This window comes from Cedecea sp. VD22, assembly GCF_037150195.1.
Lineage (GTDB): Bacteria > Pseudomonadota > Gammaproteobacteria > Enterobacterales > Enterobacteriaceae > Cedecea.
Genome location: NZ_JBBCPX010000004.1, coordinates 113483 through 170198, shown reverse-complemented (window position 1 = coordinate 170198; position 56716 = coordinate 113483). Strand labels below are relative to the sequence as shown.

Annotated in this window: 56 protein-coding genes, 2 pseudogenes and 1 riboswitch (2 of these 59 cut by a window edge); of the genes and pseudogenes, 33 read left to right on the top strand and 25 right to left on the bottom strand. The window is 54.2% G+C overall.

Features of this window, described 5'->3' with window-relative positions:
- From WFK85_RS10975 to WFK85_RS10965, 3 genes are all read left to right on the top strand, one after another.
- Positions 1 to 192 carry the 3' portion of a SulP family inorganic anion transporter gene (locus WFK85_RS10975; RefSeq protein WP_166991854.1) on the top strand. It extends 1305 nt beyond the left edge of the window, so 192 of the gene's 1497 nt are visible here — the last part of the coding sequence; its start codon lies off the left edge, out of view; its stop codon occupies positions 190 to 192.
- 255 nt (positions 193 to 447) lie between these two features.
- Complete coding sequence (locus tag WFK85_RS10970) at positions 448 to 1695, top strand: MFS transporter (protein ID WP_008453986.1); 1248 nt, start codon at positions 448 to 450, stop codon at positions 1693 to 1695.
- A gap of 14 nt (positions 1696 to 1709) precedes the next feature.
- Positions 1710 to 2243: a GNAT family N-acetyltransferase gene (locus tag WFK85_RS10965; protein ID WP_205246347.1), complete on the top strand. Its 534-nt coding sequence runs from the start codon at positions 1710 to 1712 to the stop codon at positions 2241 to 2243.
- A gap of 16 nt (positions 2244 to 2259) precedes the next feature.
- Here WFK85_RS10965 and WFK85_RS10960 read toward each other — a convergent pair whose 3' ends face one another.
- The 5 genes from WFK85_RS10960 to yebS all read right to left on the bottom strand — a co-directional run bounded on the left by WFK85_RS10960 (position 2260) and on the right by yebS (position 8406).
- Positions 2260 to 2451, bottom strand: coding sequence for a YebW family protein (locus WFK85_RS10960; RefSeq protein WP_008453989.1), 192 nt, complete (start codon positions 2449 to 2451; stop codon positions 2260 to 2262).
- Positions 2452 to 2689: 238 nt separating this feature from the next.
- Positions 2690 to 2929: a YebV family protein gene (locus WFK85_RS10955; protein ID WP_008453991.1), complete on the bottom strand. Its 240-nt coding sequence runs from the start codon at positions 2927 to 2929 to the stop codon at positions 2690 to 2692.
- Between the two features lie 105 nt (positions 2930 to 3034).
- Positions 3035 to 4483 carry a 16S rRNA (cytosine(1407)-C(5))-methyltransferase RsmF gene (gene rsmF, locus WFK85_RS10950; RefSeq protein WP_166991857.1) on the bottom strand — a complete coding sequence of 483 codons (1449 nt, stop codon included), beginning with the start codon at positions 4481 to 4483 and terminating at the stop codon, positions 3035 to 3037.
- A gap of 76 nt (positions 4484 to 4559) precedes the next feature.
- Positions 4560 to 7193, bottom strand: coding sequence for a PqiB family protein (locus WFK85_RS10945; RefSeq protein ID WP_336708196.1), 2634 nt, complete (start codon positions 7191 to 7193; stop codon positions 4560 to 4562).
- Positions 7162 to 8406 (bottom strand): membrane integrity lipid transport subunit YebS, encoded by a 1245-nt coding sequence (gene yebS / locus WFK85_RS10940; protein WP_008453998.1) that lies wholly within the window; start codon positions 8404 to 8406, stop codon positions 7162 to 7164. Before yebS ends, WFK85_RS10945 begins: the two co-directional genes overlap by 32 nt.
- Positions 8407 to 8552: 146 nt before the next feature.
- Here yebS and WFK85_RS10935 point away from each other — a divergent pair, with 146 nt between their 5' ends.
- The 4 genes from WFK85_RS10935 to htpX all read left to right on the top strand — a co-directional run bounded on the left by WFK85_RS10935 (position 8553) and on the right by htpX (position 12968).
- The gene (locus WFK85_RS10935) at positions 8553 to 9041 is read left to right on the top strand and encodes a GAF domain-containing protein (RefSeq protein ID WP_273969094.1); all 489 of its coding nucleotides are present in this window, start codon (positions 8553 to 8555) and stop codon (positions 9039 to 9041) included.
- Positions 9042 to 9145: 104 nt separating this feature from the next.
- Positions 9146 to 9829 (top strand): RNA chaperone ProQ, encoded by a 684-nt coding sequence (proQ, locus tag WFK85_RS10930; protein WP_166873089.1) that lies wholly within the window; start codon positions 9146 to 9148, stop codon positions 9827 to 9829.
- Between the two features lie 20 nt (positions 9830 to 9849).
- Positions 9850 to 11895: a carboxy terminal-processing peptidase gene (gene prc, locus WFK85_RS10925; protein ID WP_008454005.1), complete on the top strand. Its 2046-nt coding sequence runs from the start codon at positions 9850 to 9852 to the stop codon at positions 11893 to 11895.
- 191 nt (positions 11896 to 12086) lie between these two features.
- A complete protein-coding gene (gene htpX / locus WFK85_RS10920) occupies positions 12087 to 12968 on the top strand; it encodes a protease HtpX (protein ID WP_008454007.1) in 882 nt (293 codons plus the stop codon).
- A gap of 44 nt (positions 12969 to 13012) precedes the next feature.
- Here the strand turns inward: htpX and WFK85_RS10915 are convergent, their stop codons facing one another.
- Positions 13013 to 14386: a DHA2 family efflux MFS transporter permease subunit gene (locus WFK85_RS10915; protein ID WP_166991863.1), complete on the bottom strand. Its 1374-nt coding sequence runs from the start codon at positions 14384 to 14386 to the stop codon at positions 13013 to 13015.
- A gap of 175 nt (positions 14387 to 14561) precedes the next feature.
- Here WFK85_RS10915 and kdgR point away from each other — a divergent pair, with 175 nt between their 5' ends.
- Positions 14562 to 15353, top strand: a complete 792-nt coding sequence (gene kdgR / locus WFK85_RS10910; protein WP_336708189.1) for a DNA-binding transcriptional regulator KdgR — start codon at positions 14562 to 14564, stop codon at positions 15351 to 15353.
- A gap of 42 nt (positions 15354 to 15395) precedes the next feature.
- Here kdgR and WFK85_RS10905 read toward each other — a convergent pair whose 3' ends face one another.
- Complete coding sequence (locus WFK85_RS10905; protein ID WP_008454013.1) at positions 15396 to 15635, bottom strand: YobH family protein; 240 nt, start codon at positions 15633 to 15635, stop codon at positions 15396 to 15398.
- 159 nt (positions 15636 to 15794) lie between these two features.
- Between WFK85_RS10905 and mgrB the strand changes: the two genes are divergently transcribed.
- The 7 genes from mgrB to rlmA all read left to right on the top strand — a co-directional run bounded on the left by mgrB (position 15795) and on the right by rlmA (position 21036).
- On the top strand, positions 15795 to 15938 hold the full coding sequence (gene mgrB / locus WFK85_RS10900; protein ID WP_008454016.1) for a PhoP/PhoQ regulator MgrB: 144 nt from the start codon (positions 15795 to 15797) through the stop codon (positions 15936 to 15938).
- A 54-nt stretch (positions 15939 to 15992) separates the two neighbouring features.
- On the top strand, positions 15993 to 16274 hold the full coding sequence (locus WFK85_RS10895) for a YebO family protein (protein ID WP_008454018.1): 282 nt from the start codon (positions 15993 to 15995) through the stop codon (positions 16272 to 16274).
- A 16-nt stretch (positions 16275 to 16290) separates the two neighbouring features.
- Positions 16291 to 17292, top strand: a complete 1002-nt coding sequence (locus tag WFK85_RS10890; protein WP_336708186.1) for an MBL fold metallo-hydrolase — start codon at positions 16291 to 16293, stop codon at positions 17290 to 17292.
- Between the two features lie 542 nt (positions 17293 to 17834).
- Positions 17835 to 17978, top strand: coding sequence for a DUF2627 domain-containing protein (locus WFK85_RS10885; RefSeq protein ID WP_008454022.1), 144 nt, complete (start codon positions 17835 to 17837; stop codon positions 17976 to 17978).
- Between the two features lie 12 nt (positions 17979 to 17990).
- Entirely contained in the window at positions 17991 to 18200 is a 210-nt protein-coding gene (cspE, locus tag WFK85_RS10880) for a transcription antiterminator/RNA stability regulator CspE (protein WP_001062678.1), read from the top strand.
- A gap of 231 nt (positions 18201 to 18431) precedes the next feature.
- Positions 18432 to 20177 (top strand): peptidoglycan glycosyltransferase FtsI, encoded by a 1746-nt coding sequence (gene ftsI, locus WFK85_RS10875; protein WP_166991869.1) that lies wholly within the window; start codon positions 18432 to 18434, stop codon positions 20175 to 20177.
- Positions 20178 to 20232: 55 nt separating this feature from the next.
- A complete protein-coding gene (gene rlmA / locus WFK85_RS10870) occupies positions 20233 to 21036 on the top strand; it encodes a 23S rRNA (guanine(745)-N(1))-methyltransferase (RefSeq protein WP_008454027.1) in 804 nt (267 codons plus the stop codon).
- Here rlmA and mntP read toward each other — a convergent pair whose 3' ends face one another.
- From mntP to manX, 5 genes are all read right to left on the bottom strand, one after another.
- Positions 21037 to 21609 carry a manganese efflux pump MntP gene (gene mntP / locus WFK85_RS10865; protein WP_008454030.1) on the bottom strand — a complete coding sequence of 191 codons (573 nt, stop codon included), beginning with the start codon at positions 21607 to 21609 and terminating at the stop codon, positions 21037 to 21039.
- A 6-nt stretch (positions 21610 to 21615) separates the two neighbouring features.
- Positions 21616 to 21804: riboswitch (yybP-ykoY riboswitch) on the bottom strand.
- Positions 21805 to 22002: 198 nt separating this feature from the next.
- Positions 22003 to 22461 (bottom strand): DUF986 family protein, encoded by a 459-nt coding sequence (locus WFK85_RS10860; protein WP_336708175.1) that lies wholly within the window; start codon positions 22459 to 22461, stop codon positions 22003 to 22005.
- A 60-nt stretch (positions 22462 to 22521) separates the two neighbouring features.
- Entirely contained in the window at positions 22522 to 23373 is an 852-nt protein-coding gene (locus WFK85_RS10855) for a PTS mannose transporter subunit IID (RefSeq protein ID WP_008454033.1), read from the bottom strand.
- Positions 23374 to 23385: 12 nt separating this feature from the next.
- Positions 23386 to 24186 (bottom strand): PTS mannose/fructose/sorbose transporter subunit IIC, encoded by an 801-nt coding sequence (locus tag WFK85_RS10850; protein WP_008454035.1) that lies wholly within the window; start codon positions 24184 to 24186, stop codon positions 23386 to 23388.
- Between the two features lie 63 nt (positions 24187 to 24249).
- Entirely contained in the window at positions 24250 to 25215 is a 966-nt protein-coding gene (gene manX, locus WFK85_RS10845; protein WP_008454037.1) for a PTS mannose transporter subunit IIAB, read from the bottom strand.
- A 474-nt stretch (positions 25216 to 25689) separates the two neighbouring features.
- Between manX and yoaE the strand changes: the two genes are divergently transcribed.
- Complete coding sequence (gene yoaE, locus WFK85_RS10840) at positions 25690 to 27252, top strand: CNNM family cation transport protein YoaE (protein ID WP_008454039.1); 1563 nt, start codon at positions 25690 to 25692, stop codon at positions 27250 to 27252.
- A gap of 1 nt (position 27253) precedes the next feature.
- Here yoaE and WFK85_RS10835 read toward each other — a convergent pair whose 3' ends face one another.
- Positions 27254 to 28852, bottom strand: a complete 1599-nt coding sequence (locus tag WFK85_RS10835) for an EAL domain-containing protein (RefSeq protein WP_166991875.1) — start codon at positions 28850 to 28852, stop codon at positions 27254 to 27256.
- Positions 28853 to 29052: 200 nt separating this feature from the next.
- Entirely contained in the window at positions 29053 to 30066 is a 1014-nt protein-coding gene (locus tag WFK85_RS10830; RefSeq protein ID WP_336708171.1) for a nitrilase family protein, read from the bottom strand.
- 95 nt (positions 30067 to 30161) lie between these two features.
- Between WFK85_RS10830 and WFK85_RS10825 the strand changes: the two genes are divergently transcribed.
- Positions 30162 to 31022, top strand: coding sequence for a LysR family transcriptional regulator (locus WFK85_RS10825; RefSeq protein WP_336708169.1), 861 nt, complete (start codon positions 30162 to 30164; stop codon positions 31020 to 31022).
- Between the two features lie 142 nt (positions 31023 to 31164).
- Here WFK85_RS10825 and sdaA read toward each other — a convergent pair whose 3' ends face one another.
- The 3 genes from sdaA to pabB all read right to left on the bottom strand — a co-directional run bounded on the left by sdaA (position 31165) and on the right by pabB (position 34680).
- Complete coding sequence (gene sdaA, locus WFK85_RS10820) at positions 31165 to 32529, bottom strand: L-serine ammonia-lyase (RefSeq protein WP_336708168.1); 1365 nt, start codon at positions 32527 to 32529, stop codon at positions 31165 to 31167.
- 183 nt (positions 32530 to 32712) lie between these two features.
- Positions 32713 to 33309, bottom strand: coding sequence for a CoA pyrophosphatase (locus tag WFK85_RS10815; RefSeq protein WP_336708167.1), 597 nt, complete (start codon positions 33307 to 33309; stop codon positions 32713 to 32715).
- A gap of 3 nt (positions 33310 to 33312) precedes the next feature.
- Complete coding sequence (pabB, locus tag WFK85_RS10810) at positions 33313 to 34680, bottom strand: aminodeoxychorismate synthase component 1 (RefSeq protein ID WP_336708166.1); 1368 nt, start codon at positions 34678 to 34680, stop codon at positions 33313 to 33315.
- Positions 34681 to 34742: 62 nt separating this feature from the next.
- Between pabB and WFK85_RS10805 the strand changes: the two genes are divergently transcribed.
- Entirely contained in the window at positions 34743 to 34943 is a 201-nt protein-coding gene (locus tag WFK85_RS10805) for a YoaH family protein (protein ID WP_008454053.1), read from the top strand.
- 21 nt (positions 34944 to 34964) lie between these two features.
- Here the strand turns inward: WFK85_RS10805 and WFK85_RS10800 are convergent, their stop codons facing one another.
- Positions 34965 to 35309: a RidA family protein gene (locus WFK85_RS10800; RefSeq protein ID WP_008454054.1), complete on the bottom strand. Its 345-nt coding sequence runs from the start codon at positions 35307 to 35309 to the stop codon at positions 34965 to 34967.
- 128 nt (positions 35310 to 35437) lie between these two features.
- Between WFK85_RS10800 and WFK85_RS10795 the strand changes: the two genes are divergently transcribed.
- The 5 genes from WFK85_RS10795 to rnd all read left to right on the top strand — a co-directional run bounded on the left by WFK85_RS10795 (position 35438) and on the right by rnd (position 41826).
- The gene (locus WFK85_RS10795; protein WP_008454055.1) at positions 35438 to 37348 is read left to right on the top strand and encodes an ATP-dependent DNA helicase; all 1911 of its coding nucleotides are present in this window, start codon (positions 35438 to 35440) and stop codon (positions 37346 to 37348) included.
- A 68-nt stretch (positions 37349 to 37416) separates the two neighbouring features.
- Positions 37417 to 38112 carry a tRNA (adenosine(37)-N6)-threonylcarbamoyltransferase complex dimerization subunit type 1 TsaB gene (gene tsaB, locus WFK85_RS10790; protein WP_336708163.1) on the top strand — a complete coding sequence of 232 codons (696 nt, stop codon included), beginning with the start codon at positions 37417 to 37419 and terminating at the stop codon, positions 38110 to 38112.
- Between the two features lie 42 nt (positions 38113 to 38154).
- Entirely contained in the window at positions 38155 to 38748 is a 594-nt protein-coding gene (locus WFK85_RS10785; protein WP_008454060.1) for a Slp family lipoprotein, read from the top strand.
- 201 nt (positions 38749 to 38949) lie between these two features.
- Positions 38950 to 40635: a long-chain-fatty-acid--CoA ligase FadD gene (fadD, locus tag WFK85_RS10780; protein WP_166991897.1), complete on the top strand. Its 1686-nt coding sequence runs from the start codon at positions 38950 to 38952 to the stop codon at positions 40633 to 40635.
- Positions 40636 to 40704: 69 nt separating this feature from the next.
- Positions 40705 to 41826, top strand: a complete 1122-nt coding sequence (gene rnd, locus WFK85_RS10775) for a ribonuclease D (protein ID WP_166991900.1) — start codon at positions 40705 to 40707, stop codon at positions 41824 to 41826.
- Between the two features lie 140 nt (positions 41827 to 41966).
- On the opposite strand, the gene minE is transcribed toward rnd, so the two are convergent.
- Genes minE through minC form a run of 3 tightly spaced genes read right to left on the bottom strand, consistent with a single transcriptional unit; the run spans position 41967 to position 43793 of the window.
- A complete protein-coding gene (minE, locus tag WFK85_RS10770; protein ID WP_008454068.1) occupies positions 41967 to 42242 on the bottom strand; it encodes a cell division topological specificity factor MinE in 276 nt (91 codons plus the stop codon).
- Positions 42243 to 42245: 3 nt separating this feature from the next.
- Positions 42246 to 43058 carry a septum site-determining protein MinD gene (gene minD / locus WFK85_RS10765; RefSeq protein WP_336708161.1) on the bottom strand — a complete coding sequence of 271 codons (813 nt, stop codon included), beginning with the start codon at positions 43056 to 43058 and terminating at the stop codon, positions 42246 to 42248.
- Between the two features lie 24 nt (positions 43059 to 43082).
- Positions 43083 to 43793: a septum site-determining protein MinC gene (gene minC, locus WFK85_RS10760; protein ID WP_008454072.1), complete on the bottom strand. Its 711-nt coding sequence runs from the start codon at positions 43791 to 43793 to the stop codon at positions 43083 to 43085.
- Between the two features lie 126 nt (positions 43794 to 43919).
- On the opposite strand from minC, the gene WFK85_RS10755 reads away from it, so the two are divergent.
- The 6 genes from WFK85_RS10755 (at position 43920) to WFK85_RS10730 (ending at position 47190) form a co-directional block, all read left to right on the top strand.
- Positions 43920 to 44195 carry a YcgL domain-containing protein gene (locus WFK85_RS10755; RefSeq protein ID WP_008454073.1) on the top strand — a complete coding sequence of 92 codons (276 nt, stop codon included), beginning with the start codon at positions 43920 to 43922 and terminating at the stop codon, positions 44193 to 44195.
- A gap of 75 nt (positions 44196 to 44270) precedes the next feature.
- Positions 44271 to 45332: a lytic murein transglycosylase gene (locus tag WFK85_RS10750; protein WP_166992932.1), complete on the top strand. Its 1062-nt coding sequence runs from the start codon at positions 44271 to 44273 to the stop codon at positions 45330 to 45332.
- A 90-nt stretch (positions 45333 to 45422) separates the two neighbouring features.
- The gene (locus tag WFK85_RS10745; protein WP_085540087.1) at positions 45423 to 46082 is read left to right on the top strand and encodes a fumarylacetoacetate hydrolase family protein; all 660 of its coding nucleotides are present in this window, start codon (positions 45423 to 45425) and stop codon (positions 46080 to 46082) included.
- Positions 46083 to 46171: 89 nt separating this feature from the next.
- Positions 46172 to 46618: a YcgN family cysteine cluster protein gene (locus WFK85_RS10740; RefSeq protein ID WP_008454079.1), complete on the top strand. Its 447-nt coding sequence runs from the start codon at positions 46172 to 46174 to the stop codon at positions 46616 to 46618.
- 95 nt (positions 46619 to 46713) lie between these two features.
- A complete protein-coding gene (ymcF, locus tag WFK85_RS23630; RefSeq protein ID WP_442892277.1) occupies positions 46714 to 46926 on the top strand; it encodes a cold shock small protein YmcF in 213 nt (70 codons plus the stop codon).
- Between the two features lie 24 nt (positions 46927 to 46950).
- On the top strand, positions 46951 to 47190 hold the full coding sequence (locus tag WFK85_RS10730; protein ID WP_008454082.1) for a putative hemolysin: 240 nt from the start codon (positions 46951 to 46953) through the stop codon (positions 47188 to 47190).
- Positions 47191 to 47240: 50 nt separating this feature from the next.
- Here the strand turns inward: WFK85_RS10730 and dsbB are convergent, their stop codons facing one another.
- Positions 47241 to 47771: a disulfide bond formation protein DsbB gene (dsbB, locus tag WFK85_RS10725; RefSeq protein WP_008454083.1), complete on the bottom strand. Its 531-nt coding sequence runs from the start codon at positions 47769 to 47771 to the stop codon at positions 47241 to 47243.
- A gap of 145 nt (positions 47772 to 47916) precedes the next feature.
- Positions 47917 to 49482: a sodium/proton antiporter NhaB gene (gene nhaB, locus WFK85_RS10720; RefSeq protein WP_166991903.1), complete on the bottom strand. Its 1566-nt coding sequence runs from the start codon at positions 49480 to 49482 to the stop codon at positions 47917 to 47919.
- Between the two features lie 228 nt (positions 49483 to 49710).
- Between nhaB and fadR the strand changes: the two genes are divergently transcribed.
- Positions 49711 to 50430: a fatty acid metabolism transcriptional regulator FadR gene (gene fadR, locus WFK85_RS10715; RefSeq protein WP_008454089.1), complete on the top strand. Its 720-nt coding sequence runs from the start codon at positions 49711 to 49713 to the stop codon at positions 50428 to 50430.
- A gap of 208 nt (positions 50431 to 50638) precedes the next feature.
- Here fadR and WFK85_RS10710 read toward each other — a convergent pair whose 3' ends face one another.
- Positions 50639 to 52171 carry a SpoVR family protein gene (locus tag WFK85_RS10710; protein WP_008454091.1) on the bottom strand — a complete coding sequence of 511 codons (1533 nt, stop codon included), beginning with the start codon at positions 52169 to 52171 and terminating at the stop codon, positions 50639 to 50641.
- A 325-nt stretch (positions 52172 to 52496) separates the two neighbouring features.
- Between WFK85_RS10710 and WFK85_RS10705 the strand changes: the two genes are divergently transcribed.
- The 3 genes and pseudogenes from WFK85_RS10705 to WFK85_RS23625 all read left to right on the top strand — a co-directional run.
- Positions 52497 to 53795, top strand: a complete 1299-nt coding sequence (locus WFK85_RS10705; RefSeq protein WP_008454094.1) for a D-amino acid dehydrogenase — start codon at positions 52497 to 52499, stop codon at positions 53793 to 53795.
- 11 nt (positions 53796 to 53806) lie between these two features.
- Positions 53807 to 54877 carry a catabolic alanine racemase DadX gene (dadX, locus tag WFK85_RS10700; RefSeq protein WP_336708156.1) on the top strand — a complete coding sequence of 357 codons (1071 nt, stop codon included), beginning with the start codon at positions 53807 to 53809 and terminating at the stop codon, positions 54875 to 54877.
- Between the two features lie 40 nt (positions 54878 to 54917).
- Positions 54918 to 55049: pseudogene (locus tag WFK85_RS23625) on the top strand (hypothetical protein); the annotation flags it as partial.
- On the opposite strand, the pseudogene WFK85_RS10695 reads toward WFK85_RS23625, so the two are convergent.
- Positions 55002 to 56716: pseudogene (locus WFK85_RS10695) on the bottom strand (potassium/proton antiporter) (its annotated part continues 4 nt past the right edge of the window); the annotation flags it as partial. The pseudogenes WFK85_RS23625 and WFK85_RS10695 sit on opposite strands and share 48 nt — an antisense overlap.

Here is a 56716-nt window from a genome sequence, read left to right as displayed (position 1 = left end):
CATTTTCACTATGCTGACGACCCGGCACGGGTGGTGATCGATCTGACTCAGGCTCAAATTTGGGATGCCTCCACCGTTGCCGTATTAGATGCCATTGAAACGCGCTATCAGCGTTATCAGGCGCAGGTCGAAATTGTTGGCCTGGACACCCACAGCGCCGATTTCCATCAGCGTCTGAGCGGAAAACTTTAGCGGTTCTACCGGCGGCGTTCAGCTGCCGGCTCTCCCCAATCATTCCCAGCACGAAATTCCATTTTTTGAGCGGCAGGTCACAATTTTCCACTACTTTCCGCTGCCCGGCTGATGGTTTAAACGACAAGCTGGGGAAATAAACATTTCAGTAACATTTACGTTGCCAGTCAATACGGAATAACTTATTACTATTTAACCGCTTACTCAACGTAAGCGGCCCCGCCTCCACTATAACGATAATTAACAGGATACTTTATGACGACAAACGATGCCGTCCGTGAGGACGCTGCGCGCGGTTTTTGGCCGACGGTCAAAACCTTCCCGTCGACGGTGATTGCGCTGCTGCTTTTTACCCTGGTGATTCGCTTTAGCTATTTTATGGCCTGGCCGTTTATGACGGTGATCATGACCCGTAATTATCATCTTTCGCCCATCTCTGTAGGCGTGGCGATGACCAGCAGTGCGCTTCTGGCGGTGGTGCTGGGAATGTATGGCGGGCAGCTGTCGGATAAATTAGGCCGCCGGGGCGTGCTTTCCCTCGGCTGTGCGCTGTCGTTTGTTGGCTATGCTCTGCTTGGGCTGGCCACGGGAATGGCGTTATTTATCATTGGGCTAATGATTGTTGGCGTCTGTTTCGCGTGGGTAGAGCCGCCGACGCGAGCGCTGATGAGTGACTTACTGGGCGACCGCCGTCGTCGCGCTCTGGCTCTGCAGATTCGCTATTATTTGGTGAATGTGGCGGCGGTTACCGGGCCACTGGTCGGCATTGCTTTCGGGCTGACTTCGCAGAAAGGGACATTCGTAATCACGGCTGTGAGCTATTTGCCGCTGCTTATTTACACCTTATTGTTTATTCCTGCAGGCAAGCTGGTTGCCAAAGACAGCGAACATAAACCCGGGGTCAGATTACGCGACGTTATGCTAATCATCGCCCGGGACAAACTGTTCGTTGCGGCGCTGCTGTGCAGCACGTTATGCGCCGTGGTTTTCGTACATTATGAATCCGTGGTGCCGCTTTATTTACTGACGCTGGACGCTGAGGCAGCCGTAAAGTTAATCACGCTGATTCTGGTGTCGAACGCCTGTACGGTGCTTATTGCCCAGCTTTTTCTGGTTCGCTTTTTGGCTCAAGTTAGCTTGTCTAACCGTATTTTGCTGGGGGGCGCTATCTTTGCGCTGTCACAGCTTTTGTTCTGGTCCGTCCGTACGCCGGATGCGCTGTTGTGGGTGAGCGTGACGGTTATTTTCAGCATCGGCGAGGCCATTCTGATGCCGAACCTGAATATTCTGCTGGATCAGCTGGCACCGGATGAGCACCGCGGTGCGTACCTGGGAGCATCGACCCTGACGACGTTAGGCATAGCGCTTGGGCCGCTGATTGGCGGCGTTATGCTAACCCTGACCGGTGCGGGTGTGTTTTTGGGTACCATGCTGTTTAGCCTGCTGCTGTGCGCTATCATTTACGCCTGCAAATCAGGCCTTAAACAACGACTACAAGAGTAATACTGAGCGGAGTCATGATGATTACTGAAGCCCCACGTCTTGAAACGGAACGCCTTATCCTGCGCCATTTTACGCTGGACGACTATGAGGCGCTGGTTGCCTGTTGGTCTGACCCGGAGATGGTAAAGTTTATCGGCGGCGGAAAACCGCAGGACGGTGAAATGAGCTGGGCGCGATTGATGCGCTATATCGGTCACTGGCAGGCGCTGGGCTACGGTTACTGGGCGTTGTTTGAAAAACAGAGTGGGCGATTCGTAGGGGCGTTTGGATTCCAGGACGCTAAACGAAATCTCAGCCCGGCTTTGGCACACCCGGAGGCGGGCTGGACGCTTATTCCTGCGGTACACGGTAAAGGCTATGCGGTGGAGGCGCTCAGCGCAGTGTTAAGTTGGGCGGATGACAATTTCAGCGAGCCAGTATGCTGCATTATTGATGACGATAATCAGCGTTCTATTGGTCTGGCAGAGCGCTTCGGCTTTACTTTCCAGCACTACGTTGAATACCACGGGAAGCAAATACGCATGTTCCTTCGCCCGAACAAGCGCTAATCTCGCCTGGCCCTGCTCAGAAGTCGCTGTACTCCTGGGCAGGCCGCCAGAATCCATCGATAAACTCTTCCACCGGGTAACAGCCGCCGTGGCGCATACGCTGCTCGCTCATCGCACTCAGACACTGCTGCTCGCTGGTGAAGACTTCCAGCACCAGATCGTCACAGCCGCCGTCCAGGTAACAAACAAATAAAACCAAAGCAAACATTAGCGCCTCAGAACCGCTTCGTTTGGTTTAAGTGTAGGGGAGCCAAGGGAGTGGGGGAAATAATTAATCCGTCCCGTGGACGGAGAAAGTGCTGGCAAAAATCATTGATGTAAAAACGGCACTTGGGTCTAACAAAAGCAATGAATGATGTTCTCTGGTCTACTCCAAACAGCTGAAAACCACGTTTTTGGCTGTTTGTCATCTATATAACCCGTCTCAGGGACGGGTTCATCTTGAATTATGCAAGGCGCATAACCCAGGCATCGCGCTGGCGATCGTAATGCTGCAGGTAAAGTACGGAATGTTCGCCGTCCAGCACGGCGGGAATAGAGGTTGCCCCATCCCATGCATCCAGCTGCATGCACAGGTCGGGATCGGACTTGCAGGGAATGCTTAACGTTCGATCCCCCTGTTGTTCACCGTGTAATTCGGCATCATCGATCTCGAAGATGCCGATCCGAACGTTGGTCTTTGTCATCTTTGGCTCCTTGTTATCCGCAGCAGGTGGTATGACCAGTGGGTCGCTCCAATTTCAGCGTAGTCAAGGCAGCACAAATTGCCAACTCAAAAAGTGCTTATTTTTTTAGCCAGCCTGCGGGGCGGCGAAAAGCTTGCCGTCGCGTACTAATTCCCTTGGGTAGCTGTTCTTCAGGCGTGAGCCAACTTTACGCGCCAGGCCGAGCGGCTGCCCCTGAAAAGTGACAATCACTTCATGTCGTGACGGTGTCACTTCTGGATAGATATCCCGCCCACGGTACCACTCCTCGGCTTCGGTCTCGCTCAGCGGGAAGCAAAGCGGGTTGTCACTTTTGACCAGAGAAACCACGGCTTCATGCTGCCAGCGGAAGCCTTTGTTGTGCTGTTCGGCGAGCTTGAGGCCAATGCGAGAGAAACGCACTTTCCCGATAAGCGGTTCAATCTCACTCGGAAACAGCCAGATCTCTTTGTCGCGCTGCCATAGATTCAGCTCATCGCCCCAGATAAGGCCCGATTTTGCCGCCGCGGCGGTTAGTTCGGCTGCGGCTTTGCCTTTCATCGGCGCGAAGGGGAATTTCCCTACTTTATAGCCCGGGGCCGGCTGCGGTTCGATAGAGGCCGTTTTGCGCAAACGGGCAACGAAAAAGCCTTCGCAGTCGTAAATCTGTGGGAACACGTGCAGGAAACCTTCCGGCGTCAGCGCGCGTGCTGCTTCCGGGAAAAGCTCGTCAAGGGGGGCAATTTCTACCGCGTCCGGCCAGGTATCCAGCAGCCACTGGCAGACATCCTGGTTTTCCTGGCGATTCAGCGTACAGGTCGAGTAGACCAGCGTCCCGCCGGGGCGGAGCGCATGAAAAGCACTCTCAATCAATTCGCGCTGTGTGCCGGCAATTTCGGCCGTGCTTTCAGGCGACCAGTTGCGCAGTGCATCGGGATCTTTCCTCACCACGCCTTCACCGGAGCAGGGGGCGTCCAGCAGAATGGCGTCGAAGGATTCCGGCAGAGCGGCACCGAATACGCGGCCATCAAAATGCGTCAGCGCTACGTTACTGATCCCACAGCGGCTGATATTGGCATGCAGGACTTTTACCCGGCTGGCGGAATATTCATTGGCAAGAATTGCGCCGGTATTATTCATGCGGGCGGCAATCTGGGTTGTTTTTGATCCTGGCGCTGCGGCGACGTCCATCACTCGCTGCGGCTGGTTGCCGTCGGCAAACAACGCGGCTACGGGCAGCATTGAACTGGCTTCCTGAATATAGAACAGGCCGCTCAAATGCTCTGCGGTGCTGCCCAGCGGCAGGGTTTCTTCATCTTCTCGTTCAATCCAGAAGCCTTCTTCGCACCACGGCACCGGCGTTAAACGCCAGTGATAGGGCGCGACGAGCGTCAGAAAGTCAGCCACGGATATCTTCAGCGTATTGACGCGCAGGCTGCGGCGCAGCGGCTGCTGACAGTATTCGATAAAACTTTCCAGCGTCTGGCCAGCGGGAAGTGCGTCACGAATCGCGTCGAGAAAAGGTTGAGGAAGATAAACGGCAGTAGATTGAGCCATGAAAAACGCCCCTGAAAAAATAAGGGGCGCAGTTTAACACGGAATTACCCGGGCGACGTACCGCCCGGGTTGCGGTTCAGCGCGGAAGGGCGGTGCCCCACTGACGCCACTCTTTCGGCTCGCTTTCCAGCAGCAGGAAGTGTTTCCCGGCCTCTGCTTTAGGGGAAAGCGGGATCCCCGGCGGCGTCGCAAACGCAATGCCACCGCGAATAAACTGATTAAAGGTTCCGGTTTTCACCACGCCGCCAGTTAAGCCAAAGTCCAGGCTATAGCCGGAAGCCAGCCAGAAGACGGAGTTGTCCCGGACCAAATGCTGGTAACGCTTGCTTATACGCAGGCCCACCATCACGCGGTCAGAGAGATTGCCGAGCGTCATGCCGGTTACCGTACCGACTTCAATCCCGCGGAAGAGAACCGGCGTGCCTATGCTCAGCGAGCCGGCTTCAGGCACTTCCAGCACGATGTTCAGCCCGTCGGAGTAACGAGAGTCGGTGATAGACGCTTCCTGCAGCTCGAAGTCGCGGCGGGGGTCACCTTTACCGGGTTCAACGTTGATGTAAGGCTGGAGGAGGGTATCAAGATGATCGACGCCCGCGGCAGAGATCTGCGGTGTGACAACGGAGAAGCGGGTACCGGCGCGTGCGAAGGTAGACACATACTCAGGGTAAAGTACCGCTTTCGCTTCCACTTCGTTGCGGGATTGCGTCAGGTTCAGCGACTCAAGCTGGCCGATATCAATGCCCAGATAGCGAATTGGCATCCCGGCGGAAAGTTTTCCGGCATCGAAAGTGTGCAGCGTTATCTGGCTGCCCACCGCTCTTGCCGCGGTTTCAGAGGCGTACAGCACGCGTTTCTCACCTTTCACCTGTCCGACGCTGGCACCGCTCATGTTGTCAAAGCTGATGGCCCCTTTGAGTGCACGAGAGAGCGGGGAGGCCTGCACCGTTAGCCCGCTGCCGTTGAGCTGAACTTTCGCGCCACCTTCAGCCCAAAACACTGTGTTTGGCGTCAGCAGCTTGCGGTATTCCGGCTTGATGTGAACATCAATATCAAAGTTCTCGGCGCGAGGGCGGATGGTGATGATTTCGCCCACCTGGAATTTGCGGTACAGCACCACGGAGCCGGTCTGGATATCTGGCAGGCTGGAGGCCGTCAGCGTCAGCGTGGTGGTCGGGATGTCGCTCAGGCTGTTTTCAATCGCTTTTTCCAGGTTGGCATAAAGCGGATAACTGCTTTTCATCTCGCCTTTGCTGCCCGGCAGCACACGTATGCCGCCGTTGACCCATTCGTTGGCACTGGCGCCCAGGAATTCCACTCCGTCCATGCCGAGCTTCACATCAATGCGGCTGTTGACCACGAATTTGCTGTCGCCCTGCAGCAGATGGCGGTATTGCGGTTCAATGGCGACGGAGAACGTGACGCCTTTCGCTGACAGTGCCCGCGCCACCACCTGGCCGATTTGTATCCCGTGCAGGATAATCGGTTGTCCGGCATCAATACCGTAGCTTTCAGGGGCCGTCAGCGAAAGCGTCAATACATTCGGCTGCTGGAGCGGCGTTTGATCGCTGGAGACCACGGTGAAGCGATCCTGCGGTTCGCCGTCACCCGGCACAAGTTCAAAGGTGCTGCCCGTGAGCAACGTGCTGATGCTTGGATTATCCAGCGAGATTTTTGGGCTACGGAGTTCGATGCGCGTGCCGCTACGCATCAGGCTAACCACGCCGGGGTCAACGGTCATTTCCCCTGTGACGGCACCGCCTGGATTGAGGTTTAACTTAGTCAGCGAACCCACCTCCAGCCCCTGATACATTAACTTAGTCGAGCCTGCTTTAAGGCCATCCCCGCTCGGGAGATCGAGGTTAATGATGACGCCGCGCTGGCTGTGCGCCAGGTCTTCGTAAAGGCCGAATTCATCATCCGCTTTGGCCGGTTCTGAATCGTCAGGGGAATCGAAAGCAATGGCCCCATTGACCAGCGCCGCCAGGCTTTCAAGCTGAACTTTGGCCCCACTCAGGCCAACATCGGCTTTTACGCCGGACACATTCCAGAAACGGCTGCCTTTTTTCACCAGGCTGGTAAAGCGGCGATCGATAAGCACGTCGACGGTGACGCCCTGCTTGTTCTTATTGATGGCATAGTCATACACGCGGCCAACCGGAATTTTGCGGAAATAGACCAGCGACCCGCTGTTAAGGGAGCCTAAATCCGGGGCGTGGAGGTGAATCATCAGCTCGCCGTTATCCAGGCGATATTTGGGTTGGGTATCGAGGGCGGTAAAATGGTCACGCGGCTCGCCTTTACCCGGCATCATGCCGATGTAGTTCCCGCCTACCAGGGCATCAAGCCCGGATACTCCAGCGAGGGAAGCCTTCGGCGTTACCAGCCAGAATTGTGTGTCTTCCCGCAGGGCATCCTTCATATCGCTTTTGATGCTGACTTTGACTTCTATTTTACGCAGGTCATCGCTCAGGCTGATGTTTTGCACGGTACCCACTTCAACGCCCTGGTAGCGCACGGGCGTGCGGCCAGCGACTATCCCGTCGGCGGAGATGAAGTCGATGGTTACGGTGTTGCCGCGTTCCTGGTAAGTCGTCCAGATCAGCCAGCCGGCAATCAGTAACGCAATAACAGGTAATAACCAGAAAGGGGAAATCCGGCGTTTCGTTTTAATTCTCGCTTCAGTCGGTGAAGCGGGCGTTTCCTGACTCATGTGCGTCCCAAAGTAGTCGGCTATCCAGCCATTCGACGGCAAGAATAGTTAATATAACCGCCGCGCCAAAGAAGACTGCGGCGGGACCCATCGTAAAAGCTAACAGCTGGTCACGGTTAACCAGTGACATCATCAACGCGATGACAAACAGATCGAGCATAGACCAGCGGCCAATCCAGGTGACAAAGCGCAGCAATAAAATGCGGGTTCGTAATCCCTGCTGGCATTTGAAATGAATACTGATAAGTAGCGTAATTAATACAATAACTTTAGTAAACGGCACCAGGATACTGGCAATAAACACCACGGCAGCGACGGCGATATTGCTGTGCGCCAGGGAAATGATGCCCGAAAGAATGGTGTCTTCCTGGCGTGCCCCGTTCACGTAAATAATAGAAATCGGCAGCAGGTTAGCCGGAAGCAGGAAGATCAGGGAGGCAACCAGTGCTGCCCAGGATTTTTGTAAGCTTTGCTTTCGGCGATGGTACAGCGGGATGTGGCAGCGAGGGCAGCGGCCTCGTTCGTCAGGAACGCCGGTAAAATGGCAGCCGAGGCAAACCCGCAGTTGCGCATTAAAAGCACGAGCCGGGCGCTGGGGGTAAAAACGCTCCCATAGCTGCTCAATGTTCAGGTGGATCATGGTCAACAGACTCAAGACCACCAGCGCAATAAAAGCGATCAGCCCTGGGCCTGGCTGGATAAACGCATACTCGCGAACCTTAATGCACGCCACGCCAATGCCCACCAGATAGATATCCAGCATCACCCACTCTTTAAGCTTATCCAGCATCAGCAGTACCGGGCGAAGGTTCATGCCGAGAATGTTGCCAAAGCAGAGATAGGCAATAGCCGCGACCAGCGTGGCCGGTGCGCCGACCACGCAAAAGAGCACGACGGCGGCGGTAAGCACGTCTCCCTGGCTTGCCATCTGCCAAATGCCCTGCATAACGTTGGCATCAATACTCGAACCCAGGAGATAGATACGCAGCAGCGGATCGGAAAAGGCGACGGGCATCAGCACCAGCATCGCCACGGCCATCGCCCCCAGGCGCGTCAATGACCAGTCACGGCCATGATGTACTCTTGCATCACAACAGGGGCAGTAGGCACTTTGTGTTGATTTAACCTGGGGCAGAGAGAAAAGGGTATCGCATTGGGGACAACGCTGATAACGTGCCTGAGGCAATGCCTGACTGATGGCGTGTATTTTCATTGTGCGTCGTAAGCCGGGAGCGTTGTTATCTGAATGATGCATTTAGCCTATCGTAATTCATAAAATGATACACCTTGTGGCACCGTGCATTTAATGCTTATTTTAATATGCTACAAAGTAAAGTAAGACAACATAACGGTTATTTAATGAACAAAGAACAATTTTACGCGGATCTGAATCGCGATTTTAGTGCGTTAATGGCAGGTGAAACCAGCTTTCTTGCAACACTGGCGAATACCAGTGCGTTGCTCTTTGAGCGCCTTGATGGCGTCAACTGGGCAGGATTCTACCTTCTCGAAGCCCAAACGCTAGTTCTGGGGCCCTTCCAGGGCAAAATTGCCTGCGTAAGAATCCCTGTCGGCAAGGGCGTATGCGGCACAGCCGTCGCAACAGGCACGATTCAGCGTGTGGAGGATGTGCATGCTTTCGACGGGCACATTGCCTGCGATGCGGCCAGCAATTCGGAAATTGTGCTGCCCCTGACGGTTGACGGCCAGACGATTGGCGTCCTGGATATCGACAGCACCGAGTATGGCCGTTTTTCGGAAGAAGACGAAATGGGTTTAAAAACCTTGATTTCGCGGCTTTCAGACGTGCTGAGCGGCACTGATTTTAAAAAATTCTTCCCTCGATAGCATGATAAGCAACGGATAACGTGGCATTTAGCGATGGCGTCATTATAATGTCGCCTGTTCATGCCTGCGACTTATTGGCAATTCCGTTGTAATCAGGAAATTTCATGGAAAATCAACCTAAGTTGAATAGCAGTAAAGAAGTTATCGCATTTTTGGCCGAGCGTTTCCCTCAATGTTTTAGCGCTGAAGGTGAAGCTCGTCCGTTGAAGATTGGTATCTTCCAGGATTTAGTCTCTCGTGTTGAAGGCGAAATGAGCCTCAGCAAAACACAGCTTCGTTCAGCGTTACGTCTCTATACGTCAAGCTGGCGCTACCTGTACGGCATCAAAGCTGGCGCGACTCGCGTCGATCTTGATGGCAACCCTTGCGGTGAGCTGGACGAACAGCATGTTGAACATGCACGTCAGCAGCTGGATGAAGCGAAAGCCCGCGTTCAGGCCCAGCGCGCTGAGCAACAGGCGAAGAAACGTGAAGCCGCGGCAGCCGCAGGCGTAACGGAAGACGCTCCACGTCGCGAACGCAAACCTCGTCCGGCGGCAGCACCGCGTCGTAAAGAAGGGGCAGAGCGTAAACCTCGCGCAGAAAAACCGGCACCAAAGGCACCTCGTGAAGAGCGTCGTACGCCGGTGACCGATATTTCTGCTCTGCAGGTTGGACAGGCCATTAAAGTCAAAGCCGGTAACAACGCAATGGATGCTACCGTACTGGAAATTACCAAAGATGGCGTCCGTGTACAGCTGACTTCTGGTATGGCAATGATCGTACGCGCAGAACACTTGCAGTTCTGAAACGGAGGCCTGACTCAGGCATGAACAAACTCTTTAAGCTTACGGCTATCGCCAGCCTGCTGTTCGTGGCAGGCAGTGCCCTGGCCCTGGACAACATTACCCGTGCTGACCAAATTCCTCAGTTAAAGGAAGAAGCTCAGCACGCTACGGTGAGTGAGCGTGTGACCTCGCGTTTTACGCGCTCGCATTACCGCCAGTTCGATCTGGATGCCAATTTCTCGGCAAAAATCTTTGACCGCTACCTGAACTTGCTGGATTACAGCCATAACGTGCTGTTAGCCAGCGACGTCGCCCAGTTCGCTGCGAAGAAAGGGCAGATCGGCGACGAGCTGCGTAGCGGTAAGCTCGATGTTTTTTACGACCTCTACAATCTGGGTCAGAAGCGCCGTTTTGAACGCTACCAGTACGCCCTGAAGGTGCTGGCGAAGCCGATGGATTTCACCGGTAATGACACCATCAATCTGGATCGCAGCAAGGCGCCGTGGCCAACGAGCGTCGATGAGCTGGATAAGCTCTGGGATGCGAAAGTTAAATACGACGAGCTGAGCCTGAAGCTGACCGGTAAAACCGAGCAGGAAATTCGTGAAACCCTGACCAAGCGCTATCAGTTTGCGATCCGCCGTCTGGCGCAAAGTAACAGCGAAGATGTGTTCTCGCTGGCGATGACCGCGTTTGCTCATGAGATTGACCCGCATACGAACTATCTCTCTCCGCGCAGCACCGAACAGTTCAACACCGAAATGAGCCTGTCTTTAGAAGGCATCGGAGCGGTGCTGCAAATGGACGATGATTATACGCTGATCAACTCCATGGTTGCCGGTGGTCCGGCGGCGAAGAGCAAGGCCATCACCGTCGGCGATCGTATTGTTGGCGTAGGCCAAACGGGTAAACCGATGGTTGACGTGATCGGCTGGCGTCTGGACGACGTTGTGGCGCTGATTAAAGGGCCAAAAGGCAGCAAAGTTCGCCTTGAAATCCTGCCAGCGGGCAAAGGCACCAAGACGCGTACCGTGACGCTGACCCGCGAACGTATTCGTCTCGAAGACCGCGCGGTTAAGATGTCTGTGAAGACAGTTGGCAAAGACAAAGTCGGCGTGCTGGATATTCCTGGCTTCTACGTTGGCCTCACTGATGATGTGAAGGTTCAGCTGCAGAAGCTGGAAAAACAGAACGTGAAGAGCGTAATTATCGATCTGCGTTCTAACGGCGGCGGGGCGCTGACTGAAGCGGTGTCCCTGTCCGGTCTGTTTATTCCTAGTGGCCCGGTCGTTCAGGTCCGCGACAACAACGGTAAAGTCCGTGAAGATAGCGATACCGACGGCGTGGTCTACTACAAAGGGCCGCTGGTGGTGCTGGTTGACCGCTTTAGCGCCTCGGCATCTGAAATCTTTGCGGCGGCGATGCAGGATTATGGCCGCGCGCTGATTGTCGGCGAGCCGACCTTCGGGAAAGGCACCGTGCAGCAGTACCGTTCGCTGAATCGCATTTACGATCAGATGCTGCGTCCGGAATGGCCTGCGCTGGGCTCTGTTCAGTACACCATTCAGAAGTTCTACCGCATCAACGGCGGCAGCACCCAGCGGAAAGGTGTGACGCCGGACATCATGATGCCAACCGGGACCGAGCAAACTGAGACCGGCGAGAAGTTCGAAGACAACGCGTTGCCGTGGGACAGCATCAACGCAGCGACCTATGTGAAAACCGGTGACCTTACGCCGTTCGAACCTGAGTTGCTGAAGCTGCATCAGGATCGCATCGCCAAAGACCCTGAATTCCAGTACATCATGAAGGACATTGCTCGCTTCAATGCCCTGAAGGAAAAACGTAACGCTGTTTCTCTGAATTATGCGGTACGTGAAAAAGAGAATCAGGAAGACGACGCGACGCGTCTGGCCAGAATCAACGATCGCTTTAAGCGGGAAGGGAAAGCGCCGCTTAAGAAACTCGACGATTTGCCGAAGGACTACCAGGAGCCCGATCCGTATCTCGACGAGACGGTACATATTGCCATCGATCTTGCCGGTATGGAGCAAGACAGGCCGGCTGAACAACCGGCGGCGAAATAACCTCCCTGATGGGCACCCAAGCGGTGCCCATTTTTTTGCCTGTCTTCGTGATGTAAGATAAATGCATACAAAATGTAAAGTTATGTATTATTAACCACTTGGGCGGGGCGGATGCTTGAAAATAGGCGGCGCGCCCCTACGATGTGTGGGAGCGCAAAGAGCGTGTTTTTAACCGAGGTAAAAAGAAAATTATGATGCGTATCGGGCTTTTCCTGTTGACCAACCTTGCGGTAATGGTCGTTTTCGGGCTGGTGCTAAGCCTGACGGGGATCCAGTCGAGCAGCGTTCAGGGTCTGATGATCATGGCGGTGCTGTTTGGCTTTGGCGGCTCTTTTATTTCCCTGCTGATGTCAAAATGGATGGCATTGCGTTCAGTAGGCGGTGAGGTGATTGAGCAACCTCGTAATGAAACTGAGCACTGGTTGATGGAAACCGTGCGTCGGCAGTCACAGCAGGCGGGTATCGCCATGCCGCAGGTTGCGATTTACCATGCGCCAGACATCAATGCTTTCGCCACCGGAGCGCGCCGTGACGCCTCTCTGGTTGCGGTCAGCACAGGTCTGCTGCAAAACATGAGTCGTGACGAAGCGGAAGCGGTTATCGCGCATGAAATCAGCCACATCGCCAATGGCGATATGGTCACCATGACGCTAATTCAGGGCGTGGTGAACACCTTCGTTATCTTTATCTCCCGTATCATCGCCCAGGTCGCTTCCGGCTTCCTGTCCGGGAACCGTGATGATAACGAAAGCAGCAACGGCAACCCGCTGATTTACTTTGCGGTGGCGACGGTGCTTGAACTGGTGTTTGGCATTCTGGCAAGCATCATCACCATGTGGTTCTCACGCCATCGTGAATTCCATGCCGACGCGGGTTCCGCGAAGCTTGTGGGCCGCGAGAAGATGATTGCTGCGCTGCAGCGCCTGAAAACCAGCTACGAGCCGCAGGAAGCCAGCAGCATGATGGCGTTTTGCATCAACGGTAAGGCTAAGTCAATGAGCGAACTGTTCATGACGCACCCACCGCTGGATAAACGTATCGAAGCGCTGCGCAGCGGTGAATACCTGAAGTAACCGGAAGGTTGAAGTGAAAAGCGTGCCCACGTGGCACGCTTTTTTTATGCCTGAGCCCGAGGCTGGGACATTCGCAACCCGCTGACAACGGCGGCAATGGTGGCAAATATGCCTGCAAGAATCAGCGAGGCATGTGTTCCACTGTTACCAAACAAGTTAAACATTAGCGCGACCAGTGCAGCCCCACAGCTTTGCCCGAGCAGGCGAGCTGTCCCCAGCATTCCGCTTGCCCCTCCGCTGCGATGGCGGGGTGCCGAGGAGATAATGGTGTGGTTATTCGGGGACTGGAAGAGGCCGAATCCTGCCCCACACAACACCATACGCCAGATAATATTCAGGTCGGACGGATCGTGCGGGAGCATGGCCAAAGCAAACAGGCCGCAGGCCATCACTAAAAGCCCTACGGCGCCCATCAGGCCGGCATGAACACGTTCGATAAGATAACCGGCCAGCGGGGCCATCACCATCGTTGCCAGCGGCCACGGCGTTAACAGCAGACCGGTTTCAACCTCACTGCGGCCCAGGACGGTTTGCAAGAAAAAGGGCAGTGAAACCAGCGCCAGCATTTGAGCGCCGAACGAACATATTGATGTGCCAATAGACAGCGAAAAAATCGGGATTCGCAGCAGGTCTACCGGCAGCAGAGGGAACGGCAAGGTAAGCTGGCGACGGATGAAGAAATAGCCAATCACGACAAGCGCAACCAGCTCACCGATAATGACTGACCCCGGCTGGCCCTGTGAAAAACCACCGATCGCTGAAATCAGCAGACCGAAGGTGAGGGCATTCATCACCGCACTCGGGATATCAAAACGCTGCCCCTGGGATTTTTGCTGATTTGGAGGTAAATAGCGCAGCGCCAGAATCAGCGAAACGATGCCAATCGGCACATTGATTAAAAACAGCCACTGCCAGGAGGCCACCGAAAGAATCGCGGCGGCAACGGTGGGACCTGCCGCGGAGGAGACGGCAACGATAAATGAATTGACCCCCATCCCACGACCAAGAAAACGTTGAGGATAAATGAGGCGTATCAAGGCGGTATTTACGCTCATCAGCGCCGCACCGCCAAAGCCTTGCAGTACGCGGGCAAAGGTGAGCATCGGCAATGAAGTTGAGACGGCACAAAACAGTGAGGTCAGGCAGAACAGGACCAGACCGCATTGATAGATACGGCGGTAGCCAAAAATATCGCCAAGAAACGAAAGCGACAGCAGCGAGACAATAATCGCTATTTGATAAGCGTTAACCACCCAAATAGATTCCGCCGGGCTGGCATTCAAATCGTGGGCAATGGTAGGCAGGGCAACGTTAGCAATAGCGCCGTCCAGCACGGCCATCATAATGCCGAGCGCGATGGTGAAAATGGCGCCATAACGCTGGGGCGTAGGCAAGCCGTCGGACACTGATTTATCCATACTTTGAAAAGGCTGTCTGAAGTCGTTAGGAGGGTAATGATTTTATCATTAATTAATCTCGCTGATGCCGCAGATTTGTAACGAATCAGCAGGCTTTGATTGCGACACTCACGGGGCATCAATATACTAAAAAGCAGTTCTGATTTTTATAAAACAATAACCCCCGAGGTGATGTATGGCACTCTCAGACTCCGACAAACAGCCCGATGCAGTCTCTTCCGTGCTGAAAGTTTTCGGCATCCTGCAGGCGCTTGGGGAAGAAAAAGAGATTGGGATAACCGAACTTTCTCAGCGCGTGATGATGTCCAAGAGTACCGTGTATCGCTTTTTGCAGACCATGAAGTCCCTGGGCTATGTCTCTCAGGAAGGCGAGTTAGAGAAATATGCGCTGACGCTGAAGCTTTTTGAGCTTGGTAGCGGCGCCCTGCAGAACGCTGATCTTGTCCGCAGTGCAGATATACAGATGCGAGAGCTCTCCCGCCGAACCAAAGAGGCGATTCACCTCGGGGCGCTGGACGACAGCAGTATTGTCTATATCCATAAAATTGACTCGCTCTATAATTTACGCATGTATTCCCGCGTAGGGCGTCGGAATCCTTTGTACAGCACAGCAATAGGCAAGGTTTTGCTGGCCTGGCGACCGCGCGAGGAGATTCTGGATATTCTCTCTGACGTAGAATATGTCCGCAGCACGGAACGCACTATTGTCAGTACTGAAGCGCTTCTCCCGGTGCTTGATCTGGTGCGTGAGCAGGGGTACGGCGAAGATAACGAAGAACAGGAAGAAGGCATTCGCTGCGTGGCGGTACCGGTGTTTGATCGTTTTGGTACTGTCATCGCGGGAATGAGTATTTCATTTCCAACGCTTCGCTATTCGGATGAGGGACTGTCTGAATACGTTAGTCTTCTTCATCAGGCTGCGCGTGCGCTGTCAGAGCAAATGGGCTATCACCACTCTCCTTTCTGATTTTGTTAAAGTGGGCCGCGCAGAACACGCGGCCCTTTAGATCTAACCATTATCAATCGGCGTGTCGACCTTACGCAGCAGTGGGCAGTTGGTCAGGCCAATAATTCCACTGTCGGTATGAATAAACTGTGCTGTCACGGTATTACGTGCCGTCAGGTACTTGCATTGCAATCCCAGTCCGGCCGCATTTTCTTTGCTGCCAATCAAAACGCCATAGCCTGAAAGCAACAGGCCAATCCAGATGATGGCAATAACAATGATGGTACGAATAATCGCTCGCATACTGACCTCAAACATCAATCCAATCCTGCATCAACCTTACTCTGAATAATTGACGTCACAATCTGATGATTCTGAAATGAAAAAGCAGGAAACGTTACTTATGGTTTAGTTGGTTAGTGTTAAATTAGCGAAATTCTATGGTCAAGAGGTGGCGATGTAGTGAGAAAGTACAGATGGGTGATCGTTCTGGTGATTGTTGTTACCTGCCTGCTGCTATGGACTCAAATGATAAATGTGATGTGCGACCAGGATGTGCAATTTTTCAGCGGCATTTGTACCATTAATAAATTTATCCCCTGGTAGTGATTTGTCTCTCTCTGCCTCAGGTGTAGAATGCGTTTTTTTTGAGGTGGTAAGATGAACGAACTGGGTGTTAGTGCTTTAAGTATCATGCCGCTGGCAATCTCGCTGGTGACGTTGATTGTCGGTCTTGTCCTGTGGTTTTTTGTCAATCGTTCCAGCAGCCGTGCAAACGAGCAGATTGCGCTGCTTGAAGAGCTGGTCGATTTACAGAAACGTCAAAATGCCCTGCTGCGTCGCCTGTGCGAAGCCAACGAACCCGAGCCGGAACACAAACCGACTGCGAAGGCTGAAGAAGAAAATGACGATGACTTTGTTCGTCTGGTAGCGGAACGCTAATCAGGCTGGAGGTGGGATGAGCTGGAAAAAACCCTGGTACAATCCGCAGTTATCCCACCATCTACCTGATGGGTTTTGTAACGCTGAGCCTGCAGTCCGGCAACCTGGCGACGTCCAAAGGTGGCGGCAGGAGCGCAAAGCGCAGAAGCTGCCGCATCCTCCCGGTGAAGGTTATTCCGCGTTTATTAAACGCTGGTGGCAACAGGCCGATCTGAGCGGCAGCGATGACCGCATATGGTGGCTGGGCCATGCCAGCCTGTTATTGCGGCTTAATGGTCATTTTTTGCTGACCGATCCGGTATTTTCCCGTCGAGCTTCCCCGGTTTCTTTTGCCGGTCCTGCCCGGCGAACCGAAGTCCCGCTCGACGTTAACCAGTTGCCTCGACTTGATGCGGTACTCATCTCCCATAACCACTACGACCATCTGGACAAAAAAACTGTCCGTCGCTTGATCAAGCGTTTTCCCGACGTGCATTTTTTTGTGCCCCTGGGCTTGAAAGCATGGTTCAGCCAGCGCGGCATTGAACAGGTAACAGAGCTGGACTGGTGGCAAAGCTTTAACTGGTGCGGCATGGTTTTCACCGCCGTGCCTGCCCGGCACTGGAGTATGCGAACGTTTTGGGATCGAAACCGTTCGCTCTGGTGCGGCTGGGTTGTGGAGCAGGGGAATTTGCGCTTCTGGTTCAGCGGTGATTCGGGTTATACCCCGTCTCTGGCGGAGATCGCAAAACGGCTGGGTCCATTTGACATGGCTGCATTGCCGATCGGGGCCTATGAGCCTCGCTGGTTTATGGGCGATCATCATATGGATCCGCAACAGGCGGTGACTTTATGGCAAGCAATCGGCAAGCCTGAGACAATTCCTATCCACTGGGGAGTATTTGAACTGGCCGATGAGTCTCTCGATAAACCACCGCAGGAATTGCTGGCGGCCCTGCGTGAGAAAGGGGAAAGCGATGATCTGTTTTCACCGCTGCGTATTGGTCAAAGTTTGCCCCTAACAAAAAATAAGAATTAATTATTATTGCCCGTGCAGAGAGCTTTATTTCTATTTGGCTAAATTAACGCCTGATAATCATGCTTTAAATTTCATCGAAACGTTTTTATTGCCTTATCCTGGGGCAAAGTGTCATTAAACTTTCATTATTTTGGTGCAGAATACATGGTCTGTTGTACAGGCTTTATTCGGTGGACATAAAAAATACAGGGATGAAATCCGGGTATTGAACGCGATGACTGGCTTTAGGTTGATTTGTGCATAGGTATGCATAAAAAATCATAAAGATATATCCTTCAAAAAGGATTTTATTGTTCATGTGTCTGGACGAAAAGTGCACTTTACGCTAAGGTTCAGAAGTTGTCGGAATGTTGTTAAAACACAATCTGTTGCGACAATCTTGTGTAGTGAAAATATATATCAAAAAGCGCGGATTACTTTCCCAAAGTAATCGTGTAATTTTCTGAGTCTGTGCGGCAGATCGACACATGCTTAAAAATGGCTTGCCATTGTTTACGTTGTGTGTGATAACACGTTGGGTTAAACGAGGTACAGTTCTGTTTATGTGTGGCATTTTCAGTAAAGAAGACCTGAGTAAACACGTTGTCGTTGAATACCGCTTCTCTGCCGAGCCTTATATTAGTGCCTCATGCAGTAATGTCTCTGTTTTATCTAAGTTATGCCTGCGGGCGAAGAATACAATCTAAGGAATTTGCAAAATGGCAAAGATTAAAGGTCAAGTTAAGTGGTTCAACGAGTCTAAAGGTTTTGGTTTCATTACTCCAGCAGACGGCAGCAAAGATGTATTCGTACACTTCTCTGCAATCCAGGGTAACGGCTTCAAAACTCTGGCTGAAGGCCAGAACGTTGAATTCGAAATCCAGGACGGCCAGAAAGGCCCTGCTGCAGTTAACGTGACTGCCATCTAATTCTTCTGGATTAGAGCTCAGGCGCGAATAACGCCGAATTGAGATAAAAGCCCCGTTTCGACGGGGCTTTTTCATTTCTGTCGCTAATCTACTGTTTTTCAAGCTATTAACAAATTGAATCATTTGTTGCCTCTTGTTGCAAAGCTGCGAAGGTTTTAGCACTGTTCTCCCGGCAAAATGTCTGGGATCTGGTTAAATCTTTCAATCGCTTAGGCTCCTCAAGGAATAGTTGTGAAGAAGGGTGTCCCCGTATTAACCGGTAATTTTATCCAGTGGCGTTTTGGGCTTCTGTGTGTGGCCATCACCGGGAGTTTGGTGTTCCTGCTCGGACGTATTGCCTGGCTGCAAATTATCTCCCCGGATAACCTGGTTAAACAGGAGGATATGCGTTCCCTGCGCGAGGAACCGATTGAGGTGCCCCGTGGGATGATCGAAGATCGCAACGGAAAACCGCTGGCGGTCAGCGTGCCGGTCGAGGCTGTGTGGGCCGATCCGAAAACGGTTATGGATAAGGGCGGCGTACTGGTTAACAGCCGCTGGCAGGCGCTGGCCTCGGCGCTGCACGTCCCTTTGAGCGAGATTGCCGCGCGTATTCACAGCAACGAGCGCGGCCGTTTTATCTACCTTGCGCGCCAGCTGGATCCCCAGCAGGCACAATACATCGACAAACTAAATATCCCTGGTATTGCGCTGCGCGATGAATCTCGCCGCTTTTATCCCGCAGGCCGGGTTGGGGCAAACCTGATCGGCTTCACCAACATTGACGATCAGGGCATTGAAGGGATCGAGAAAAGCTTTAACCAGCAGCTGACCGGTAAAGAAGGTGAGCGTCTGGTGCGTAAAGACCGTTACGGCCATGTTGTCGAGAATATTACTGAGAACCCTGCCAGCCCCGCGCATAATATCCAGCTCAGCATCGATGAACGGCTGCAAACTGTGACGGAAGATGCGCTCAGCAACGCCGTGTCCTGGAACAAAGCCGAGTCAGGCGCCGCGGTGGTCATTGATGTGCAGACCGGTGAAGTTCTGGCGATGGCAAACTACCCGACTTTTAATCCGAACAACCGTGATGACGCAAAGCTCGATGATTTCCGTAACCGTGCGATAAGCGACACCTTCGAACCCGGTTCGACCGTAAAACCGATGGTGGTAATGACCGCGCTGCAGCAGGGAATTGTCCGGCCTGACAGCGTTATTGATACTCATCCATTTACACTGGACGGGCACCACATTCGTGACGTGGGGTATTACCCGCAGCTCACCCTGACAGGTGTGCTACAAAAATCGAGCGATACCGGCGTGTCCCGTCTTTCACTGGCGATGCCGATTCAGAATATTTGGGACACTTATCATAAATTTGGCTTTGGCGTCCCCACCGCAATCGGCCTGACGGGGGAAAGCCGCGGCCTGTTGCCGGTGCGCCAGCGCTGGGGAGAACTGGATCGCGCCACTTTCGCATTTGGCTATGGCCTGATGGTGACCCCGCTGCAGCTGGCTCACGTTTACGCCACGATAGGTAGCTTTGGTATTTCCCGTCCGCTGTCCATCACCCGCGTTGATCCGCCGGTGGAAGGGACAAGGGTGATGCCGGAAGAAATCGTGCATGAAGTGGAACATATGATGGAGAGCGTGGCGCTGCCCGGCGGCGGGGGCGTTAAGGCAGCAGTTCATGGCTACCGTGTGGCGGTGAAAACGGGCACAGCCAAAAAGATCGGTCCTGATGGCAAATATATAGATCAGTACATTGCCTACACGGCTGGCGTGGCGCCGGCCAGTAATCCTCGCTATGCGCTGGTGGTGGTGATTAACGATCCTTCCAACGGGAAGTACTACGGCGGTGCGGTTTCTGCCCCTGTTTTCAGCCAAATCATGGGGGATGTTTTACGTCTGGAAAATATTGAGCCGGACGGGCTACCCGCCGGAGACAACAGCATTATGGTGCTGAACAAAATGGAGAATGACCGCGCCGCCATGTAGCGGTTTGGCAAAAGGGGCGCTAAAATTGCGCCCTTTGTTGTTTCCGGAGTTTTTTATGTCCTGGCTTTGCCCACTCTGCCATTCCGTGCTCAGCGCCAGCGCGAACAGCTATCGTTGCCCTCAGGGCCATCAATTTGATATTGCCAAAGAAGGCTACGTTAATTTGCTGCCCGTTCAGCATAAACGTTCGAAAGACCCGGGTGACAGCGCGGAAATGATGCAGGCTCGCCGGGCATTCCTCGACGCCGGACATTATCAGCCTCTACGCGATACCGTTTGCCAGCTGTTAAAAGAGATAGCGCCCTCGGCGCTATTGGATATTGGCTGTGGGGAAGGGTATTACACGGCGGGATTTGCATCGGTTGTGGCAGATAACGGGGGTGAAACCTGGGGGCTGGACGTTTCAAAAGTTGCGATTCGCTACGCCGCCAAACGCTACCGTGAAGTTAAATTTTGTGTAGCATCCAGCCACCGCCTGCCGTTTGCCGACGAGAGTATGGACTCGATTGTGCGCATTTTTGCTCCCTGCAAGGGCGAAGAGCTTGCCCGGGTCGTGAAGCGTGGCGGCGTAGTGGTGACAGCCACGCCTGGCCCACGCCATTTGATGCAGCTAAAAGGGCTGATTTATCAGGATATTGTCTTGCACAGTGAAGAGGTTGAATCTATGCCGGGCTTTACGCTGCAGCAGACGCTTCAGCCTGGCTGGATGATGAACCTGCGTGGGGATGAGGCTGCCGCTCTGCTGCAAATGACGCCGTTCGCCTGGCGCGCCCGCCCCGAAGTCTGGGACGGGCTGAAAACAGAAACGGCATTTAGCTGTGAAACTGACTTTGTGGTGCGGGTCTGGCAGCGCGATTGATCAGTTAAAAGGGGCGAAGTGGCTGTACATGATCTGGCAGCCGATGCCTATCAGCACGATACCGCCGAGGATCTCGGCGCGTTTGCCTAGCATAGGCCCGATAAAGCGGCCGACCATTATCCCCAGCGTGGACATAATCGCAGTAGCGCAGCCGATGGCTAGCGCAGTCTGAATAATATTGACCTGCAGGAAGGCAAGCCCAACGCCTACGGCCATTGCATCAAGACTGGTGGCAATCGCGGTGGTCACCAGCAGCCAAAAACCGTGGCGATGAATTTTAGGCGCATCTTCCTGAGCCGCCCCGCGGAAGCCTTCCAGCACCATACGCCCGCCGAGGAACACCAGCAGAATAAAGGCCACCCAATGGTTCCATTCCAGCACAACTTTGCTCGCCAGCAGGCCAAGGCCCCAGCCGATAAGCGGAGTAATGGCTTCAATGACGCCAAAGATCAAACCGGTACGGAGGGCTTCTGAGAATTTAGGTTTGTGCAGAGTGGCACCTTTGCCGATGGAAGCGGCGAAAGCGTCCATGGACATGCCGAAAGCAAGCAGGATTGTTGCGGAGAGATTCATCGTTACGCCTCAGTTGGGAATATCCATATACACGCAAACCATCCCCAACTTTACGATGGCGCGTGCCTATGGTCTCGCCTACTCAGAACTCTGAGGCGTACATGCCACGTTAATCTCAGGAGCGGATATAACGAGTATGTTGACATGTACATTTCTGCCTGTGGCAGAAATCGGCTACTCCCCAACGACGGGCGCAACCTTAACATATTTTTTTAAATTAAAACAATCTTTGAATTCTATTTTTCTGATCATTTATTGATAACGATTTTCGTTTTAATGAGACATGCAATGTAAAGGTTAAAATAAAGCCATATAAATCTTATGAAATAGCAAAGGCTATGTTTCAATTGATGAACAATAGCCCACCAATATAGACATTGCTATATGTGTAACTTACTGAGTTGAAACCATTAGTTTGTAAATTCTTTCGAGGTCATCAATATTCTTTACGCGAATCAATAAGCGCCGCTGTTCTAATTGCATCACCAGCACGCCATCTTCCGATAAATTCATTTCTTTAATGCGGTTATATTCCACCCAAACATTGGCGAAGAAAAAACCATGACTTTTGAAGACGATCTTCGGTTGCCTGAACCATGAAAGATAAATGGCCATTAGCGCCAGAGCAGATAATAACCATGTGGTTAGCGGGGTACCGTGCGAGGTCACGTTGTTATAGATAAGAATGCCGACAAGAAAGACAAAGATGGCGCTGTCCACGCGATTACGGCGAAGCAGGGGGATTTTGAGCAGGGTTTTGCCCTTTAGTTTGTCCATCACAAACTCATCGTAAACGGCAAAAGCCAGCAGCAACGCGATAAACACAACCAGCACGACATCCGTTAACGTCATGAAACCTCCCCTTAAAGATAAAAAAAACGGGGGCTGAATGCCCCCGTTTGTCAGAACAAATTACAGACCCAGCAGGCCAATAGCGTAACCCACAATGCCGATCACAAAGAAGCCCATAATGATCCACAGCGCGTTGACTTTTTTGCGTAGCAGCCACATACAGGCAAAGGTCAGCAGCAGCGGTACCAGGCCCGGCATCAGCTGGTCGAGGATCGTTTGCACGGTGGTCACTTTAACGGCCCCGGTCTGGTCGGTAATTTTTGACACCACCAGCGGGATGTTAACGTGCGTCCATTTGTTAACTAACGCCCCCATGACAAAGAGGCCGAGAATAGACGCCCCTTCCGTCAGTTTTTGCAGGAAGCCGCCGCCCATATCCTTAACGATATCGACGCCTTTACGGTAGCCATAGGCCACGCCATAGTAGCGGGTCAGCAGGCGCACCGCGTTGAACAGAATAAAGAACAGCAGCGGGCCAAGCAGGCTACCGCTCATGGCGATACCGGCGCCCAGGGCAGCAAAGACCGGGCGGACGGTACCCCAGAAGATAGGGTCGCCTACGCCGGCCAGCGGCCCCATCAGGCCAACTTTGATGCCGTTAATCGCACCGTCATCAATTTCAGCGCCGTTAGCACGCTGCTCTTCCATTGCCAGCGTGACGCCAAGTACCGGGGCGGCAACGTAAGGGTGGGTGTTAAAGAATTCCAGATGGCGCTTGATAGCCTGGCGACGGGCGTCGTTGTTTTCCGGGTACAGGCGTTTGATAACCGGCACCATACAGAAGCAGAAGCCTAACGCCTGCATACGTTCGAAGTTCCATGAGCCCTGGAACAGGTTAGAACGCAGGAATACGCCACGGATATCACTCTGGGTGATTTTCTTCTCAGTCGTTAATTTAGTGGAATCAACCATTTCGCTCACCTGTTAGTCCAGTTCGTTATCAAGATCGTTCGCGGCAGCAGCCTGAGCCGGAGCACCCGCGCTACGGTTATATTTCGGGCTGAGCTGAATGTAGAGAATGGCCATCACTGCGCCAATCACGCCCAGTGCCACCAGGTTGAAGTTGGTGAACGCTGCGGTAACGAAACCGAGGTAGAAGAACGGCATCAGGTAGCCCGCGCGCATCATGTTGATGACCATCGCGTAACCGACCACCACAATCATGCCGCCGGCGATGTTCAGGCCGCTGGTTACCACTTCAGGAATGGCGTTCAGCATGTTCTGAACTTCACTGGTGCCTACGGAGATGGCGACGATAACCGCTGGAATAGCGATACGCATTGCCTGCAGGAACAGGGACGAGACGTGGATCCAGGAAAGCGCCGTCAGGTTGCCGTTATTGGCCGCCTTATCCGCCGCGTGCTGGAAGCCCACGGTAATAGTACGCACGATAATGGTCAGCACCTGGCCCGCAGCCGCCAGTGGAATAGCCAGCGCGATACCGGCCCCGATGCTTTGGTGCCCGGCGATAACCAGGATGGTTGAGATAATTGAGGCGAGGGCGGCATCCGGGGCCACGGCGGCACCGATATTCATCCAGCCCAGGGCGATCATTTCCAGCGTACCGCCGATGATGATGCCGGTTTTCATGTCGCCGAGAACGGCACCGATTAACGTACAGGCGATAAGCGGACGGTGGAACTGAAATTCATCGAGCACCGACTCCATACCGGCGATACAGGCTACGACAAACACCAGCACAATCTGAAGAGTGGTAATCTCCATTGTACTTCTCCTATTGACGATGACTTATGTGTGAAATCTGAGCAATATTATTAGTGATGACAATCATTTAACTTTCGCGATCAGATCCATCATTTTCAGTTTTTGATCGGTAGACACTTTCCGCGCTTCAAGCTCAATACCGCGGTCGTTCAGTTTTTTGAAGGCCTCAATATCTTTCTCATCTACGGAAATGGCGTTGTTAACCTGGGTTTTGCCCTGGCGGAAAGCCATGCCGCCGATGTTGACGGAGGTGATTTTTACGCCACCCTCAACAATGCGCTCAACGTCGGTTGGGTTGGTGAACAGGAGCATGACGCGTTCACCCGCGTATTTGGGGTTGTTGTAAACGCGGATCATTTTTGCGACATCCACCACGTGGGCGGTGACGCCCGGCGGTGCGACCTGGGTCAGCAGCGTTTTGCGAACGGTGTCTGCCGCCACTTCATCACTGACGACGATAATGCGGGTAACGTTGGTTTCTTTCGTCCAGCGGGTGGCGACCTGGCCATGAATTAAACGGTCATCAATACGCGCGAGACCGATGTTCATGTAATCGTTTGGCCCCATCGGTTTGGCTGGCGCAGCGGCTTTCGGCGCGGCGGCAACGGGGGCCGGTGCGGCTTTTTCAATCGGCTTAGCTTTCAGCGCTTTCACGCCTTCGCGGCCCGTTTCAACGGCGTGGGCAACCAGATCGTCGAAGGTGGGATTGTCGTCCCGCGACATCAGGGTTTCGACCAGCATCGGGATATTAACCCCGGCGACCACTTCGTAATGTTCCTTATCCACAACGATACGGCTTGCCGCATTGAATGGACTGCCACCCCAGGTATCCACGAGGAATAGCACGCCTTTGCTGGTGTCCAGTTTCTCCAGCTGAGCGTTATATTTCTCGATCAGGGTTTCAGCATTTTCACCCGGGACGAAATCTATCCAGCCAACGTTCTCTTGTTCGCCTAATAGCATTTCGGCGGTTTTCAGCAATTGTTCCGCTGCCCAGCCATGTGTGCCTATGACAATAGCAATAGTCACTTGCTACCTCCTGTTTTTGTCATTACAACACCCCTCGAAGGGTGCGGTGGTGTATCGGGATCGTTTCAGCGAATCGATTCAGATAACACGTTCAAGAAAGAACAAACCATTTGCCGGAATTATTTTAGACAGTGAAAAAATAATTTATGTGATGAAGATCCGTAATTTAACGTTGCCGTGATTTCATGGCATTACGCTGTAAAATATGGTCAGCATAAGTTGCAAAAAAATTGCAAAGTCAGGTAAATCTTTGCCAAGCCCTGGTTTACTTTGATAATGTTAGCGTCCGATTCACTTTCAGGAGTAGCGGGCAGTAGCCCACCCTATGGACCGTCACCGACGTCTTTTCACTGCCGGGATGCCTAAATCCCACCCTCTCAGCGGCATTTTATGCCCGCAAATACGATTAACCAGCCGCTTTGCGTCCGTAACCTACGGAATGCCGACTTGCTGTGCCCTTAACGGGAGTCTGACATGGAACTGTTAATGGACCCGCAAATCTGGGCCGGTTTACTCACGCTTGTTGTGCTGGAAATCGTACTGGGTATTGATAACCTGGTGTTTATCGCCATTCTTGCGGATAAACTTCCGCCTAAGCAGCGGGATAAGGCTCGATTGATTGGCCTGTCGTTGGCGCTGATTATGCGCCTGGCACTGCTGTCGCTGATTTCGTGGCTGGTCACGCTAACTGCGCCGCTGTTCAGCATCGCGGATTTCACCTTCTCAGGCCGTGACCTGATTATGCTGGTGGGCGGTATCTTCCTGCTGTTTAAAGCGACCACGGAACTGCACGAACGCCTTGAAAACCGTCAGCATGATGACGGCCACGGTAAGGGCTATGCCAGCTTCTGGGTGGTGGTGCTGCAGATTGTGGTGCTGGATGCCGTCTTCTCGCTGGATGCGGTGATTACCGCCGTGGGGATGGTCAACCATCTGCCGGTGATGATGGCTGCGGTCATCATTGCGATGGGCGTCATGCTGCTTGCCTCCAAACCGCTAACCAACTTTGTTAACCAACACCCGACGGTGGTGGTGCTCTGCCTGAGCTTCCTGTTGATGATTGGTTTGAGTCTGGTGGCAGAAGGCTTTGGTTTCCACATTCCAAAAGGCTACCTGTACGCGGCCATTGGTTTCTCGATCATCATCGAGCTGTTTAACCAGATCGCGCGTCGTAACTTTATTCGTCATCAGTCGCGCCAGCCTCTGCGAGCGCGTACTGCCGATGCGATTCTGCGCATGATGAGTGGTAAGCGTCAGGAACGTGTACAAAGCAGCGAAGACAGCAAAGCCATGACGCCAATTGAGGCGGAATCCTTTGCGGAAGAAGAGCGCTATATGATTAACGGCGTGCTGACGCTGGCTTCGCGCTCATTGCGCAGCATTATGACACCGCGTGGTGAGATTTCGTGGGTTGATGCGATGAAGAGCGTGCCGGAGATCCGCGAACAGCTGCTTGCCTCTCCGCACAGCTTGTTCCCGGTGTGCCGGGGCGAACTGGATGAAATTATTGGCGTAGTACGAGCGAAAGAGCTGCTGGTTGCCCTGGACGAAGGCGTTGACGTGGCGGCGATTGCCGCGCAGTCACCGGCGATTGTTGTGCCGGAAACGCTGGACCCAATCAACCTGCTTGGCGTGCTGCGTCGTGCTCGCGGCAGCTTCGTTATCGTTAACAACGAATTTGGCGTGGTGCAGGGCCTGGTCACGCCGCTGGACGTCCTGGAAGCGATTGCCGGTGAATTCCCGGATGCGGATGAAACGCCTGAAATCGTTCGTGACGGTGACGGCTGGCTGGTGAAAGGCTCAACGGACCTGCATGCGCTGCAGCAGCGCCTGGACATCCATCGCCTGGTGCACAGCGAAGAAGATATTGCTTCTATCGCCGGCCTGGTGATTGCGGTGAATGGTCATATTCCTAAAGTCGGGGACGTGATCGAAGTCGCGCCGCTGCGTATTCAGATAGTCGAAGCCAACGATTATCGCGTCGATTTAGTTCGTGTGGAAAAAGAACGCTCTCCACACGAGGACGAAGAAGAGTAAGTCAGCGCATAGGGAAGGCCGGGATAGCCCGGTCTTCATGGCGAGGGGGCGGCGGCGTGTTGCCCTCGAGCCAGTGAGAGAAATCTCTCAGCGGCATAGGTTTGGCGTACAAAAAGCCCTGCAGCACATCGACACCGTTACGACGTAAATATTCTGCCTGCTCTTGCGTTTCCACCCCTTCAGCCACCAAATCGATCCCCAGCCTTTGCCCAAGGGCGATAATAATGTCCGTCACCGTCGAGTTCACCGCATCAGTCCCGATGGCGGCGGTGAAGGATTTATCGATTTTCAGCACATTGGGATTCAGCGTTTCAAGATAAGCCAGCGAGCTGTGGCCGGTGCCGAAATCATCAATGGCGAGGTCGATACCGAGCCTGTGTAGCTCCCGAACGACGCCGTGATCCATTGGGGGCAGGGCATTTCGTTCGGTGAGTTCCAGCGTCAACTTTTGCTTAGGCGTGGCCGGGAACCAATAACGTTTCAGGTCTCGAATAATTGCGCCGTCGTGGAAGTGGCTGGGGGCAACGTTAAGGCCGATATGAAACCCGGGCGTTTTGGGGAAGATCTCCAGGTGACGCACGGTTTCATCCAGCACAAAGCGCGTGAGTGGCGCAATTTGCTGCTGCTGTTCCGCGAGGGGGATAAACACTTCAGGCGAAATCCAGCCCTGTCTTGGGTTATTCCAGCGCAGCAGCAGCTCTACGCCAACGCACTCTAAGTTTCGGGCGCTGACCAGCGGCTGGCAGAAGACTTCAAATTCCCGGGCGGCGAGGCCGAGGTTGATCTCCCAGGAGAAGCTCATTCGGTTGGCGGTCGCAAGCCAGGCAATATAGCCCACCAGCAGGCTGAGTAATAAAGCCAGTGGAAGCTGGGCCGGTAAATTTTGCAGCGTTAACTGGTCGGCAGAAGGGCCAATGGCAGTAATAGAATAAGGGTAAAGCTTAGATACTGTCTGTTTAGATACATCATCTCCGTTTGTTTCTATCTTCCCCAGCAGACCGGCACCGTATTCAAGATGATCGTCGCCGACGTTCAGTACCGCTCGCGTTACCCAGGGATGCTCCGGTTTAAGCAGTAGGCTGGTTAACATCTGAATATTAATAATCTGCATGACGCCATCGTGTGGCTGCCCCTGCAGCGGTCGCCAGAAAATCAGCACCGGTGTGCCTTTTAACAATGAGCTGTCGCGGGATAAAAACAGCAGCGGCTCATCCGAAGGCAGGCGAGTATGGAGCTGATGAATACCCATGTTGCGGCTGCCGTAAATACTGGAGCAGTACAGCACGCCATCTTTGATTAAACCAATGGCGCGTACCGTTTGCATTTTGGCGGCGTGTTCACGAATTTTTAATTGGGCGTCGTCGCAGGAGGTCCCGATAAGCTGCATAATATCGTCGCTGACCGTATTCAGCGGAGCGAGGAGAGTATCGAGTGTGGTAATGATTCGCTGATTAAACTGGACGACGCGTTGTTCGTTAAGATTTCGCTCCACCGCATATCTGACGCTAAGCGTAACGATTAAAACTAAAATGGCGAGTACAGCGCAGACAATAACTCGCCTGCGGCGATAGTCAGAAATAATCCGCTGTGCCGTTTGCATCCCTGTTTCCCTGTTTCTCGCCGCAAGCAATGAGGCGTAACGTTATCATCAAAGTGTAGCGGGATATCAGAGCGCGAAAAAAATAAAAAAAGATAAGATAAAAAAACACCGCATAAGCGGTGTTCTATATTATTCATGCCGCTGACGTCAGCTCTTACGAGGCGGAGTATTGGTCTCCTTTTTCCCTCTTATCTGGCAACCTATTCAGCCTTATTCCCGGCCTTGCTTCGATGGTCACCGCCAAAACCGGGGACATCTTCAGAAAATCGCGCACTCCTCGCATCTCGCTCGTAGCCCTGTGATTCGCCCAGGACACCATACAGCTCAGGCCGACGGCCGTGGATCCACCTGCGGCCGGTAGACATCGGCAGCAACTCCAGATCGAGGTCGGCGTACACGATCGTATCCTCAAAGGAACCCGTTTCGGTAACGATCCTGCCGTAGGGATCAATAACCATGGCATTTCCTGTCCGAACCTCTCCGTTATCCAGGCCGACGCCATTACTGAACAGAATGAAAAAGCCATTATCATGCGCGCGAGAAGGTAGCCAGCGCATCAGCCAGCCCCGGCCGCTGTCCCCGCGCAAGGCTTCCTCCAGCGTTTGCGGGTCGTTATGTCTGTTTTCCCAGAGGCTGGGGGAAATAGGTTTCATGCCGAAGGGACTTCGCGAATGGGTTCCTCCAGTCTGGTGTGGAGCGATAAGAACATCGGCGCCCAACAGGGCCGTAATGCGCGCATTTTCCACGAGATTATTATCCCAGCAGATAAGCACCCCGACACGCACTCCCCACGGCGTGTCAAAAACAGTAAAACTGTTGCCGGAGGAAATATCAGGGTGTTCAAACGCGTGGAGCTTCCTGTGCACATGCCGCGTGCCATCCGGCATGCAGATGGCGTAGGCATTATACAGGCGTTCGTCGCTGCTCTTTTCAATGAACCCGGCGCCAATAGCCATCTGGTATTTTTCTGCAAGTGCGGCGACCCGGGCTAATGATGCGCTCTCGTCAGCCCGCTCAGACAACGCATTCAGCGCCTGGCGGCTGAGATCCGGCACATGCCAGTATCCGGTAATGCACATTTCAGGGAAGGCCAGAATCTTTACCTCCTCCTGGGCGGCCTGAATAATAAATTTCTCCATCACCGATAAATTGTACTGTTTATCTCCCGCCCGATGGCAGAACTGCACTGTGGCAGTACGAATAGTGGTATCCATTTTTCACTCCTTATTTAACGATTCGGAGGCTATTCCATCAGAGAGCACGTTCGCGTGTATAATCACGATTTCGCCCCATACGATAACCAGACGGAATGGATATAAAACTGCTGCGCGCTTTCGTTACCCTCTCACAGTCAGGGTCGTATCATTCAGCCGCTGAAACACTGTGCGTCACGCAACCTGCACTGATCAAACAGATCCAGACGCTGGAGTTTCTTTCCGGCATCACGCTATTTCAGCGAGGTCGCCACGGGGCAAGGCTGACCGTGGCAGGAGAGCTGCTGCTCCCAGGAGCCGCTGCGGTACTCGAACGCCACGATCTTTTCTGTTCCGAAGTGGCCGATATTCAGAAAGGGCGGGCGGGGAAACTGACCATGGGCTTTGGGATCTCGTCCTTCCAGTTGGCCCCGCGGCAGGTGGCTGTTTTTCGCAGCCAGTTTCCAGATGTGCAGGTATCCCTGAATGATATGTCCTCTGCAGAACAGTTTCGGCAGCTAATGGAGGGCAGTCTTCAGGTTGGGTTTGTGCGATTGCCTGCGCCTGCACAGCTGGAAAGTCGAATCCTGGCGGAAGAGCGGCTGGTTCTTGCCGTGGCTCAGGCGCCTAATACGGAAACAGCTGCGGCAACAGAGTTGCTGCAAATGAGCCAACTGCTGCAGCTATCCCGCAATCGGGGAGAAGGGCTGTCGGCACAGGCAGCGCGTTTTCTCTCAGGCAATAATCTCGCTCCCCGTACCGTTTCAGCGGCAGATGATATTCAGACCTTGCTGGCGCTGGTTGCCGCCGGAGAGGGCGTGGCATTACTGCCGGCGGGGGTAAGCCATATTCTGCCAGCCGGAGTCAGGCTTGTGGCACTTGAAGGTGAACATACCACCTGGCAAACGGGCATAGCCTGGAATGCTCAGTTAAACGATCCTGTGCGAGATCGCTTCCTGCAGATGGTGACCAGCTAATTGAATTTTAGATATTGAATGTCGGGGAAAGAACAAGCGGATGCTCAGTAAAACGATGTGAGCGGGAAATACCTTACGGTACTCCCCGCTCATTTTATAACGAACGCGGCTTAGCGTTTAAGCCGCGTTTCTTGGTTACGGCTTAATCGCACTGAACCTTAATAGCCAGCCCGCCTCGCGATGTTTCGCGGTATTTGGCGTTCATGTCTTTACCGGTTTCGTACATGGTCTCAATGACCTTATCGAGCGAAACGCGCGGGGCGCTGGTACGACGCATCGCCATACGGGTGGCGTTAATAGCCTTCACTGAGGCAATCGCATTCCGCTCGATACAAGGCACCTGAACCTGGCCGGCAACCGGGTCACAGGTCAGGCCGAGGTTATGTTCCATACCGATTTCCGCCGCAACGCAAACCTGTTCCGGGCTTGCGCCCAGAATTTCAGCCAGGCCCGCCGCCGCCATCGAACAGGCAACGCCGACTTCACCCTGGCAGCCTACTTCAGCGCCAGAAATAGAGGCGTTCATTTTGTACAGTACGCCAATAGCGCCGGAGGCCAGGAAGTAGCGAATCCAGGTGTCCGGCGTGACCGGCTCGATAAAGTGGTCGTAGTAGGCCAGCACCGCAGGTACGATCCCGCAGGCACCGTTGGTTGGCGCGGTGACAACGCGGCCACCTGCGGCGTTTTCTTCGTTCACCGCCAGGGCAAACATGTTCACCCAGTCAACCACGTTCATTGGATCGTTGGACAGCTTATCGCTGGACACCAGCATCCGGCGCAGGGCAGAGGCGCGGCGCGGCACGCGCAGCGGGCCAGGCAGCACGCCTTCGGTATTCATCCCGCGATCGATACAGGCGCGCATGGTTTGCCAGATATTGGCGAAGTACTCTTCGATTTCCTCGCGGCTATGCAGCGCCAGTTCGTTCTGCATTACCATGCCGGACACGGAAAGCCCGGTGTCCTTGCAGTGCTGCAGCATTTCCTGTGCGGAATGGAATGGATAAGGCACGGTGACTTCGCTAGCCGCATCTTTACCAAAGTGTTCTTCGTCGACGATGAAGCCGCCGCCGATGGAATAATAGGTTTTGCTGTAGATCTCTTTGTCGCCGTTATAGGCGTGGATCTGCATGCCGTTTTCATGCAGCGGCAGGTTGTCGCTGCGAAAACGCATGCCGTTATCCTGCGGGAAATCGACCTCATGACGACCCTGAGCAATTAGCAGACGACCGCGGGTTTCCACGTCGCGAATAAAAGCCGGAATAGCGTCGATATCGACGTTATCCGGCTGGTTGCCGGCCAGTCCCATAATAATCGCGATATCGGTGTGGTGGCCTTTCCCCGTCAGGGAAAGAGAACCGTAAACGTCCACCGCGATGCGGGTGGTACTGTCCAGCAGTCCCTGTTCGATCAGTGCGTCGACAAACTGTTTCCCGGCCTTCATTGGCCCGACGGTATGGGAGCTGGAAGGCCCGATGCCGACTTTGAACATGTCGAATATGCTAATCACTCTAAAACTCCTCTGATAGCACCCTGTTTCATGGAACATGATGCTTTGAAATGGCTAAGCGCTAGTTTAAAAATTTATTGGTTCCACCAGGAAACTATTCACATGAATTAAACTAATGCTTAACCATAAATCACCTAATAGCAGATGATTTATGGTCTTTCTGTTGCTTAAATATAGCCATTTTCAGCGTTTTAAAGTGTCGCCTGGATCGCTATCTACCTGTAAGGAGAGTTCGCGAATAATCCCCGCCGTCATCCCCCAGACAAAATAGCGTTGATACCAGGAAAGCCAGACGCGATGCGCGTAGCCGCGGCGATGGATATCTAACGGATGGTAGCGCCCAAGGCTCAGCGCCTCGGCGAGCGGCATTTCAAATACCGCAGAAACTTCATCTTCACTGGCGCGCCAGGGCAAATCAGGGGGAATGATGCCGACAATCGGCGTGACCTGGAAACCCGTCACGCTGTCCACCGGCGGGAGCGTGCCGATAACCTCGACGGATTCTGGTGGAATGGCGACTTCTTCCTGGGCTTCCCGCAGCGCGGCGGCTATCAGCGAACTGTCGGTGTCGTCTACCGCTCCACCGGGGAAGGCCACCTGGCCTGCATGTTTGCGCAGCATCAGCGAGCGCTGGGTGAGTAAAAGCCCCGGCTGAGGGCGCCGCACAATGGGTACCAGCACCGCCGCCTGACGTTTGTTGCTGACCGGCCCGCTGTCCGCCGGGCGTAACAGTTGAAACCGGGTAAGGAAATCATTCAGCGTCAGGGACGAACCAGGCATGCATTAATTCTCCAGTAAGGGCAGGATACGATTAACTTTATCAAAAGTTTCCTGATATTCCGCCGCCTCGTGACTGTCGGCAACGATCCCACCGCCGGCAGAGCAATATAATTTCCCGCCTTCGGCAGTGAGCGTACGGATGGTGATGCTGGTATCCATTTTTCCGCAGAAGCTAATGTAGCCGATACTGCCACACCATGCGTTACGCCTTTGAGGCTCAAGCTCTTCAATAATTTCCATTGCCCGCACTTTGGGGGCACCGGTGATTGAACCTCCGGGGAAAGTGGCACGCAGGAGATCGCAGGCGCTAAGCGTCTCAGGCAGCCTGGCGGTAATCGTGCTCACCAGGTGATGCACCGCAGGGAAAGGCTCCACCACAAACAGCTCTGGCACTTTGACGCTGCCCGGCACCGCAACGCGGCCAATGTCGTTGCGCAGCAAATCAACAATCATCAGATTTTCAGCGCGATCTTTTGGCGAGTTCGCCAGGCGTTCAGCTTGCGCTGCGTCGGCCTGCGGATCGGCAAGACGAGGCAGCGTGCCTTTAATCGGGCGGGTTTGAATCTGCTTGTCTTCGAGCTGAACAAACCGCTCCGGGGAAAGGCTAAGAATACAGCTGTCCGGCAGCCGCAGAAAAGCGCTGAACGGCGCGCGGTTCGCCTGATTCAGCGTTTCGAAAGCCTGCCATTCATCCCCTTCATAGCGGGCGTGGAACCGCTGAGCCAGGTTAACCTGGTAGCAGTCTCCGCTGCTGAGATAAGCCTGGATCTGGCGGAACTTCTCGCCGTACGTTTCGCGGGACATATTGGACTGCCACTGGCTGGTCAGCCGGAAAGGCTGAACATTTTGCCGGGGCGAGAGTGCATTCAGCCAGGCCAGACGAGCTTCAATGTCTCCCCTGCAAACCAGCGTCAGACGCTGCAGATGATGGTCTGCAATCAGCGCCCAGTCATAAATGCCGACGGCCATGTCCGGCGTGGTTAAATCCTGTTCTGCCGTCGCGGGGATTTTCTCAAAGCGGCGGCCCAGATCGTAGCTAAATAGCCCCAGCGCGCCGCCGCAGAACGGAATATCGCTAGTGGGCGTGGTGGCAAGGCCACAGCTGTCCAGCGTTTGCTGTAACAGTTCAAGCGGGCATTCGTTGTGTTGTGATGAAAGCCCGTGGCGTTCAATCACGGTTTCCTGGCCGCGTGTGACCAGTGTTGCAAGCGGGCTGGCAACCATAATATCAAAACGGTTATGCGGATGGTCGGCAAAGCCAGAGTGAAGCAGCATGGCCCAGGGCTGAGTGGAAACCGAGCGGAAATAGTGCTGAACGGCATCGGCCTGCCAGCTGAGTTCGCGAAAAACGGGGGAGGTTGTAACATTCATCTTGGTAGCATCGTCAGGAGCAGAGTAAAATAGCGACTTCAGCACTGTAACAGGAGTTAAACATGATTTCAGGATTACCGGCGCTTAGCCACGAGCAGCAGCAGCAGGCCGTCGAGCGTATTCACGAACTGATGGCCGACGGCATGAGCAGCGGCGAAGCCATCGCCCTGGTAGCCAGTGAGATTCGTGCCTCGCATACCGGGGGTAACGTCGCCGTACGCTTTGAAGATGAAGACGGCGAAGAAGAAGACCCGCAGGACTAGCCGGGCCTTAGCGACTTAACGTTACACCGCCGCGATGATTTTGATTTCCACTTTGTAGCGCGGGTTCATCAACTTAGCCTGTACGGTGCAGCGTACCGGCGCTTTACCCGCCACGACCCACTCATCCCACGCTCTATTCATCGCCGCAAAATCTTCGCCATCCGGCAGGAAAATCGTTGCATCCAGAATGCGGGTCTTGTCGCTGCCGAGTTCGGCCAGCAGGGTGTCGATTTGCTGCAGGGTATTTGCCGTCTGCTGGTAGGCGTCAGCATCCAGGTTTTCCGGGACGCCGGTGTAGTACACGGTCTGGTTATGGATAACCGCATCAGACCAGCGGGCTTCAGGTTTAATACGCGCAATACTCATGGCAACTCCTTAACAACAAACGATATGTGCGGCACAGACTGCCACAATCCGCCACCCGGTGCCACCGCCTGGCTGGATAAACCTCGCCGGGGCTGACATAATCACTGGCAATTTAACCAGGGGGTAACGTGACGGACGATTTTGCAGCAGACGGCCAACTGGCTAAGGTCATTCCGGGCTTCAAGCCGCGTGAAGCTCAGCGTGAAATGGCGGAGGCCGTAACCCGGGCGATTCAAGCCGGCGGCGAGCTGGTGGTAGAGGCCGGTACCGGTACAGGGAAAACATACGCTTATCTTGCCCCCGCGCTGCGTTCTGGCAAAAAAGTCATTATTTCTACCGGCTCAAAAGCGCTGCAGGATCAGCTGTTTTCTCGCGATCTGCCGACGATATCCCGTGCGCTGAAATTTACCGGCCGCGTGGCGTTGCTGAAAGGGCGCTCTAACTATCTTTGCCTGGAAAGGCTGGAGCAGCAGTCGCTGGCGGGCGGTGATTTGCCCGTGCAGGCGTTAAGCGACGTGATGCATTTGCGCGGCTGGGCCAGCGAAACCGTGGATGGCGATATCAGCACCTGTGGGTCCGTCGCCGAAGATTCCACCGTCTGGCCGATGGTCACCAGCACCAACGATAACTGTCTGGGGCAGGATTGTCCGCAGTATCAGGACTGCTTTGTGGTCAAGGCGCGTAAAAAGGCGATGGATGCCGACGTGGTGGTGGTGAACCATCACTTGTACCTGGCCGACATGGTAGTGAAGGAGAGCGGCTTCGCGGAGCTTATTCCCGAGGCTCAGGTGACAATTTTCGATGAAGCCCACCAGATCCCGGATATCGCCAGCCAGTATTTTGGCCAGTCTATCTCCAGCCGGCAGTTGCTGGACCTCGCCAAAGACATTTCTATTGCCTACCGCACGGAAGTCCGTGACGCGCAGCAGCTGCAAAAAAGCGCCGACAGCCTTGCCCAGCGCACGCAGGACTTCCGCCTGCAAATAGGCGACCCGGGCTACCGGGGGAACCTGCGGGAGCTGCTTGCGGACGCGAATATCCAGCGTTCGCTGCTGCTGCTCGATGATGCCCTGGAGCTGTGTTATGACGTGGCAAAGCTTTCTCTTGGCCGCTCGGCGCTGCTGGATGCCGCATTTGAACGCGCGGTAATTTACCGTGGGCGAATTAAACGGCTGAAAGAGATTAATCAGCCGGGCTACAGCTACTGGTATGAATGCAACGCCCGCCACTTCACGCTGGCCCTGACGCCCCTGTCCGTGGCCGACAAGTTTAAGGAAGTCATTCGTGAAAAAGCGGGCTGCTGGGTCTTTACCTCGGCCACGCTTGCGGTGAATGACAATATGAGCCATTTCACCGAGCGGTTGGGAATCGACGAAGCAGAAACCCTGCTGCTTGCCAGCCCGTTTGATTACGCTAAACAGGCGCTGCTGTGCGTGCCGAGAGGGCTGCCGACGCCCAATCAGCCCCACGCTGGCCGTCACCTGGCTAACCTGTTGCGCCCGCTCATTGAGGCGAACAACGGGCGCTGCTTTATGCTCTGTACCTCCCACGCCATGATGCGCGACCTGGCGGAACAGTTCCGGGCTACCATGACGTTGCCCGTGCTGCTGCAGGGGGAAACCAGCAAAGGCCAACTGCTGCAGCAGTTTGTTGAGGCCGGTAACGCCCTGCTGGTGGCGACCAGCAGCTTCTGGGAAGGCGTAGACGTGCGCGGCGACGCGCTCTCCCTGGTTATCATCGACAAACTTCCCTTTACCTCGCCGGACGATCCGCTGCTCAAGGCTCGCATGGAAGATTGCCGCATTCGCGGGGGCGATCCATTTGACGATGTCCAACTGCCTGACGCGGTGATCACCCTTAAGCAGGGTGTCGGTCGCCTCATCCGCGATGTGGAAGACCGTGGGGTCCTGGTTATCTGCGATAACCGCCTGGTCATGCGTCCGTATGGCGCTGTTTTCCTTAACAGCCTGCCGCCCACGCCGCGTACCCGGGATATAAATCGGGCAGTTGAGTTCCTCAATGCCTCTGGTGCGCAGTAATTTGTGCCAGGCTATGGTATGATGCGCGCCGTTTTTTGACCTTATCTCCGCCAGAGGTTGGCAAGCCCATGCGAATTTTAGCCATCGATACCGCAACAGAAGCCTGTTCTGTTGCCCTGCAAAACGACGCGGCGTCCTACGCCCATTTCGAACTCTGCCCGCGTGAGCACACGCAAAGAATTTTACCGCTGGTCAAAGAGATCCTGAACCAGGGCGGGATTACTTTGTCTGAGGTGAACGCACTTGCCTACGGGCGTGGGCCGGGCAGTTTCACCGGTGTGCGCATTGGGATTGGGATTGCGCAGGGGCTGGCGCTGGGTGCTGAGCTGCCGATGATTGGCGTTTCAACGCTGGCGACAATGGCTCAGGGCGCATGGCGCAGAACGGGCGCCACCCGCGTACTCGCCGCAATAGATGCCCGCATGGGCGAAGTTTATTGGGCTGAATATGAGCGTGACGAGCAGGGCGTGTGGCACGGTGAAGCAAGCGAAGCCGTCCTTAAGCCTGAAGACGTTGCCGGGCGGTTGAAGCATCTGAGCGGCACCTGGGCTACAGTCGGAACAGGCTGGCAGGCCTGGCCTGATATGGCGAAGGATAGCGGACTTTTGTTGCAGGACGGTGAAACTACGCTGCCTGAAGCTGGAGATATGCTTCCTCTGGCGCAGCAGGCGTTTAGCGCCGGCAAAACCGTCGCCGTCGAGCATGCGGAGCCTGTCTACCTGCGTAACGAAGTCACCTGGAAAAAGCTACCTGGCAGAGAGTAAGACCGACCCCGCTAAACGGCGGGCAGGTTAAGGAGATGAGGTATGGCTGTTTGTAATGTCAAAAAATGCAGCTGGCTGCTGGCCGCCGCTGCGGCGCTGGTCCTGAGCGGCTGCGTGAGCGTGCCGGATGCAATTAAAGGGACTTCCGCGACCCCACAGCAGGATCTGACGGCGGTGATGAGTGCGCCCCAGCTCTATGTCGGGCAGGAAGCGCGCTTTGGCGGGCGAGTGGTGAACGTGGACAACCTGAAGGGCAAAACTCGCCTGGAGATTGCCACCGTCAGCCTCGATGAAGGTGCCCGTCCGGCATTGAATGAGCCTTCGCAAGGGCGCATTTATGCCGACGTCAATGGCTTCCTTGATCCGGTAGATTTCCGCAATCAGTTGGTGACCGTCGTCGGGCCAATTACCGGCACGGCAGAAGGTAAGATTGGCCAGACACCCTATAAATTCATGACCATGCAGGCGACGGGATACAAGCGCTGGAACGTAGTCCAGCAGGTCGTCATGCCGCCGCAGCCGATCGATCCGTGGTTCTGGGGCGGGCCTTACCCGTATCGCCACCATTACGACATGTGGGGCGGCGGCTGGTACAATCCGGGGCCTGCACAGGTGCAAACCGTTGTAACCGAATAATCTGTTGTTTTTAAAATGTTTTCAAACAGCGGCCTGGCCGCTGTTTGTTTTTATCCAGGACGGATGAAAAAATTTAGTGATGTGCTTCGCAACCTTTAATCAGGCTAATTAATAAACTGGTACGCTGAGTTAATATTATGTTAACGAAATGTATTCCCTGGGGTTGTGATGACGACAAATAATAATTTCAGAGGTGGATCCTTGAATAAGGTTTGGCTTAACCGCTACCCGGCCGACGTTGCGGCTGAAATAAATCCCGACCGCTATCAATCCCTGGTTGATATGTTTGAGCAGGCTGTCACTCGCTACGCTGACAAACCCGCTTTTATCAACATGGGGGAGGTGATGACCTTCCGCAAACTGGAAGAGCGCAGCCGGGCATTTGCCGCGTACCTTCAGCAGGGGCTGGGCCTGAAAAAAGGCGACCGCGTGGCGCTGATGATGCCAAACCTGCTGCAGTATCCTGTCGCGCTGTTCGGCATTCTGCGCGCCGGTATGGTGGTGGTTAACGTTAACCCGCTCTATACTCCGCGAGAGCTGGAGCACCAGCTGAATGACAGCGGGGCCAGCGCGATTGTGATCGTGTCAAACTTTGCCCATACGCTGGAGAAAGTGGTCGAAAAAACCCAGGTGAAACACGTCATCCTGACTCGACTGGGGGACCAGATCTCCGGGCCGAAGGGGACGCTGGTTAACTTCGTGGTGAAGTACATCAAACGTCTGGTGCCGAAATACCATCTGCCGCACGCCATCTCTTTCCGTCGGGCGCTGCAAAGCGGTTACCGCATGCAGTACATCAAACCTGAAATTATCAATGGCGATTTAGCCTTCCTGCAGTACACCGGCGGCACAACCGGCGTAGCTAAAGGCGCCATGCTGACGCACCGTAATATGCTGGCCAACCTCGAGCAGGTCAGGGCGGCATACAGCCCGCTACTGCACGAAGGTAAAGAGCTGGTGGTGACTCCGCTGCCGCTGTACCACATTTTTGCTCTGACCATTAACTGCCTGCTGTTTATCGACATGGGGGGGCAGAACCTGTTGATTACCAACCCACGCGACATTCCGGGACTGGTAAAAGAGCTGGCAAAATATCCTTTCACTGCCATGACCGCCGTGAATACGTTGTTTAACGCGTTACTGAATAACAAAGAGTTCCAGCAGCTTGATTTTTCAAGCCTTCACCTCGCTGCGGGCGGCGGTATGCCCGTCCAGCACGCTGTTGCCGAACGTTGGGAAAAACTCACGGGCCGCTTCCTGCTTGAAGGCTATGGCCTGACGGAATGCGCACCGCTGGTCAGCGCGAACCCGCATGATATGGATTATCACAGCGGATCTATTGGCCTGCCGGTGCCGTCCACCGACGTGAAGCTGATAGACGATCAGGGCAATGAAGTACCGCCCGGTGAGCCTGGTGAACTGTGCGTTAAAGGCCCGCAGGTAATGCTGGGCTACTGGCAGCGACCGAAAGAAACGGATGAAATCCTTAAAGACGGCTGGCTGCGCACCGGGGATATTGCGGTAATGAACGAAGAAGGCTTCATGAACATCGTTGACCGCAAAAAAGACATGATCCTCGTTTCCGGCTTCAACGTTTATCCGAACGAAATTGAAGATGTGGTCATGCAGAACGAAGGCGTGCTTGAAGTCGCGGCGGTGGGGGTTCCTGCCGGGGTGAGCGGTGAGCAGGTGAAAATCTTTGTGGTGAAAAAAGATCCTGCCCTGACGGAAGAGGCGCTGATCGCCTTCTGTCGTCGCCAGTTAACCGGCTATAAAGTGCCTAAACTGATTGAATTCCGCACGGAACTGCCAAAATCGAACGTCGGGAAAATTTTACGACGAGAACTGCGTGACGAAGCGGGCAAGACAGGCAACAATAACGCCTGAGCTCCAAGTCACTCGTCCTGATGCCGGTTCGCCGGCATTTTTTATGGGCGCAACCTAAGAGAACTGAATTTGACTTACCAGATGATTACTACCGATGAAGGGCTGGCCGCCGTATGCCAGGCCGCTCGTCAGTTCCCCGCGCTGGCGCTGGACACCGAATTTGTTCGCACCAGGACCTACTACCCTCAGCTGGGGCTGATCCAGCTTTATGACGGCCAGCAGGTTTCGCTGATCGATCCTTTAGCCATCGGCGACTGGTCGCCGTTCAAGGCGTTGTTGCAGGATCCTGACACCATCAAGTATCTGCATGCGGGCAGCGAAGATCTCGAAGTCTTCCTGAATGCCTTTGGCATGCTGCCTGATCCGTTTATTGATACGCAAATTCTGGCGTCCTTTACTGGCCGCCCGCTGTCCTGCGGCTTTGCCACTATCGTTGAGTCTTACACCGGCATTGCGCTGGATAAAAGTGAATCCCGCACCGACTGGCTGGCGCGTCCGCTCACGGAGAGGCAGTGTGAATACGCCGCGGCAGATGTGCTTTATTTGCTGCCTATCGCTGAGAAACTGATGGCCGAAACGGAAGCGGCGGGCTGGATAGGCGCGGCTCTCGATGAGTGCCATCTGATGTGCTCCCGTCGTCGCGATCAGCTCGATCCGGAAGAAGCCTGGCGCGAAATAGGCAATGCCTGGCAGCTGCGTACCCGACAGCTGGCCTGCCTCAAGAAGCTGGCGGCCTGGCGCTTGCGTAAAGCCCGCGAGCGCGACATGGCGGTGAACTTTGTCGTCCGCGAAGAAAACCTGTGGCAGGTGGCGAGATACATGCCTGGCTCGTTGGGCGAACTGGACTCGCTTGGCCTGAGCGGCAGCGAAATTCGCTTCCACGGCAAAACGCTTATCGCCCTGGTGGCCGAGGCGCAGGCGCTGCCGGAGAGCGACCTGCCGCAGCCGCTGCAAAACCTGGTGGATATGCCGGGCTACCGCAAAGTGTTTAAGGCCATTAAAGCCCTGGTGCAGGAAGTGAGCGAGGCTAAAGGGCTGAGCGCCGAATTACTGGCCTCCCGCCGCCAAATCAATCAGCTGTTAAACTGGCACTGGAAATTGAAACCGCAAAGCGTGGCACCGGAATTAATTAGCGGCTGGCGGGCAGAATTAATGGCAGAAGCGTTAACGAAATTGCTGGCGGAATACTGATTATTTATATGACCTGGGAATAATTACAGTATTGTTCTCAGGTTTGAATATATTGGCAAGCTGCAACAAGAATGAGCTTAATAAACGTTAAGTGACTGCGTAAAAATAAAACCCCCTGACAAATGCAGGGGGTTTTTTATTCATGCCGACTTACTGGCTTCTTCCGCTTCCGGGAGCGTCACGTTCAGCTCCAGAATCGAAATATCTCCATCCCGCTGCTCGAGCTGGACGCTGACCATTTCCGGGTCAATTTGCACGTATTTGCAAATCACGTCGAGAATGTCCTTGCGCAGCTGCGGCAGGTAATGCGGTTCCGCATCGCTACGGCGACGCTCAGCTACGATGATCTGTAAACGCTCTTTCGCGATGTTGGCGGTGTTCTTTTTTCGTGACAGAAAAAAGTCGAGTAATGCCATAACTTATCCTCCGAACAGGCGTTTCAGGAAACCCTTCTTCTCTTCTTCAATGAAGCGGAAAGGGCGTTCTTCGCCGAGCAGGCGTTCCACGGTATCGGCGTAGGCTTTGCCTGCATCCGATTCACCGTCAAGAATCACCGGCTCGCCCTGGTTGGACGCACGCAGCACTGACTGGTCTTCAGGGATAACGCCAACCAGCGGAATGCGCAGAATTTCGAGCACATCTTCCATGCTCAGCATATCGCCTTTATTGACGCGACCTGGGTTGTAGCGGGTCAGCAATAAATGCTCTTTAATCGGCTCTTCACCGTTTTCAGCGCGGCGGGATTTGGACGACAGAATGCCGAGGATTCGGTCTGAGTCACGCACCGAGGAGACTTCCGGGTTGGTGGTAATGACCGCTTCATCCGCGAAGTACAGCGCCATCAGCGCGCCGGTTTCGATACCTGCCGGGGAGTCACAAACGATAAACTCGAAGTCCATGTTTTCCAGGTCTTCCAGCACCTTGGCCACGCCTTCGCGGGTCAGAGCGTCTTTATCGCGGGTTTGTGAAGCAGGCAGGATATAGAGCTGTTCAGTGCGTTTATCGCGGATAAGCGCCTGATTCAGCGTGGCATCGCCCTGAATCACGTTAACGAAATCGTACACAACGCGGCGTTCGCAGCCCATGATCAGGTCAAGGTTACGCAGACCAATGTCGAAATCAATAACGACGGTTTTTCTTCCCTTTTGGGCCAGCCCCGTAGCGATGGCCGCGCTGGACGTGGTCTTACCGACGCCCCCTTTACCCGATGTAACAACAATAATGCGTGCCATAAAGGATTTCCTTGTTAAAAGGGCTTAATTCAAAGATTGAACGGAGAGCGCACCACTCGCCAGATTCAGGCGAGCCGCTTTTCCATAATAATCGGCTGGGATCTGCTCGCTCAGCCAGTACTCGCCCGCAATAGAGACAAGCTCTGCTACCAGGTTAGTACAAAATATTTGTGCATCACGATCGCCGCTTGCACCAGCCAGCGCACGGCCACGCATCATGCCGTAAATATGAATATTACCATCTGCTATCAGTTCTGCACCGGCGCTGACGTGATTGGTCACAATCAAGTCACAGTTTGGCGCATAAATGCGCTGCCCGGAACGGACCGGAGTATCAATTAAACGCGTTTTTGTGATCGGTGTAACATCCGGCGCGGTGACCACCACGGGCTCAGCAGGTGCGGCTTTTGGCGTTCTTGCGGCCTTTTCTTTCCCTTCGGTCAGCAAGGGCAGGCCAGCACGCTCAATTTCAGCCTTTAAAGCTTCATCTTTACAGCCGCTGATACCCACCACGCGCAGGCCGGTTGCGGTAACGGCCTGTTGTACTTTCTTCCAGTTGACGGAACCATCGAGACTGGCGACGTTAACGACCACCGGGGCATTCTTTAAGAATGCGGGAGCCTGGGCGATTTTATCTTCCAGAGCCTGGCGAATAACCTCAGGTTGTGCATCATGCAAATGAACCACAGATAAGGTAAAACTGCTGCCCTTTAACTCGATTGGCGTGTTTGACATCCTGGCCTTACTCAATTCAGTTTCAATCCCCACTATTGTGGGACGATATTCCGAAGTACACCAGGCATGTTATAGTCCAGCTTATATTCAGGCAAGCCACTCGCTGGCGAAAATAGAGTAAAAAAAATGTTTTGTGTGATCTACCGAAGTACTAAACGTGACCAGACATATCTTTATGTCGAAAAAAAAGACGATTTCTCCCGAGTGCCGGAAGAGCTGATGAAAGGCTTTGGCAAACCGGTCCTGTCGATGCTGTTGCCGCTGGACGGCAGTAAAAAACTGGCCAATGCCGATTTGGATAAAGTGAAACAGGCGCTGGAAACTGAGGGCTATTATTTACAGATCCCACCTCCGGTAGAAAGTTTGCTGACTATGCACCTGGAAAAGAGTCCTAAAAAATAAATTTCGGACTGAAGGTAAATCTTTTCCATGCTTTCACACGGAGAATGTGTGAAACACATTATTGAAGAAATGATGATGAAAAATGCAGCTTTGCGTTATACCTTCAGCGCCTTAATTCTTTCCAGCGGGGCCGGTTATCTTCCCGCTGCTGAGGCGACTCCCACAGCCGCCTCAGTTCCTCAAACTAGCCCGCGTCAAACTGCCACGCTCGCTGAGCAAGGGCGAAATCCCGCTGAATTTCCGGCTTATGTCGAAAAATTAAAACAACAAGCCAGAGCAAAGGGCATCAGCAATGCGACGCTGGCAAAAGCCTTTGCCAATATTCATTTTGTCGATCGGGTCATTCAATCCGATCGCAATCAGCTGGAAAAGAAAATAACGCTGGATGACTATTTAAACCGCGTTATTACTCCCGTCAAAATCAAACAGGCGCGTAGCCTGGCCCGCCAGCACCGGGCAGAGCTGGAAAAAGTCAGCGCCAAAAGTGGCGTGCAGAGTCGCTACATCGTCGCGCTGTGGGCAATGGAAAGTAACTTCGGCAAGCTGCAGGGCAAAGAGGATGTCATTTCTGCTTTAGCGACGCTCGCATTTGAGGGCCGTCGTGAAGCCTTTTTCACCAACGAGCTGATGGCGGCGCTGAAAATCATCCAGCGAGGTGATGTCAGCGCGACGCAGATGAAAGGCTCATGGGCCGGGGCGATGGGGCAGAACCAGTTTATGCCGAGTTCGCTGCTGCGCTACGGCAAAGACGGCGATGGCGACGGTAAAATTGATATCTGGAATAACACCCGAGACGTTTTCGCTTCCTCGGCAAACTACCTGGCGGTAGAGGGCTGGCAGCGTGGTGGGGCGTGGGGCTATGAAGTGAAACTGCCCACGGGCTTTAATACTTCGCTGCTGGGCACAAGCCAGGGGCAGGGCAAGTCCGTGGCCCAGTGGAAAAAACTAGGCGTGACGCTGCCAAAAGGCTCCCATCTTCCAGCGTCGTCAAAGAAAGCCTGGCTGGTGAAGCCAGACGATGGTTTGGATCGTTCGTTCCTGGTCTATAACAACTTCCGCACCCTGATGCACTGGAACCGTTCTTACTACTTTGCCATTAGCATCGGCAAAATGGCGGACGCCATCGCAGATAAATAAGGCACGCTTAGAAACACTTCCCCGGTATTCAGCAGGCATTTTTTTATCTAGTATCAAAGGCAGTTAACACACACGACACAGAGGAAAGGCATGTATCAACATCATAACTGGCAGGGTGCGCTGCTTGATTTTCCGGTAAACAAAGTAGTCTGTGTTGGCAGCAACTATGCCAAACATATTAAAGAGATGGGCAGTGCGACGCCGGACGAGCCGGTGGTGTTTATTAAGCCTGAAAGTGCCCTGTGCGATATTCGCCAGCCGCTGGCGTTACCACAGGAATTCGGCTCCGTGCATCATGAGGTAGAGCTGGCCATTCTGATCGGCTCAACCCTTAAGCAGGCAAGTGAAGAGCACGTGCAAAAAGCCATCGCCGGCTATGGTGTTGCGCTGGACCTTACGCTGCGCGATCTGCAGGCCAAACTGAAAAAAGCAGGCCAGCCGTGGGAAAAAGCCAAGGGCTTCGATAACTCTTGCCCAATTTCCGGGTTTATCCCTGCGGCACAGTTCACTCACGACCCGCAAAATACCCCTCTGGAGCTGAAGATCAACGGTGAAATTCGCCAGCAGGGCAATACCGAAGACATGATCCACAAGATCGTGCCGCTGATTGCCTATATGAGCAAGTTCTTCACCCTGCGTGCGGGGGATGTGATCCTGACCGGTACACCGGAGGGCGTAGGCCCGCTGCTTAGCGGCGATGAGCTGGAAGTGAGCTTTGCAGGTCACAGCCTGACGACGCGCGTTTTATAAACAATTTGCCGCTTCAGGGCGGCAAAACTTGCATCCGGGTGTCAGACTGTTTATAAGGTGCAGCTTAATTTTTAAATGCAGGAACCGCTATGACACCCACTCCTTTTTGGCAAAGTAAAACTCTCGACGAAATGAGCGACGCCGAGTGGGAATCCCTGTGCGACGGCTGCGGCCAGTGCTGCCTGCATAAGCTGATGGACGAAGACACCGACGAGATTTATTTCACCAACGTCGCCTGTAAGCAGCTCAATATCAAAACCTGTCAGTGCAAGAACTACGCCCGTCGCTTCGAATACGAGCCGGACTGCATCAAACTCACTCGCGACAATTTGCCGACTTTTGAGTGGCTGCCGCACACCTGCGCTTACCGCCTGCTGGCCGAAGGCAAACCGCTGCCGGAATGGCACCCGCTAATCACTGGCTCAAAAGCCGCCATGCACGGTGAGCGCATTTCCGTGCGTCATATCGCGGTGAAAGAGTCAGAGGTTCGCGACTGGCAGGATCATATCCTCAACAAGCCCGAGTGGGCTGACTAGCGTATTTCGATGCTGGTCGGTAATGAGAATAAATCCTTTATATAACCAATCTTGTGATAGGATAGACTTTCAATAACCAAAATAAGAGAGTTTTTATCCTGAATTTAACATTCCAGTGTCCGTCATGTGGCGGATCGCAGTATCGCACCTCCCCCTACGATGTCCGAGAATCAAATCCCCATGGCGCAGTCTGTATCTTTTGCAAATCCGCAATGCAGGCGTCCGCTCATCGTCCATCAAATGCGACCTTCTCCGGTTTTAGCCCGCTGGGGCAACAGTCTTTGGCTTCTTCCCAGCCGCGCTGTTAAGATTCCGTCCTCAAAGGAGGAAAAATGAAAAAACTAACAACCATCATGAGCCTATTGTTGCTCAGCGGCTGTGCGACGGCAGAGCGTGAGGCACCGAAGCCTCCGCACAGCATAGGCATGGCGAACCCGGCTTCGGTTTACTGCCAGGCCAAAGGCGGGAAATCTGTGATGGTGAAAACGCCTGAGGGCGAAAGAAGTGACTGCCTGCTGCCAGGCGGGGAAAGAATTGATGAATGGGCTCTGTACCGGCGCGATCATTCCTGAAAAAAATAACCCACCGAAAGGTGGGTTATTTGTCTAACGTGTTTGTTAACTTAGCGGCCAAACAGATCGCGACGCTTAGGTTTGAAGAACTGGGCAATCAGCACCAGAACCGCGATTACCAGGAACACGGCGAAGATCCCGAGCAGCCACTGCACCATATCCAGCGACAGGAATTCCCACTGACGAACGGAGCAGTCACCGTTGGCAACAAAGACCTGCGGCAGCCATTTATCCAGCGGCAGCCAGCTTGGGAAGCGAGCGAAGAAATCACAGGTCACAAATGGGGACGGGTGAAGCTGCAGCATGGTGTGCTCCCATGCCAGCTGAACGCCTTTCCCTGCGCTGTAGAGCCAGATGGCCAGGGCGCCATAGCGAAGCGGGCTTTTAGGCGCTATCGCGCCCACGATGCCTGCCCCCATCACGCCAAACAGCGCGCAACGTTCATAAATACACATCACACAAGGTTTCAGCCCCATAACGTGCTGGAACCACAATGCCACCATCTCAAGCGCAAATGCCGTAAAGGCTAAAAGCAGCCAGGCGGTGCGCCCAAGAGAGCATTGGTTTAAATATCGCAACATAATCAGTTTCCCTGCAGCATGCGTAGAATCGGCAGTGTAAACCAATTCCCTTTTTGCGCCAGTAGCGCAGATGAAAATAACGCAGTAATCGGATGTTTATAAGGAAAAAATTTGTAACGGGAAGCGGACTTCCCGTCAAATTGCCTTAGTGCGGTGCAAGCAGCGTATCAGGCGTCATTAGCCAGCCACTGTCCAGCATCCATTGTGTAGCAGGCGTCAGGGTATATTCCACACATAGCAGGCCCACAAGGGTCAGAACCAGCGTGTAGGGCAGCGCCATCACAACCATGCGGCCGTAAGAGAGGCGAATCAGCGGCGCCAGCGCCGATGTCAGCAGGAACAGGAACGCCGCCTGGCCGTTTGGCGTTGCCACCGAGGGCAGGTTTGTGCCGGTATTGATAGCCACCGCCAGCAGTTCGAACTGCTGCATATTGATGGCACCATTCTGCAGTGCAGTTTTCGCCTCGTTGATATAAACGGTGCCGACAAAGACGTTGTCGGAAATCGAGGAGAGCAGGCCGTTAAAGATATAAAACAGCGACAGCTGGGCGTGCGGAGAGGCATCGAGCACGTACTGAATTATCGGGCTGAACAGATGCTGGTCGATGATAACCGCCACGATAGTGAAGAAAACGGTCAACAGGGCGGTAAACGGCAGCGCTTCGGTGAAGGCTTTGCCGATAGCATGCTCGTCGGTAACCCCGCACAGCGATGTCGCCAGAATAATCACCGACAGGCCAATCAGGCCGACTTCTGCCAGATGGAAGGCCAGAGCGATAATCAGCCAGACGCCAATCAGCGCCTGGATCAGCAGCTTCATCTTGTCCTGCTTTGTTCGCTTCCTGGTGCTCTGAGCATCAAAGTCATACAGGATCCCACGCACTTTTTCCGGCAGCGTTTGTCCGTAGCCGAACACTTTAAAACGTTCCAGCAGGATGCAGGTGAGCAGGCCACAAATCAGCACCGGCACGGTCACCGGCATCATGCGCAGGAAGAAATCGCCGAAGTGCCAGCCAGCGTTTTTAGCAATGATCAGGTTTTGCGGCTCGCCAACCATGGTCATTACGCCGCCCAGTGCGGTACCGACGCCAGCGTGCATCATCAGGCTGCGCAGGAAAGCGCGGAATTGCTCAAGCACTTCGCGGCTGTCGCTCCGAATATGGCTGTCGTCCTGAACGTTGCTGTCATCCTGTGCTTCAGATGCTACGCGGTGATAGATGCTGTAGAAGCCCACGGCGACGCTAATGACAACGGCCACGACCGTCAAGGCATCAAGGAAGGCGGAAAGAAACGCGGCGGCGACGCAAAAGGCCAGCGACAGCGCAACTTTAGACCGGATCCCCAACAGCAGGCGGGTGAAGAGCAGCAACAGGAGCTGCTTCATGAAATAAATCCCGGCCACCATAAACATCAGCAGCAGCAGCACTTCGAGGTTTGAAGCAATTTCAGCACGAACGTGATCGGGGCTGGTCATGCCGACCAGCACGGCCTCAATGGCCAGCAGGCCACCCGGCAGCAGCGGGTAGCATTTCAGCGCCATCGCCAGGGCAAAAATAAACTCCACCACCAGCATCCATCCCGCGATAAACGGGCTGACAAACCAAAAGACTAGCGGATTAAGCACTAAAAAGAGAAGCAGCGTCAGTTTGTACCAGTCAGGTGATTGACCCAGAAAATTGCGGTACAACGCCCGCCCAAAGGACATTTCCATCGTATAGTTACCATTATCCGTTGTATTATGTTGATGTCTAAAAAGATAACGCTTCAGGGTACTCGTTTATGACGCACGCGATCAAGCCGAAGGAAATCCTGAGTTAAGGCGTTTATCGTCAAAATTCAACGCCGATCCCGCATTTGCGCGTCGCCCCCGCTATCTGGCGCGCATGGCATCTGGTATGATGAGTCCAATTTGCAAAACCTGAGTAATGGAAATCTTACTATGGTCATTAAGGCGCAGAGCCCAGCGGGTTTCGCGGAAGAGTATATTATAGAAAGTATCTGGAACAGCCGTTTTCCGCCGGGTTCTATTCTGCCGGCAGAGCGTGAACTTTCAGAACTGATTGGCGTTACCCGTACCACTTTACGTGAAGTGCTTCAGCGTCTTGCACGCGACGGCTGGCTGACAATTCAGCACGGGAAGCCAACGCGGGTGAACAATTTCTGGGAAACCTCGGGCTTAAACATTCTGGAAACGCTGGCTCGTCTCGATCACGACAGCGTGCCGCAGCTGATTGATAATCTGCTTTCGGTGCGAACCAATATCTCCACGATATTTATTCGTACGGCGATTCGTCAGTATCCAGATAAAGCGCAGGAAGTGCTGGCCACGGCTAGCAAAGTTGAAGACCACGCGGACGCGTTTGCCGAGCTGGATTACAACATTTTCCGCGGCCTGGCGTTTGCATCAGGTAACCCAATTTATGGGCTGATCCTGAACGGGATGAAAGGGCTGTACACCCGCATCGGGCGTCACTACTTCTCCAATCCTGAAGCCCGTAGCCTGGCGCTGGGTTTCTACCACCGCCTGGCAGAAATCTGCCAGCAGGGGCTTCACGAGCAGGTCTTTGATACCGTGCGTAACTACGGTCGCGAGAGCGGCGAGATTTGGCACCGTATGCAGAAAAACCTGCCTGGCGATTTGGCGATGCACAGTCGCTAGGCCAGCATAAAAAACGCTTCCCTCGGGAAGCGTTACAGACTGTTGACAAACCTCTGGTGATATAAGAAATAACAGAGGGCTCGTTAAAAAAACAGGAAAATCAATTCATTGATTTTTGGCTAATAACCACAAAGAGGGAAAAATCACGCTTTTTCCCTCTTTGTCAGCAACTTTAAACGCTTCCCTCGGGAAGCGTTTTTTTTCACTCTTACAGCGGGTTTCGCAGCGGGCAGCGCTCCAGCAGTTCCACGCTACCATCCGCATTTTGCTGCTCCAGCACGACATCAAAGCCCCACAGGCGATGCACATGCTTGAGCACTTCTCTGCGCCCTTTATCCAGTGGGGCGCGGTTGTGCGGGATGTAGCGCAGCGTTAGCGAACGATCCCCACGCAAATCTACATCCCAAACCTGAATATTCGGCTCGAGGTTGCTCAGGTTGTACTGGGCCGACAGCTGGGAACGTATTTCCCTGTATCCCTCTTCATTGTGGATGGCCGAAATTTCCAGGTAATTATTGCGGTCATCGTCCAGCACGGTGAACAGGCGGAAGTCGCGCATCAGCTTAGGCGAAAGGAACTGGCTGATAAAGCTTTCGTCCTTGAAGTCACGCATGGCGAAATGCAGCGTTTCCAGCCAGTCTTTGCCGGCAATATCCGGGAACCAGTAGCGGTCTTCTTCGGTCGGCGACTGGCAAATACGTTTGATATCCTGGAACATGGCGAACCCCAGCGCGTAGGGGTTAATGCCGTTGTACCACGGGCTGTTATAGGGCGGCTGGAACACCACATTGGTATGGCTGTGCAAAAACTCCAGCATAAAGCGGTCACTGACTTTGCCCTCGTCATACAGATGATTGAGAATGGTGTAGTGCCAGAAGGTGGCCCAGCCCTCGTTCATGACCTGGGTCTGTTTTTGCGGATAAAAATACTGGCTCACCTTGCGCACAATACGCAGGATCTCACGCTGCCACGGCTCCAGCAGCGGGGCATTCTTCTCCATAAAATACAGCAGATTCTCCTGCGGCTCCGAAGGGAAGCGGTGGGCGGATTCCGCGGCTTTTTCCTCTTCCTTACGCGGTAGCGTGCGCCAGAGCGTATTCACCTGGCTTTGCAGATACTCTTCGCGGCTTTTCTGGCGCGCTTTCTCCTCCTGCAGGGATATCTTCTGCGGGCGTTTATAGCGATCCACGCCGTAATTCATCAGCGCGTGGCAGGAGTCCAGCAGACGCTCCACCTCATCAACCCCGTAGCGCTCTTCACACTGCGTAATGTAATTTTTGGCGAAAATCAGGTAGTCGATTATCGAGCTGGCATCCGTCCAGCTGCGGAACAGGTAGTTGTTTTTAAAGAAAGAGTTGTGCCCGTAACAGGCATGCGCAATCACCAACGCCTGCATGGTGATGGTGTTCTCTTCCATCAAATAGGCAATGCAGGGGTTAGAGTTGATGACGATCTCATACGCCAGCCCTTGCTGCCCGTGCTTGTACAGGCGCTCGGTTTCGATGAATTTTTTGCCAAAAGACCAGTGCGGGTAGTTAATCGGCATCCCGACGCTGGAATACGCGTCCATCATCTGCTCGGAGGTAATGACCTCAATCTGGTGGGGATAGGTGTCCAGGCGGTAGAGCTTTGCTACCCGGTCAATCTCGGCCAGGTAAATGTCCAGTAGCTCAAACGTCCAGTCGGGGCCGTCACTCAGACGGGTGGGATCCTTTGTGGCGAAATCAGTTACGTTAGCCATCAGCGCGCCCTCATTGTTTTCGACTTTCTCTGGATGGAAAGCCTCACTCTCAAGAATAGACAACTCCTGAAAGATAGCGCCGACAAGTAAAATTTTTTCTTCGCGATTTATTGATCTCAATAGCGGGCTTTTAGCGCGTCACTCAGCATTTTATTTTGACGAAAATGTTTTCCCGTACAGGAGATGCTAATTATCCCGCTCCAGCGCTGGCGGGCAGGTTTGTGAGTTTAGTCACCATAATAAAGCCATATGTTGAATAACATATTCAACTGAGTTATCAATATGTAATCAGAAGATTATTCTTTTAGCTAATTGCGGAGCAGATATGCGTGTTGTGGTGCTGGGAAGTGGTGTCGTCGGCGTGGCGAGCGCCTGGTATTTACGTCAGGCCGGGCATGAAGTCACTGTCATCGATCGCGAATCAGGGCCGGCGCAGGAAACTAGCGCGGCCAACGCCGGGCAGATCTCTCCGGGCTATGCTGCTCCGTGGGCGGCTCCGGGCGTCCCGTTAAAAGCCATTAAGTGGATGTTTCAGCGCCACGCGCCGCTGGCCATCAGCCTCGACGGAACCCAGTTCCAGCTGAAGTGGATGTGGCAGATGCTGCGCAACTGCGATACCCGCCATTACATGGAAAATAAAGGCCGCATGGTACGCCTGGCGGAGTACAGCCGTGATTGCCTGAAAGAATTGCGCCACGCCACAGGCATCCAGTATGAAGGCCGACAGGGCGGGACGCTGCAGCTGTTCCGCACCGAGCAGCAGTATGAAAGCGCGGCCAAAGACATCGCCGTCTTGAAAGACGCAGGCGTGCCGTATGAGCTGCTGGAAGCCAGCCAGCTTAACCGCGTTGAACCCGCGCTGGCGGACGTAGCCCACAAGCTGACCGGCGGCCTGCGTTTACCGAACGATGAAACCGGTGACTGCCAGCTGTTTACCCAAAACCTGGCGCGGATGGCGGCGGAAGCCGGCGTTGAGTTTCGCTTCAATACGCCGGTTGATCGTCTGCTTTACGACAACCAGCAAATCAGCGGCGTACAGTGCGGCCAGGAAGTGGTGAAGGGGGATGCCTACGTCGTGGCATTCGGGTCCTATTCCACTGGTCTGCTCAAGGGCATCGCCGATATTCCTGTCTATCCTTTGAAAGGTTACTCCCTGACAATTCCTATTGCCGACGAACAGGGCGCGCCGGTTTCAACCATTCTGGATGAGACCTACAAGATCGCTATTACCCGCTTTGACAACCGCATCCGCGTGGGAGGCATGGCAGAAATCGTCGGTTTTAACACTGAACTGCTGCAGCCGCGCCGTGAAACGCTGGAAATGGTCGTCAGGGATCTCTATCCGCGAGGCGGGCACGTCGAGCAGGCCACGTTCTGGACCGGGCTGCGTCCGATGACGCCGGACGGGACGCCAATTGTAGGGCGCACGCCGTTCAAGAATCTCTGGCTTAATACCGGACACGGCACGCTAGGCTGGACAATGGCATGCGGTTCGGGCCAGATGCTGAGCGACCTGATCTCCGGGCGTACTCCGGCTATCCCAAGCGAGGATTTAGGCATCGCACGCTACGCGCCTGGCTTTACGCCACTGAGCGCCCGCCACCTTCACGGCGCACATAACTAAAAGGAGCCGTCATGTCCCGTCCTGTGGTAGCGACGCTGGATCTCAGCGCGCTGCGCAATAATCTTGAAGTGGTGCGCAGAGCCGCCCCGCGTTCGCGTGTCTGGTCGGTCGTTAAGGCCAACGCATATGGCCACGGTCTCGAGCGTATCTGGTCAGCGTTAGGCGCGACCGATGGTTTTGCCATGCTGAATCTCGAAGAGGCCATTTTGCTGCGTGAGCGCGGCTGGAAAGGGCCGATCCTGATGCTGGAAGGGTTCTTCCATGCCGATGAGCTGGCGCTGTTCGACAAATACCGGCTGACCACCAGCCTGCACAGCAACTGGCAGGTGAAGGCGATAGCCAACGCGAAGCTGAGCGCGCCGCTGGATGTTTATCTCAAAATCAATAGCGGGATGAATCGTCTCGGGTTTACACCCGACCGCGTACACGGCATCTGGCAAAAACTCCGTTCTATCCCGAATGTGGGCGAACTGACCCTGATGGCGCATTTTGCCGATGCCGAGCAGCCAGAAGGCATTACTGAGCCGATGAAGCGCATTGAACGGGCGGCGGAGGGAATTGACGCCCCACGCTCGCTGTCAAACTCGGCGGCTACGCTGTGGCACCCTGAGGCGCATTTTGACTGGGTTCGCCCGGGGATAATCCTTTATGGCGCCTCTCCGAGCGGGCAATGGCAGGATATCGCCACCAGCGGCCTTCAGCCGGTAATGACGTTGAGCAGCGAAATTATCGGCATTCAGAACCTGAAGGCTGGCGATACCGTGGGCTACGGCAGCCGCTACACCGCCAGCGGCGAGCAGCGAATCGGGATTGTGGCTGGTGGCTATGCGGACGGCTACCCACGTATTGCGGCGGATGGCACGCCGGTCATGGTGGATGGCGTCATGACCCGCCTGGTGGGCAAAGTGTCGATGGATATGATCGCTGTAGACCTGACGCCTTGCCCGCAGGCGGGTATCGGCAGCCCGGTTGAGCTGTGGGGCAAAAACGTCAAAATTGACGATGTCGCCAGCGCCGCGGGTACGGTTGGCTATGAGCTGATGTGTGCGTTAGCGCCGAGAGTGCCGGTGGTGATGAGTTAACGTTTATGCTTCTTATCCCCCCTCCGGGAAGGGAGAAGGGATAAGCCATGTTAACGCCATTTGTTTTCCCCCTCTCCCTCTGGGAGAGGGCCGGGGTGAGGCGAGACTACTCCTCTTCTTCCTCAGCCACCCGGACACCAATCTTACGCACCAGATTGTCCTCTTTCTCGGCCACCGTCCAAATCATTCCGGCAAACTCCACCTGGTCGCCAACCACCGGCGCGCCGCCGAGCATCCCCAGCACAAAATCACCTAACGATTGCTGCGTATCCACTTCTTCATCCAGCGTCAGGCCGTAAATGGTCGCCACGTCGGAGAACTGGGCGCTGGCTTCCAGAATAAAGTCGCCAAAGAAACGCTGATCCAAGTCCACCGGCGGCGACTGGCTAAACAGTTTCCCCAGCGCGGGAAGATCGCGTTCCCGGCCAATAACGCAAAGCACATCGCCTTCTCGCAGGCGGGTGCTGCCCGTTGGGTGAAGCAGTACGTTATTGCGGAACAGCGCGGCAATACGCGTTTCTTCTGGCATATGCAGGTCACGCAGGGCGGCACCCACGCACCATTTCTCTTCGCTTAGCTGGTAGACAAACTGTTCCCACGGATTGTCAGGATGAATATCCAGACCCACGCGCGAAACGGGCCAGCCTACTGGCGGCACGACGACTTTGGCTTTTTTGGCGGCCCAGCCCAGCGACGTGCCCTGGAGCAGCAGAGACACCAGCACCACAAAGAAGGCCACGTTGAAGAACAGGCGGGCGTTATCCAGCCCGGCCATCATGGGGAACACCGCCAGGATAATCGGCACTGCGCCTCGCAGCCCAACCCAGCTGATAAATACGCGTTCGCGCAGATTAAAACCGCGGAATGGCAGCAGACCGGCAAAAATCGACAGCGGACGAGCAAAGAAGATCATCCACGCGGAAAGCAGGAGAGCAGGGACTGCAATCGGCAGCAGATCGGACGGGTTCACCAGTAAACCCAGCACCAGGAACATGCCGATTTGCGCCATCCAGGCCAGGCCGTCGAAGGTTTGCAGGATCCCGAAACGGTTGCGAATCGGGCGGTTGCCCATCACAAAGCCGCACAGATAAACCGCCAGAATACCGCTGCCGTCCAGCGCCGTCGTGACGCCAAATACCATAATCCCGCCACTCAGGGCCAGCATCGGGTAAAGCCCGTGGGGTAAGGTTATCCGGTTAATCATTTGCAGCAGCAGATAGCCGCCGCCGAGGCCAAGCACAATCCCCAGGCCAAATTGCTGAATGATGTGCACGAGGAACAGCCAGCTCAGGCCGGTCTGGTGCTGCTGGATCATCTCAATCAGCGTGATGGTGAGAAACACCGCCATCGGGTCATTGCTGCCCGATTCAATTTCAAGCGTCGCGCCTACGCGTTCGTTCAGGCCTTTCCCACCGAGCAGGGAAAAGACCGCGGCGGCGTCGGTGGAGCCGACAATGGCGCCGATAAGCAGGCCGTCAATCAGGTTCAGGTTGAACAGCCAGGCGGCGGCAATCCCGGTCAGCCCGGAGGTAATTAATACCCCAACGGTTGCCAGCGAGAGCGCGGGGCCCAGCGCAACGCGAAACGAACTCGCCTGGGTTCGCATCCCGCCGTCAAGCAGGATCACCGCCAGCGCCAGGTTACTGATCAGGTAGGCAAAGGGATAATTATCAAACGGGATACCGCCAAGGCCATCGATCCCGGCCAGCATGCCGATAGCCAGAAAGATAACCAGAATGGGAATGCCCAGACGAGAGGAGAAAGAACTTAATAAGATACTGCAAGTTACCAGAACGGAACCCAAAATAAACAGACTGACAATCGCCCCTGCGTCCAAAA

Excerpts from the sequence above, each read along its gene's own strand:
- WFK85_RS10740 (WP_008454079.1), top strand. The coding sequence starts at position 46,172 with ATGACACCCACTCCTTTTTGGCAAAGTAAAACTCTCGACGAAATGAGC.
- WFK85_RS10935 (WP_273969094.1), top strand. The coding sequence starts at position 8,553 with ATGAACAAAGAACAATTTTACGCGGATCTGAATCGCGATTTTAGTGCG.
- WFK85_RS10890 (WP_336708186.1), top strand. The coding sequence starts at position 16,291 with ATGAGCTGGAAAAAACCCTGGTACAATCCGCAGTTATCCCACCATCTA.
- WFK85_RS10945 (WP_336708196.1), bottom strand. The coding sequence starts at position 7,193 with ATGAGTCAGGAAACGCCCGCTTCACCGACTGAAGCGAGAATTAAAACG.
- WFK85_RS10850 (WP_008454035.1), bottom strand. The coding sequence starts at position 24,186 with ATGGAGATTACCACTCTTCAGATTGTGCTGGTGTTTGTCGTAGCCTGT.
- dsbB (WP_008454083.1), bottom strand. The coding sequence starts at position 47,771 with ATGTTGCGATATTTAAACCAATGCTCTCTTGGGCGCACCGCCTGGCTG.
- WFK85_RS10750 (WP_166992932.1), top strand. The coding sequence starts at position 44,271 with ATGAAAAATGCAGCTTTGCGTTATACCTTCAGCGCCTTAATTCTTTCC.
- WFK85_RS10815 (WP_336708167.1), bottom strand. The coding sequence starts at position 33,309 with ATGCCTGGTTCGTCCCTGACGCTGAATGATTTCCTTACCCGGTTTCAA.
- WFK85_RS10755 (WP_008454073.1), top strand. The coding sequence starts at position 43,920 with ATGTTTTGTGTGATCTACCGAAGTACTAAACGTGACCAGACATATCTT.
- WFK85_RS10710 (WP_008454091.1), bottom strand. The coding sequence starts at position 52,171 with ATGGCTAACGTAACTGATTTCGCCACAAAGGATCCCACCCGTCTGAGT.
- rsmF (WP_166991857.1), bottom strand. The coding sequence starts at position 4,483 with ATGGCTCAATCTACTGCCGTTTATCTTCCTCAACCTTTTCTCGACGCG.
- rlmA (WP_008454027.1), top strand. The coding sequence starts at position 20,233 with ATGTCCTGGCTTTGCCCACTCTGCCATTCCGTGCTCAGCGCCAGCGCG.
- WFK85_RS10970 (WP_008453986.1), top strand. The coding sequence starts at position 448 with ATGACGACAAACGATGCCGTCCGTGAGGACGCTGCGCGCGGTTTTTGG.
- WFK85_RS10745 (WP_085540087.1), top strand. The coding sequence starts at position 45,423 with ATGTATCAACATCATAACTGGCAGGGTGCGCTGCTTGATTTTCCGGTA.
- WFK85_RS10785 (WP_008454060.1), top strand. The coding sequence starts at position 38,155 with ATGGCTGTTTGTAATGTCAAAAAATGCAGCTGGCTGCTGGCCGCCGCT.
- WFK85_RS10885 (WP_008454022.1), top strand. The coding sequence starts at position 17,835 with ATGTGTGGCATTTTCAGTAAAGAAGACCTGAGTAAACACGTTGTCGTT.
- WFK85_RS10825 (WP_336708169.1), top strand. The coding sequence starts at position 30,162 with ATGGATATAAAACTGCTGCGCGCTTTCGTTACCCTCTCACAGTCAGGG.
- kdgR (WP_336708189.1), top strand. The coding sequence starts at position 14,562 with ATGGCACTCTCAGACTCCGACAAACAGCCCGATGCAGTCTCTTCCGTG.
- WFK85_RS10705 (WP_008454094.1), top strand. The coding sequence starts at position 52,497 with ATGCGTGTTGTGGTGCTGGGAAGTGGTGTCGTCGGCGTGGCGAGCGCC.
- WFK85_RS10855 (WP_008454033.1), bottom strand. The coding sequence starts at position 23,373 with ATGGTTGATTCCACTAAATTAACGACTGAGAAGAAAATCACCCAGAGT.
- WFK85_RS10805 (WP_008454053.1), top strand. The coding sequence starts at position 34,743 with ATGATTTCAGGATTACCGGCGCTTAGCCACGAGCAGCAGCAGCAGGCC.
- WFK85_RS10915 (WP_166991863.1), bottom strand. The coding sequence starts at position 14,386 with ATGGATAAATCAGTGTCCGACGGCTTGCCTACGCCCCAGCGTTATGGC.
- WFK85_RS10835 (WP_166991875.1), bottom strand. The coding sequence starts at position 28,852 with ATGCAAACGGCACAGCGGATTATTTCTGACTATCGCCGCAGGCGAGTT.
- WFK85_RS10960 (WP_008453989.1), bottom strand. The coding sequence starts at position 2,451 with ATGTTTGCTTTGGTTTTATTTGTTTGTTACCTGGACGGCGGCTGTGAC.
- WFK85_RS10730 (WP_008454082.1), top strand. The coding sequence starts at position 46,951 with ATGAAAAAACTAACAACCATCATGAGCCTATTGTTGCTCAGCGGCTGT.
- WFK85_RS10895 (WP_008454018.1), top strand. The coding sequence starts at position 15,993 with ATGAACGAACTGGGTGTTAGTGCTTTAAGTATCATGCCGCTGGCAATC.
- yebS (WP_008453998.1), bottom strand. The coding sequence starts at position 8,406 with ATGAAAATACACGCCATCAGTCAGGCATTGCCTCAGGCACGTTATCAG.
- prc (WP_008454005.1), top strand. The coding sequence starts at position 9,850 with ATGAACAAACTCTTTAAGCTTACGGCTATCGCCAGCCTGCTGTTCGTG.
- WFK85_RS10800 (WP_008454054.1), bottom strand. The coding sequence starts at position 35,309 with ATGAGTATTGCGCGTATTAAACCTGAAGCCCGCTGGTCTGATGCGGTT.
- WFK85_RS10965 (WP_205246347.1), top strand. The coding sequence starts at position 1,710 with ATGATGATTACTGAAGCCCCACGTCTTGAAACGGAACGCCTTATCCTG.
- nhaB (WP_166991903.1), bottom strand. The coding sequence starts at position 49,482 with ATGGAAATGTCCTTTGGGCGGGCGTTGTACCGCAATTTTCTGGGTCAA.
- minD (WP_336708161.1), bottom strand. The coding sequence starts at position 43,058 with ATGGCACGCATTATTGTTGTTACATCGGGTAAAGGGGGCGTCGGTAAG.
- proQ (WP_166873089.1), top strand. The coding sequence starts at position 9,146 with ATGGAAAATCAACCTAAGTTGAATAGCAGTAAAGAAGTTATCGCATTT.
- fadR (WP_008454089.1), top strand. The coding sequence starts at position 49,711 with ATGGTCATTAAGGCGCAGAGCCCAGCGGGTTTCGCGGAAGAGTATATT.
- minE (WP_008454068.1), bottom strand. The coding sequence starts at position 42,242 with ATGGCATTACTCGACTTTTTTCTGTCACGAAAAAAGAACACCGCCAAC.
- WFK85_RS10905 (WP_008454013.1), bottom strand. The coding sequence starts at position 15,635 with ATGCGAGCGATTATTCGTACCATCATTGTTATTGCCATCATCTGGATT.
- dadX (WP_336708156.1), top strand. The coding sequence starts at position 53,807 with ATGTCCCGTCCTGTGGTAGCGACGCTGGATCTCAGCGCGCTGCGCAAT.
- htpX (WP_008454007.1), top strand. The coding sequence starts at position 12,087 with ATGATGCGTATCGGGCTTTTCCTGTTGACCAACCTTGCGGTAATGGTC.
- pabB (WP_336708166.1), bottom strand. The coding sequence starts at position 34,680 with ATGAATGTTACAACCTCCCCCGTTTTTCGCGAACTCAGCTGGCAGGCC.
- WFK85_RS10830 (WP_336708171.1), bottom strand. The coding sequence starts at position 30,066 with ATGGATACCACTATTCGTACTGCCACAGTGCAGTTCTGCCATCGGGCG.
- WFK85_RS10860 (WP_336708175.1), bottom strand. The coding sequence starts at position 22,461 with ATGACGTTAACGGATGTCGTGCTGGTTGTGTTTATCGCGTTGCTGCTG.
- mntP (WP_008454030.1), bottom strand. The coding sequence starts at position 21,609 with ATGAATCTCTCCGCAACAATCCTGCTTGCTTTCGGCATGTCCATGGAC.
- yoaE (WP_008454039.1), top strand. The coding sequence starts at position 25,690 with ATGGAACTGTTAATGGACCCGCAAATCTGGGCCGGTTTACTCACGCTT.
- cspE (WP_001062678.1), top strand. The coding sequence starts at position 17,991 with ATGGCAAAGATTAAAGGTCAAGTTAAGTGGTTCAACGAGTCTAAAGGT.
- minC (WP_008454072.1), bottom strand. The coding sequence starts at position 43,793 with ATGTCAAACACGCCAATCGAGTTAAAGGGCAGCAGTTTTACCTTATCT.
- WFK85_RS10955 (WP_008453991.1), bottom strand. The coding sequence starts at position 2,929 with ATGACAAAGACCAACGTTCGGATCGGCATCTTCGAGATCGATGATGCC.
- tsaB (WP_336708163.1), top strand. The coding sequence starts at position 37,417 with ATGCGAATTTTAGCCATCGATACCGCAACAGAAGCCTGTTCTGTTGCC.